Origin of the sequence: Streptomyces brasiliensis, from assembly GCF_014647875.1 — a bacterium.
GTDB lineage: Bacteria > Actinomycetota > Actinomycetes > Streptomycetales > Streptomycetaceae > Streptomyces > Streptomyces brasiliensis.
The window spans coordinates 57672-115342 of sequence record NZ_BMQA01000021.1 but is presented as its reverse complement, the minus strand read 5'-3'; the positions used below and the strand labels follow the sequence as shown (position 1 = coordinate 115342).

The 57671-nt window shown below is 70.0% G+C and carries 47 protein-coding genes, 2 tRNA genes and 3 pseudogenes (2 of these 52 cut by a window edge); 20 read left to right on the top strand and 32 right to left on the bottom strand.

Going from position 1 to position 57671, the window contains the following annotated elements; all coding sequences use genetic code 11:
• From IEZ19_RS27755 to IEZ19_RS27710, 10 genes are all read right to left on the bottom strand, one after another.
• Positions 1–1041, bottom strand: the 5' portion of a protein-coding gene (locus IEZ19_RS27755; protein WP_189314037.1) for a CYTH and CHAD domain-containing protein. The gene continues 480 nt to the left of window position 1, outside the view; 1041 of the gene's 1521 nt are visible here — the first part of the coding sequence; the start codon lies at positions 1039–1041; its stop codon lies beyond the left edge, outside the window.
• A 156-nt stretch (positions 1042–1197) separates the two neighbouring features.
• Complete coding sequence (gene rodA / locus IEZ19_RS27750) at positions 1198–2397, bottom strand: rod shape-determining protein RodA (RefSeq protein ID WP_189314036.1); 1200 nt, start codon at positions 2395–2397, stop codon at positions 1198–1200.
• A complete protein-coding gene (gene mrdA / locus IEZ19_RS27745; RefSeq protein WP_189314035.1) occupies positions 2394–4655 on the bottom strand; it encodes a penicillin-binding protein 2 in 2262 nt (753 codons plus the stop codon). Before mrdA ends, rodA begins: the two co-directional genes overlap by 4 nt.
• An 80-nt stretch (positions 4656–4735) precedes the next feature.
• Positions 4736–5410: a rod shape-determining protein MreD gene (gene mreD / locus IEZ19_RS27740; protein WP_189314034.1), complete on the bottom strand. Its 675-nt coding sequence runs from the start codon at positions 5408–5410 to the stop codon at positions 4736–4738.
• Between the two features lie 16 nt (positions 5411–5426).
• Complete coding sequence (gene mreC, locus IEZ19_RS27735; protein WP_189314033.1) at positions 5427–6419, bottom strand: rod shape-determining protein MreC; 993 nt, start codon at positions 6417–6419, stop codon at positions 5427–5429.
• Positions 6420–6580: 161 nt separating this feature from the next.
• A complete protein-coding gene (locus tag IEZ19_RS27730) occupies positions 6581–7600 on the bottom strand; it encodes a rod shape-determining protein (RefSeq protein WP_189314032.1) in 1020 nt (339 codons plus the stop codon).
• 324 nt (positions 7601–7924) lie between these two features.
• Positions 7925–8338, bottom strand: a complete 414-nt coding sequence (gene ndk / locus IEZ19_RS27725) for a nucleoside-diphosphate kinase (RefSeq protein WP_189314031.1) — start codon at positions 8336–8338, stop codon at positions 7925–7927.
• 64 nt (positions 8339–8402) lie between these two features.
• On the bottom strand, positions 8403–8768 hold the full coding sequence (locus IEZ19_RS27720; RefSeq protein ID WP_189314030.1) for a DUF4233 domain-containing protein: 366 nt from the start codon (positions 8766–8768) through the stop codon (positions 8403–8405).
• A 7-nt stretch (positions 8769–8775) separates the two neighbouring features.
• Positions 8776–10260 carry a bifunctional tetrahydrofolate synthase/dihydrofolate synthase gene (gene folC, locus IEZ19_RS27715; RefSeq protein WP_189314029.1) on the bottom strand — a complete coding sequence of 495 codons (1485 nt, stop codon included), beginning with the start codon at positions 10258–10260 and terminating at the stop codon, positions 8776–8778.
• Between the two features lie 127 nt (positions 10261–10387).
• Positions 10388–13012 carry a valine--tRNA ligase gene (locus IEZ19_RS27710; RefSeq protein ID WP_189314028.1) on the bottom strand — a complete coding sequence of 875 codons (2625 nt, stop codon included), beginning with the start codon at positions 13010–13012 and terminating at the stop codon, positions 10388–10390.
• A 137-nt stretch (positions 13013–13149) separates the two neighbouring features.
• Between IEZ19_RS27710 and IEZ19_RS27705 the strand changes: the two genes are divergently transcribed.
• A complete protein-coding gene (locus IEZ19_RS27705) occupies positions 13150–14103 on the top strand; it encodes a hypothetical protein (protein ID WP_189314027.1) in 954 nt (317 codons plus the stop codon).
• 63 nt (positions 14104–14166) lie between these two features.
• On the opposite strand, the gene clpX is transcribed toward IEZ19_RS27705, so the two are convergent.
• From clpX to IEZ19_RS27680, 5 genes are all read right to left on the bottom strand, one after another.
• Entirely contained in the window at positions 14167–15453 is a 1287-nt protein-coding gene (gene clpX, locus IEZ19_RS27700) for an ATP-dependent Clp protease ATP-binding subunit ClpX (protein WP_189314026.1), read from the bottom strand.
• Positions 15454–15621: 168 nt separating this feature from the next.
• The gene (locus IEZ19_RS27695) at positions 15622–16287 is read right to left on the bottom strand and encodes an ATP-dependent Clp protease proteolytic subunit (RefSeq protein WP_189314025.1); all 666 of its coding nucleotides are present in this window, start codon (positions 16285–16287) and stop codon (positions 15622–15624) included.
• Positions 16288–16354: 67 nt separating this feature from the next.
• The gene (locus IEZ19_RS27690) at positions 16355–16960 is read right to left on the bottom strand and encodes an ATP-dependent Clp protease proteolytic subunit (RefSeq protein WP_189314046.1); all 606 of its coding nucleotides are present in this window, start codon (positions 16958–16960) and stop codon (positions 16355–16357) included.
• Between the two features lie 390 nt (positions 16961–17350).
• On the bottom strand, positions 17351–18745 hold the full coding sequence (gene tig, locus IEZ19_RS27685; protein WP_189314024.1) for a trigger factor: 1395 nt from the start codon (positions 18743–18745) through the stop codon (positions 17351–17353).
• A 190-nt stretch (positions 18746–18935) separates the two neighbouring features.
• Positions 18936–19012 (bottom strand) — tRNA-Pro (locus IEZ19_RS27680).
• A gap of 177 nt (positions 19013–19189) precedes the next feature.
• On the opposite strand from IEZ19_RS27680, the gene IEZ19_RS27675 reads away from it, so the two are divergent.
• A tRNA-Gly gene (locus IEZ19_RS27675) sits at positions 19190–19260 on the top strand.
• A gap of 394 nt (positions 19261–19654) precedes the next feature.
• Positions 19655–20884, top strand: coding sequence for a SpoIIE family protein phosphatase (locus tag IEZ19_RS27670; protein WP_189314023.1), 1230 nt, complete (start codon positions 19655–19657; stop codon positions 20882–20884).
• A 199-nt stretch (positions 20885–21083) separates the two neighbouring features.
• Here the strand turns inward: IEZ19_RS27670 and IEZ19_RS27665 are convergent, their stop codons facing one another.
• Positions 21084–21278, bottom strand: a complete 195-nt coding sequence (locus tag IEZ19_RS27665; protein ID WP_189314022.1) for a hypothetical protein — start codon at positions 21276–21278, stop codon at positions 21084–21086.
• A 439-nt stretch (positions 21279–21717) separates the two neighbouring features.
• On the opposite strand from IEZ19_RS27665, the gene IEZ19_RS27660 reads away from it, so the two are divergent.
• Complete coding sequence (locus IEZ19_RS27660) at positions 21718–22917, top strand: acyltransferase family protein (RefSeq protein WP_189314021.1); 1200 nt, start codon at positions 21718–21720, stop codon at positions 22915–22917.
• Here IEZ19_RS27660 and IEZ19_RS27655 read toward each other — a convergent pair.
• Together IEZ19_RS27655 and IEZ19_RS27650 are read right to left on the bottom strand one after the other, a co-directional pair.
• Complete coding sequence (locus tag IEZ19_RS27655; protein ID WP_189314020.1) at positions 22907–23395, bottom strand: HD domain-containing protein; 489 nt, start codon at positions 23393–23395, stop codon at positions 22907–22909. The genes IEZ19_RS27660 and IEZ19_RS27655 overlap by 11 nt on opposite strands.
• A gap of 65 nt (positions 23396–23460) precedes the next feature.
• Complete coding sequence (locus IEZ19_RS27650) at positions 23461–24636, bottom strand: PP2C family protein-serine/threonine phosphatase (RefSeq protein WP_189314019.1); 1176 nt, start codon at positions 24634–24636, stop codon at positions 23461–23463.
• Between the two features lie 162 nt (positions 24637–24798).
• Here IEZ19_RS27650 and IEZ19_RS27645 point away from each other — a divergent pair, with 162 nt between their 5' ends.
• On the top strand, positions 24799–26052 hold the full coding sequence (locus IEZ19_RS27645; RefSeq protein WP_229840883.1) for a GNAT family N-acetyltransferase: 1254 nt from the start codon (positions 24799–24801) through the stop codon (positions 26050–26052).
• Between the two features lie 16 nt (positions 26053–26068).
• Here IEZ19_RS27645 and IEZ19_RS27640 read toward each other — a convergent pair whose 3' ends face one another.
• Both IEZ19_RS27640 and IEZ19_RS27635 read right to left on the bottom strand, forming a co-directional pair.
• Positions 26069–26887 (bottom strand): Fpg/Nei family DNA glycosylase, encoded by an 819-nt coding sequence (locus IEZ19_RS27640; RefSeq protein ID WP_189314017.1) that lies wholly within the window; start codon positions 26885–26887, stop codon positions 26069–26071.
• Between the two features lie 173 nt (positions 26888–27060).
• Positions 27061–27549, bottom strand: coding sequence for a ribose-5-phosphate isomerase (locus IEZ19_RS27635; RefSeq protein ID WP_189314016.1), 489 nt, complete (start codon positions 27547–27549; stop codon positions 27061–27063).
• 270 nt (positions 27550–27819) lie between these two features.
• Here IEZ19_RS27635 and IEZ19_RS27630 point away from each other — a divergent pair, with 270 nt between their 5' ends.
• Positions 27820–29247: an amino acid permease gene (locus tag IEZ19_RS27630; RefSeq protein WP_189314015.1), complete on the top strand. Its 1428-nt coding sequence runs from the start codon at positions 27820–27822 to the stop codon at positions 29245–29247.
• A 104-nt stretch (positions 29248–29351) separates the two neighbouring features.
• Positions 29352–29612: a hypothetical protein gene (locus tag IEZ19_RS53600; RefSeq protein ID WP_373297058.1), complete on the top strand. Its 261-nt coding sequence runs from the start codon at positions 29352–29354 to the stop codon at positions 29610–29612.
• 181 nt (positions 29613–29793) lie between these two features.
• Here the strand turns inward: IEZ19_RS53600 and IEZ19_RS27620 are convergent, their stop codons facing one another.
• Positions 29794–30375, bottom strand: a complete 582-nt coding sequence (locus IEZ19_RS27620; protein WP_189314014.1) for a biotin transporter BioY — start codon at positions 30373–30375, stop codon at positions 29794–29796.
• Between the two features lie 450 nt (positions 30376–30825).
• Here IEZ19_RS27620 and IEZ19_RS27615 point away from each other — a divergent pair, with 450 nt between their 5' ends.
• From IEZ19_RS27615 to IEZ19_RS27605, 3 genes and pseudogenes are all read left to right on the top strand, one after another.
• Entirely contained in the window at positions 30826–32208 is a 1383-nt protein-coding gene (locus IEZ19_RS27615) for an amino acid permease (RefSeq protein WP_189314013.1), read from the top strand.
• 58 nt (positions 32209–32266) lie between these two features.
• Positions 32267–32392 (top strand): annotated as a pseudogene (locus tag IEZ19_RS27610) (Fe-Mn family superoxide dismutase); the annotation flags it as partial.
• Between the two features lie 122 nt (positions 32393–32514).
• Entirely contained in the window at positions 32515–32721 is a 207-nt protein-coding gene (locus IEZ19_RS27605; RefSeq protein ID WP_189314012.1) for a hypothetical protein, read from the top strand.
• Positions 32722–32724: 3 nt separating this feature from the next.
• On the opposite strand, the gene IEZ19_RS27600 is transcribed toward IEZ19_RS27605, so the two are convergent.
• The gene (locus IEZ19_RS27600) at positions 32725–33390 is read right to left on the bottom strand and encodes a mycothiol-dependent nitroreductase Rv2466c family protein (protein WP_189314011.1); all 666 of its coding nucleotides are present in this window, start codon (positions 33388–33390) and stop codon (positions 32725–32727) included.
• Between the two features lie 143 nt (positions 33391–33533).
• Here IEZ19_RS27600 and pepN (IEZ19_RS27595) point away from each other — a divergent pair, with 143 nt between their 5' ends.
• A complete protein-coding gene (gene pepN, locus IEZ19_RS27595) occupies positions 33534–36152 on the top strand; it encodes an aminopeptidase N (RefSeq protein ID WP_189314010.1) in 2619 nt (872 codons plus the stop codon).
• A 178-nt stretch (positions 36153–36330) separates the two neighbouring features.
• Positions 36331–37368, top strand: a complete 1038-nt coding sequence (locus tag IEZ19_RS27590) for a hypothetical protein (protein ID WP_189314009.1) — start codon at positions 36331–36333, stop codon at positions 37366–37368.
• A gap of 346 nt (positions 37369–37714) precedes the next feature.
• On the opposite strand, the gene IEZ19_RS27585 is transcribed toward IEZ19_RS27590, so the two are convergent.
• The 4 genes and pseudogenes from IEZ19_RS27585 to IEZ19_RS27570 all read right to left on the bottom strand — a co-directional run.
• Positions 37715–38926: a glycosyltransferase gene (locus IEZ19_RS27585; RefSeq protein ID WP_189314045.1), complete on the bottom strand. Its 1212-nt coding sequence runs from the start codon at positions 38924–38926 to the stop codon at positions 37715–37717.
• Positions 38927–39076: 150 nt separating this feature from the next.
• Positions 39077–40858, bottom strand: coding sequence for a TIGR03767 family metallophosphoesterase (locus IEZ19_RS27580; protein WP_189314008.1), 1782 nt, complete (start codon positions 40856–40858; stop codon positions 39077–39079).
• Positions 40859–41059: 201 nt separating this feature from the next.
• Positions 41060–41548 (bottom strand): NUDIX hydrolase, encoded by a 489-nt coding sequence (locus tag IEZ19_RS27575; RefSeq protein WP_229840880.1) that lies wholly within the window; start codon positions 41546–41548, stop codon positions 41060–41062.
• An 85-nt stretch (positions 41549–41633) separates the two neighbouring features.
• Positions 41634–41766 (bottom strand): annotated as a pseudogene (locus tag IEZ19_RS27570) (VOC family protein); the annotation flags it as partial.
• A gap of 109 nt (positions 41767–41875) precedes the next feature.
• Here IEZ19_RS27570 and IEZ19_RS27565 point away from each other — a divergent pair.
• Positions 41876–42415 (top strand): CGNR zinc finger domain-containing protein, encoded by a 540-nt coding sequence (locus IEZ19_RS27565; protein WP_189314006.1) that lies wholly within the window; start codon positions 41876–41878, stop codon positions 42413–42415.
• A 199-nt stretch (positions 42416–42614) separates the two neighbouring features.
• A complete protein-coding gene (locus tag IEZ19_RS27560) occupies positions 42615–45923 on the top strand; it encodes a S8 family serine peptidase (protein WP_189314005.1) in 3309 nt (1102 codons plus the stop codon).
• A gap of 60 nt (positions 45924–45983) precedes the next feature.
• Here IEZ19_RS27560 and IEZ19_RS27555 read toward each other — a convergent pair whose 3' ends face one another.
• On the bottom strand, positions 45984–46694 hold the full coding sequence (locus tag IEZ19_RS27555; protein ID WP_229840877.1) for a hypothetical protein: 711 nt from the start codon (positions 46692–46694) through the stop codon (positions 45984–45986).
• A 1-nt stretch (position 46695) separates the two neighbouring features.
• On the bottom strand, positions 46696–47235 hold the full coding sequence (locus tag IEZ19_RS27550) for an RNA polymerase sigma factor (protein ID WP_189314004.1): 540 nt from the start codon (positions 47233–47235) through the stop codon (positions 46696–46698).
• Positions 47236–47385: 150 nt separating this feature from the next.
• Here IEZ19_RS27550 and IEZ19_RS27545 point away from each other — a divergent pair, with 150 nt between their 5' ends.
• Positions 47386–49455, top strand: coding sequence for a TerD family protein (locus tag IEZ19_RS27545; RefSeq protein ID WP_229840874.1), 2070 nt, complete (start codon positions 47386–47388; stop codon positions 49453–49455).
• Positions 49456–49567: 112 nt separating this feature from the next.
• On the top strand, positions 49568–50584 hold the full coding sequence (locus IEZ19_RS27540; RefSeq protein WP_189314002.1) for an aspartate-semialdehyde dehydrogenase: 1017 nt from the start codon (positions 49568–49570) through the stop codon (positions 50582–50584).
• A gap of 60 nt (positions 50585–50644) precedes the next feature.
• Here IEZ19_RS27540 and IEZ19_RS27535 read toward each other — a convergent pair whose 3' ends face one another.
• From IEZ19_RS27535 to IEZ19_RS27525, 3 genes are read right to left on the bottom strand one after another with little or no spacing between them, the layout of a single operon-like run.
• On the bottom strand, positions 50645–50992 hold the full coding sequence (locus tag IEZ19_RS27535) for a type II toxin-antitoxin system PemK/MazF family toxin (RefSeq protein WP_189314001.1): 348 nt from the start codon (positions 50990–50992) through the stop codon (positions 50645–50647).
• A complete protein-coding gene (locus tag IEZ19_RS27530) occupies positions 50979–51209 on the bottom strand; it encodes a ribbon-helix-helix domain-containing protein (RefSeq protein WP_189314000.1) in 231 nt (76 codons plus the stop codon). The genes IEZ19_RS27535 and IEZ19_RS27530 overlap by 14 nt, the downstream gene beginning before the upstream one ends.
• Positions 51210–51213: 4 nt before the next feature.
• A complete protein-coding gene (locus IEZ19_RS27525; RefSeq protein ID WP_189313999.1) occupies positions 51214–51738 on the bottom strand; it encodes a DUF1203 domain-containing protein in 525 nt (174 codons plus the stop codon).
• Between the two features lie 112 nt (positions 51739–51850).
• Here IEZ19_RS27525 and pepN (IEZ19_RS27520) point away from each other — a divergent pair, with 112 nt between their 5' ends.
• A complete protein-coding gene (gene pepN / locus IEZ19_RS27520) occupies positions 51851–54433 on the top strand; it encodes an aminopeptidase N (protein WP_189313998.1) in 2583 nt (860 codons plus the stop codon).
• Positions 54434–54543: 110 nt separating this feature from the next.
• Here the strand turns inward: pepN (IEZ19_RS27520) and IEZ19_RS51050 are convergent.
• Positions 54544–55061, bottom strand: a pseudogene (locus IEZ19_RS51050) (LysR substrate-binding domain-containing protein); the annotation flags it as partial.
• A gap of 94 nt (positions 55062–55155) precedes the next feature.
• On the opposite strand from IEZ19_RS51050, the gene IEZ19_RS27515 reads away from it, so the two are divergent.
• The 3 genes in view from IEZ19_RS27515 to IEZ19_RS27505 are tightly spaced (each overlapping or abutting the next) and all read left to right on the top strand, a layout consistent with a single transcriptional unit that may run on beyond the window.
• Entirely contained in the window at positions 55156–55752 is a 597-nt protein-coding gene (locus tag IEZ19_RS27515; RefSeq protein ID WP_189313997.1) for an RNA polymerase sigma factor, read from the top strand.
• Entirely contained in the window at positions 55749–56891 is a 1143-nt protein-coding gene (locus IEZ19_RS27510) for a CU044_5270 family protein (RefSeq protein WP_189313996.1), read from the top strand. Before IEZ19_RS27515 ends, IEZ19_RS27510 begins: the two co-directional genes overlap by 4 nt.
• On the top strand, positions 56888–57671 hold the 5' portion of the coding sequence (locus tag IEZ19_RS27505) for a hypothetical protein (protein WP_189313995.1). It continues 458 nt past the right edge of the window; only the first 784 of its 1242 coding nucleotides appear in the window; its start codon is at positions 56888–56890; the stop codon falls past the right edge of the window. Before IEZ19_RS27510 ends, IEZ19_RS27505 begins: the two co-directional genes overlap by 4 nt.

Genomic DNA, 57671 nt, shown 5'->3' with positions numbered 1-57671 from the left:
ATAGCGCTTGGAGTCCAGTACGCCGATGAGCCGCCGGCGCGATCCGCCGCGGCGGGCGTTCGCCCAGGTGCGCAGGCGGGTGCGGACCGGGCCGGAGACCAGGGTGCGGGGCAGGTCGCCGAGGGCGCTGGTGATGTGGTCGGTGAGCACCTCGCGGTCGCGGTCGACGCCCAGCTCGGCCGCGAGCCATTTCAGCTCCTCGCCGACGGGGTCGGTGACGGTGCGGTCGAGGATCTTGCCGTACGAGCGGAAAGCGCTGCGCATACGGCGGGTCGCGACGCGCATGCTGTGCACCGAGTCGTACTCGTCGCGGCGTACCGCCGGGTCCAGTCCGACGATCGCGTCGCGCTGGGCGCGGACGTATGCGAGGACGTGGTCGCCGGCGGTCTGCGGTTCGGGCGGCTCTCCGGGCTGCTTGCGCTTGGGCTGCTTCGCCTTCGGAGTGGTTTCGGCCAGGGCCCGGGCCAGCTTCGAGGGGGACGACGACGGTCGTACGCCCGCCTTGCGCAGCCGTTTCTCCACCTTGTCGAGGAGGGCCGGGTCCACGTCGTCGGCGAGTTCCACCTCGATCTCGGTCCACTGGGCCTTGGCGCCCTCGCCGGGGCCGGAGAGCCGGTCGGCCGTCACGTCGTCCACGCTGACCTCGGCGAGCACCCGGCCGTCGGCGTCGACGAGGTGGCGTACGTCGCGGGCGGAGCGGAGGCGGACGACGGGGCGCAGTTCGGTGTCGCGGACGCGGGAGCGCACGAGGGCGGCGAGGCTGTGGGGCAGGGTGTCGGAGAGCGGGGCCCTGATCTCGTCCCGGACGTCGCGGCTCACGGGGAACTTCAGGTGCCAGCCGGCGTCGGAGCCGCCGGTGCGCCGGCGCAGGGTGAGGGCGCTCCTGGCCAGGCGCTCGTCCTCGGTGTCGTAGTAGGTGGCGTCCAGCTCCACGACGCCCTTGTCCAGGACCGTCGTCACCTTGCCGACGCCGGTCAGGTCGGGCAGGCCACTGTCGTCGGATTCGTACTTGCGCTCGATTTCGCGTTTCGCATCCGCCATGAACTGAATCTAGTGGCACACGGGCCCGGACGGCAGGGGAAGACCGAGGTGAATGGCGGGCAAACTGCACGAGAGGGAAAGATGGCTGGTCCGTGTGGGGCCCGGGATGCCGGGCGCCGCTCGTGAGAAGCGCCGCCCGGTCTGCCCGTAGAAGCCCTACGCCGACATCGGCCGCTGCACCCTGATCGACTGCAGCAGTCCCACCGCCACCCAGACCGCGAACATCGACGTACCGCCGTACGACACGAACGGCAGGGGAAGGCCCGTGACCGGCATGATGCCGAGGGTCATGCCGATGTTCTCGAAGGCCTGGAAGACGAACCAGGCGACGATTCCGGCGGCGACGATCGTGCCGTACAGCTCCGTCGTCTCGCGGGCGATGCGGCAGGCGCGCCACAGGACCACGCCGAGCAGGACGATGATCAGGCCCGCGCCCAGGAAGCCGAGTTCCTCGCCCGCGACCGTGAAGACGAAGTCCGTCTGCTGCTCGGGGACGAACTGGCCGGTGGTCTGGGAACCGTGGAACAGGCCCGCGCCCGTCAGACCGCCCGAACCGATCGCGATGCGGGCCTGATTGGTGTTGTAGCCGACGCCCGCGGGGTCGAGCGCCGGGTTGGCGAAGGCCGCGAAGCGGTTGATCTGGTACTCGTCCAGGATGTGCAGCTGCCACACCGCGATCGCGCCGACCGCGCCCGCCGTGATGAGGCCGAAGACCCAGCGGTTGGACGCGCCGGAGGCGAGCAGGACGCCCAGGATGATGACGACCATGACCATGACCGAGCCGAGGTCGGGCATGAGCAGGACGATCAGTATCGGGACGGCGGCCAGGCCGAGGGCCTGCAGGACCGTGCGGTGGTCGGGGTACTTCCTGTCGCCCGCGTCGACCCGGGCCGCGAGCAGCATCGCCATGCCCAGGATGATCGTGATCTTCACGAACTCGGAGGGCTGGAGCGAGAAGCCGCCGCCGAGCACGATCCACGAGTGCGCGCCGTTGACCGTGGAGCCGAGCGGGGTCAGCACCAGCAGGATGCCGAAGACCGAGAGGCCGTAGAGGATCGGTACGGCGTTGCGCAGGCCGCGATGGCCGAGCCAGACCGTGCCGACCATCAGGGCGAGCCCGATACCGGTGTTCATGAGGTGCCGGATCAGGAAGTAGTACGGGTCGCCCTGGTTGATCTCGGTGCGGTTGCGGGTCGCGGAGTAGACCAGCAGCGAGCCGATCATCGACAGGGCGAGGGCCGACAGCAGCATCGGCCAGTCCAGGCGGCGGGCCAGCGAGTCGCGGGCGAAGAGCCGGGTCCAGCCGGCGCGCTGGGGGCCGTACCCGGAGACGGAGAAGCTGTTCGCGCCGGTCATGCCGGCATCACCCTCCTGCGGCGGGGCCTCCTGCGGGCGCGCCTGCGGGTGTCGCGGTTGCCGTTGCCCGGCGAGGAGGTGGTCGTCGCCGGGGGCTGCGAGCCGTCGTCCGGGGACGGTGACCCGGACGGCGTGACCTGGATGTCCTTGGCCGGGTCGTCGGAGACCTTCGGGGATTTGATCGTGCCGTCGGTGCGGACCTTGGGCAGCTTCGTCTCCGGCTCGGGCAGCAGCGCCTTCTTCTTGTCGATCGAGCCGTCCGGCTGGACGCCGTACATCGCGCTGTAGATGTTGCGCACGGCCTCACCGGAGGCGCCGGAACCCGTACCGGCCTGGGCGATGGTCATGATGACCGTGTAGTCCTTGGAGTACGTGGCCAGCCAGGACGTGGTCTGCTTGCCGTAGACCTCCGCCGTACCGGTCTTGGCGTGCAGGGTGATCTTGTCCTGCGGCCAGCCGCTGAACTTCCAGGCGGCGGTACCGCGGGTGATGACGCCCTGGAGCGCCTCGTCCATGCCCTTGATCGTCGCCTGGTTGACGGGCAGCCGGCCCTTCTTCTTCGGCTTGATCTCCTGGACCGACTTGCCGTCGGGGCTGATGACCGCCTTGCCGATGGACGGCGTGTACATCGTGCCGCCGTTGGCGAGCGCCCCGTAGATCACGGCCTCCTGGATGGGGGTGAGCAGGGTGTCACCCTGGCCGATGGAGTAGTTGATCGAGTCGCCCTCGCGCATCCTGTTGCCCTCGAGGCAGTTCTCGTACGCGATCTTCTCGACGTAACTGCCGTCCTTCTTACCGGACTTGCACCAGGAGTCCTTGTTGGCCTTCCAGTAGTCCTGCTTCCACTGGCGGTCGGGGACACGGCCGGTGACCTCGTTGGGCAGGTCGATGCCGGTCTCCTTGCCGAGGCCGAACTGGTGGGCGGCCTTGTAGAAGTAGTCCTTGGGCTGGCCCTTCTTGGGGTTGATGCCGCCGTCCTTCTTCCACTCGCGGTCGGAGAGGCCGTAGAAGACGGTGTCGCAGGAGACCTCCAGCGCCCGGCCGAGCGAGATCGGGCCGAAGCTCTCCCCCTCGAAGTTCTTGAAGACCTGGCTGCCGACCGAGTACGAGCTGGTGCAGGGGTAGCCGCCGTCCCATGCGTACCCGGCCTCGACCGCGGCGGCCGTGGAAACCACCTTGAACGTCGAACCCGGCGCGGACTGGCCCTGGATGGCCCGGTTGAGCAGCGGGTAGTCGGAGTTCTTGTCGGTGAGCTGCTTGTAGTCCTTGGCGGAGATGCCGCCGACCCAGACGTTCGGGTCGTACGTCGGCGCGGACGCCATGGCGACGATCCGGCCGGTCTTGGCCTCCATCACGACGACGGCGCCGGAGTCGGCCTTGTAGTTCTCGTTGGTGACCTTGTCGAACTGCTGGCGGGCGACCTTCATGGCGTGGTCCAGCTCGAACTCGGCGATGCGCTGGACGCGTGAGTCGATGCTGGTGACCAGGTTGGAGCCGGGCTCGGCGGCGTCCGCCTGGGCCGTGCCGATGACGCGGCCGAGGTTGTCGACCTCGTAGCGGGTGACGCCGGCCTTGCCGCGCAGTTCCTTGTCGTACTCGCGCTCCAGCCCGCTGCGGCCGACCTGGTCGGAGCGCAGATACGGCGAGGCGCTGTCCTTGGCCTGCTGGATCTCGTCGTCGGTGACGGGCGAGAGATAGCCGAGCACCTGGGCGGTGTTGGACTTGCCGGGGCCGGGGTAGCGGCGCACGGCCTCCGGCTCGGCGGTGATGCCGGGGAAGTCCTCGGCGCGCTCGCGGATCTGCAGGGCCTGCTTGGCGGTGGCCTCGTCGGTGATCGGGATCGGCTGGTACGGCGAGCCGTTCCAACAGGGCTGCGGCGTCTTGGCGTCGCACAGCCGGACCTTCAGCATGACCTCCTCGGGGCTCATCCCGAGGACTCCGGCCAGCTTGGTCAGGACCGCCTTGCCGTCGTCCGGCTGCTTCAGCAGGTCGGTGCGGGAGGCGGAGACCACCAGGCGGGTCTCGTTGTCGGCCAGCGGCACACCGCGCGCGTCCAGGATGGAGCCGCGCACGGCGGGCGCGACGACCTGCTGGACGTGGTTGCCGGAGGCCTCCTTCTGGTACTCGGCGCCCTCCCGGATCTGCAGGTACCACAGCCGGCCGCCGAGGGTCCCGAGCAGGGAGAGGACGAGGATCTGGATCACGACGAGCCGGATCTGGACCCGTGGGGTCCGTCCGGTCTCGGGAATGTTGGTCACTGCGGCTGCCTCCCCCTCTCAGTGCGTGTACGAGTCATATCGGACGGAGCTGTGAACGCCCGCCCCGAACCGCCTTGTCCTCACAGCCGCTTGACCCCCTTGATGCGGCCGACGCGCGCGGTGCGGGCGCGGGCCTTGCTCTTCAGGCCGCCGAAACCGCGCTGGCCGCCGATGCGCAGACCCGTGCCGGACGTGAGCCAGCCGGCGGAGAGGTCGCTGCCCTTGGCCGAGGAGCCGGCCTCGGCGAGCGGGTCGTTGTCGGCGCGGCGGGCCAGGAACATGATCCCGGGGACCACGAACGGCGCGAGCAGCAGGTCGTACAGGGCGGCCGTGAACAGCAGGCTGCCCAGGCCGACATGGCGGGCGGTGGTGTCGCCGACGAGGGCGCCGACGAGGGCGTACAGCACCGTCGCGCCGATCGCGGCGGCAACCACCACGAGCATGGGTCCGGTGGCCGACTTGATGCGGCCGTTCTCCGGCTTGATGAGCCCGGCGAGATAGCCGATCACGCACAGCACCAGCGCGTAGCGGCCGGCGGCGTGGTCGGCGGGCGGGGCGAGGTCGGCGAGCAGTCCGGCGCCGAAACCGACGAGGGCGCCGCCGACATGGCCATACACCATGGCCAGGCCCAGGACGGTGAGCAGCAGTATGTCGGGGACGGCACCCGGAAGGTGGAGCCGGGCGAGGACGCTCACCTGGATCACCAGGGCGACGACGACCAGGGCGGTGGAGAGCAGGATCCGGTTGACACGCAAGGGGGTTCAGCTCCTACTACTGCGTCTCGTCGGCGGCGGTCTCGTCGGCGGCCGTTCCGCCGGTGGCCGTTCCGTCGGTGGCCGTTCCGTCAGTCGCGTCGGCGGACGGGGTGACCGTGACGGTCACCGTCGGGGTGGGGGTGGGCTTGGGCTTCGCCGGGAGCACCTCGTCGCGCGGGTCCTTCTTCGGGGGCTGGACGACGACGCCGACGATGTCGAGGCGGCTGAAGCCGACGAACGGCGTGACGTAGACGGTGCGGGTCAGGCCGCCGCCGGAGGGGTCGACGCGGGAGACGACGCCGACCGGGACGCCGGGCACGAACGGCCGGTCGGCCTGCGAGCCGAAGGTGACGAGCCGGTCGCCCTTCTTCACCTCCGCCTTGCCGTTGAGGAGTTCGACGCGCAGCGGGCGGTCACCCTGCCCGGAGGCGAAGCCGAGCTCGTCGCTGCCCTCCATGCGCGTACCGACAGTGAAGTCGGGGTCGTTGGCCAGCAGGACCGTGGAGGCGTCCGGGCCGACGGTGGTGACACGACCGACGAGTCCGTCCCCGTTGAGGACGGTCATGTCGCGCTTGATGCCGTCGTTGGCGCCGACGTCGATGGTGATGGTCCAGGAGAAGCCCTGGGCCGCGCCTATGGCGATGACTTCGGCGCCCTTGATGCCGTACTGCCCCTCCGCGGCGACGTTGAGCATCGTGTCGAGCTGCTTGAGGCGGCTGCGGTTGCGGTCGTCGCTGCCCAGCTTCGCCTTGAGGGTCGCGTTCTCCTTCTCCAGCTTGGCCAGCCGGTCGTGCTTGTCGCCGGAGTCGCGGACGGCGGAGACGGCGTTGCCGACGGGATCGACCGCCGACGACACGCCGTTCTCGATCGGGCCGAAGACCGCGGCGGCGGCCTGCCGGGCGCCGTCGACCGGCGAGTTCCGGCCACCGCGAATATCCACCGTGATCAGCGCGAACGCGATGGCGATCAGCAGCACCAGGAGCAGCCGGCTCTCTTTCGTGTCCCTCACGTGCGGCGGCCGTGCCCTTCCTCGTAGGAATTCGGGTGGACCCGGAAAGCGCAGACCCGATGCGCAATCCCAAGGGGCCCATTCGTGGGAGCTTATGTCTCTATATCAACGTTCCGCCGTACGAGAGGAGATCACCTCGTACGGCGGAACGAAGAGTTGCGTCATCTGCGCGGCTGGGCGTCCAGGACCTGCTGGAGCGCCTCGAACTCCTCGACACACTTTCCGGAGCCGAGCGCCACGCTGTCCAGCGGGTCCTCGGCGATGTGGATCGGCATGCCGGTCTCGCGCCGAAGCCTTTCGTCCAGGCCGCGCAGCAGGGCACCGCCGCCGGTCAGCACGATGCCCCGGTCCATGATGTCACCGGACAGCTCCGGCGGGCACTTGTCGAGGGTCGTCTTGACGGCGTCGACGATCGCGTTTACCGGCTCCTCGATCGCCTTGCGCACCTCGGCGGCGGAGATGACCACGGTCTTGGGCAGCCCGGACACGAGGTCCCGGCCGCGGATTTCGGTGTGTTCGTCATCGTCGAGGTCGTACGCCGAACCGATCGTGATCTTGATCTGTTCGGCCGTCCGCTCACCGAGAAGGAGGCTGTACTCCTTCTTGATGTGCTGGATGATCGCGTTGTCCAGCTCGTCGCCCGCGACACGGATGGACTGGGCGGTGACGATGCCGCCGAGCGAGATGACCGCGACCTCCGTCGTGCCGCCACCGATGTCCACCACCATGTTGCCCGTGGCCTCGTGGACCGGCAGGCCGGAGCCGATGGCGGCGGCCATGGGCTCCTCGATGATGTGCACCTGGCGGGCGCCGGCCTGGGACGACGCCTCGATGACGGCGCGGCGCTCGACGCCGGTGATGCCGGAGGGCACGCACACGACGACACGCGGCCGGGCGAGATACCGCCGCTTGTGGATCTTCAGAATGAAGTAGCGGAGCATTCGCTCGGTGATCTCGAAGTCGGCGATCACGCCGTCCTTCAGAGGACGCACGGCGACGATGTTGCCCGGCGTCCGCCCGATCATCTTCTTCGCTTCGGCACCGACCGCGAGGATCCCACCGGTGTTGGTGTTGATCGCGACAACGGACGGCTCGTTGAGTACGATCCCGCGACCCCTGACGTACACCAGCGTGTTGGCGGTCCCGAGGTCGACAGCCATGTCACGGCCGATGAACGACATTGAGTTCCCCATCAGGATTCGTCTGGCCTTCCCGGGAGCTTTTGAGGGCTTTTCAGGTCGGCGAAGTGGGTGCTGTGACGTGAAGGCTTCCATCGTAGACGCGCCTGCACGAACACTGCGCGAGGGTCTTCGCCATTGTCAGCATGTGTGCGACCGCCTCGCTTGTGGAGACGGCCCATCGGGGGCACTCGTTCCCCCGATCGGCACGCATATGCCAAGGGGCGACCGAAAACGAACGGCCGCCCCAGGTCAGGCATCACGTCGAACTGACGGACCTTCAGAAAAAGCTGCGAAAAATTTGCACGCCCGAAGTCCGTGACGGCATCAGCCGCGGTCCGGGAAGAAGATCTTGACCTCGCGCTCCGCGGACTCCTCGGAGTCGGAGGCGTGGATCAGGTTCTCGCGGACGATGACGCCGTAGTCACCGCGGATGGAACCGGGCGCGGCGGCGATCGGGTCCGTCGGACCGGCCAGCGCGCGCAGGCCTTCGATGACGCGCTCGCCCTCGACGATCATGGCGACGACCGGGCCGGACGCCATGAACTCGACCAGCGGCTCGTAGAACGGCTTGCCCTTGTGCTCGCCGTAGTGCTGCTCCAGCGTGTCCTGGTCCAGCGTGCGCAGCTCCAGCGCGGTGATGGTCCAGCCCGCCTTGCGCTCGATGCGGCTGATGATCTCGCCGGTCAGCCCGCGACGTACGGCGTCGGGCTTGAGGAGGACGAGGGTGCGCTGGGTCACGGGAGGGCTCCTTCTTACTGACATATGCGGTGGCACGAGGCTACAGGGCAGGGCGCCGCACTTGTTACGCAGCGTCAGCTCCTTCGGCCCCCGAGGCGCCGGACTGCGCGGCGAAGCGCGCCTTCGCCTCCTCGATCTTCCTGCCGAAGTGCACCGACGCCCACCACAGCGCGGCGAACACCACGCCAAGGAAGAACATCGTCGGGACGACGAAACCGGAGGCGATCAGCGCGATCTGCAACGCCCAGCCCAGCGCGATCCCGCCCGGGCGCGTCACCACACCGCACAGCAGCACGCACAGGAGCATCGCGATCCCGCTGACCGTCCACACCGTCGACGTCGACAGGTCCGGGTCCTTCATGGCGACGAGACCGGCGAACCCGATGACGAAGAACTCGCCGATCAGCGTGGAGGAGCAGAGCGTACGCATCGGGTCCTCAGCCCCTTCCCAGCAGCACGCGGGCCTCGCCCACGGTGATCACCGAGCCCGTGACCAGCACTCCGCCGCCCGTGAACTCGCCCTCCTCCTCGGCCAGCGTGATCGCGGCCTCCAGGGCGTCCGGCAGCCGCGGCTCGACCTGGACCCGGTCCTCGCCGAAGACCTCGACCGCGATCGCGGCCAGCTCGTCCGCGTCCATCGCCCGGTGGCTGGAGTTCTGCGTGACGACGACCTCAGCGAAGATCGGCTCGAAGGCCTCGAGCAGCCCCCGTACGTTCTTGTCGCCGCTCGCGCCCACGACGCCGATGAGCCGGCTGAAGTCGAAGGCCTCGCCGACCGCCTCGGCCGTCGCCCGCGCTCCCGCCGGATTGTGCGCGGCGTCCAGGACGATCGTCGGTGAGCGCCGTACGACCTCGAGACGGCCCGGCGAGGACACGGCCGCGAATGCCTTGCGGACCGTGTCGATGTCCAGCGGCTCCGCGCGCTGTGCGCCGACGCCGAAGAACGCCTCCACCGCGGCGAGCGCGACGGCGGCGTTGTGGGCCTGATGTGCGCCGTGCAGCGGGAGATAGACCTCCGGGTACTCGCCGCCGAGACCGCGCAGGGTGAGGAGCTGCCCGCCGACCGCGACCTGGCGCTCGACCGCGCCGAACTCCAGACCCTCGCGGGCCACGGTCGCGTCGACCTCGACGGCCTTCTTCAGGAGCACCTGCGCCGCGTCCACGGGCTGCTGCGCCATGATGACCGTCGCGTCCTGCTTGATGACGCCGGCCTTCTCCCCGGCGATCTCGGCAGGCGTCTCACCGAGCCGATCGGTGTGGTCGAGGTCGATGGGGGTCACGACCGCGACGTCCCCGTCGATCACGTTCGTCGCGTCCCAGCTGCCGCCCATCCCGACCTCTACGACGGCCACGTCGACGGGCGCGTCCGCGAAGGCGGCGTACGCCATGCCCGTGAGCACTTCGAAGAAGGAGAGCCGGAACTCCTGCTGGGCGTCGACCATCTCGATGTACGGCTTGATGTCGTGGTACGTCTCGACGAACCGCTCGGCGGAGATCGGCGCGCCGTCCAGGCTGATCCGCTCGGTGATCGACTGGACGTGCGGCGAGGTGTAGCGGCCGGTGCGCAGCTCGAAGGCGCCGAGCAGCGCCTCGATCATGCGGGCCGTGGAGGTCTTGCCGTTCGTCCCCGTGATGTGGATCGAGGGGTACGCCCGCTGCGGTTCCCCGAGGACGTCCATGAGCGCGGCGATGCGGGCGACCGACGGCTCCAGCTTGGTCTCGCCCCACCGGGTGGCCAGCTCCGTCTCGACCTCCCGCAGGGCCTTGTCGACCTCGGGGTCCTCGGGACGGGCCGGTACGTCGGCGTGTGGCCGGCCGCCCTGCGTGCGCAGGGTCCGGCTGCCGGCCTCGATGACGGCGAGGTCGGGGTCACGGTCGGTCTCGGCCTCGATGATCTCGTCGAAGGGGTCGCTTTCACTCACGGGGACCAGTCTAAGGCGGTGCGTATGGAGGGGGGTGGCTGGTCTTGTCGAGCGACTGCGGCCGGTTCGTGGCCGGTACGGAAGGGCCCCCGGCACTGGAAAGTACCGGGGGCCCTCGCCGACGTACCTACGCCTGCGGCAAGCGCTCCAGCTGCGCGGCGATCCGCGTGATGTCCTCGTCCGCCTTCGCCAGGCGCGTGCGGATCTTGTCCACCACCTGGTCAGGCGCCTTCGCCAGGAACGCCTCGTTGCCGAGCTTCGCCGTCGCCTGGGCCTTCTCCTTCTCCGCGGCGGCCAGGTCCTTCGCGAGGCGCTTGCGCTCCGCCGCGACGTCGATCGTGCCGGAGAGGTCGAGAGCGACCTCGGCACCGGCGACCGGGAGCGTGGCCGTGGCCGTGAAGGAATCGCCCTCCGGCTGCAGGCGCAGCAGCTGGCGGATGGCCGCCCCGTGCGGGGCCAGCGACGTACCGTCCAGGATCAGACGCGCCGGAACCCGCTGACCGGGCTGGAGGCCCTGGTCGGCGCGGAAGCGGCGGACCTCGGTGATGACCGACTGGAGCGTCTCGATCTCCCGCTCGGCCGCCGCGTCCCGGAAACCGCTGTCCGTCGGCCACTCCGCAATGACGACCGACTCGCCGCCCGTGAGAGTGGTCCAGAGGGTGTCGGTGACGAAGGGGACCACCGGGTGCAGCAGCTTCAGGGTGACGTCCAGGACCTCGCCCAGGACCCGCTTGCTCGCCTCGGCTGCGGCACCGCCCGCCTGGAACGTCGTCTTGGACAGCTCGACGTACCAGTCGAAGACCTCGTCCCACGCGAAGTGGTACAGCGCGTCCGACAGCTTGGCGAACTGGAAGTCGTCGTAGAACGCGTCCACTTCGGCGACGGTCTTGTTCAGCCGGGAGAGGATCCAGCGGTCGGTGGCCGACAGCTCCTCGGGAGCCGGCAGCGGGCCCTCGACCGTGGCGCCGTTCATGAGCGCGAAGCGCGTGGCATTCCAGATCTTGTTGGCGAAGTTCCGGGACGCTTGGACCCAGTCCTCGCCGATCGGAACGTCCGTGCCGGGGTTGGCACCACGGGCCAGGGTGAAGCGGACGGCGTCGGAGCCGTACTTGTCCATCCAGTCGAGCGGGTCGACGACGTTGCCGAAGGACTTCGACATCTTCTTGCCACGCTCGTCGCGGACCAGACCGGTCAAAGCGATGGTCTTGAAGGGGACTTCGCCGTCCATCGCGTACAGACCGAACATCATCATCCGGGCGACCCAGAAGAAGATGATGTCGTGACCGGTGAGGAGGACGTCGGTCGGGTAGAACTTCCGCAGATCCTCGGTCTGTTCGGGCCAGCCGAGCGTGGAGAACGGCCACAGGCCGGACGAGAACCAGGTGTCGAGGACATCGGTGTCCTGGTGCCAGCCCTCGCCCGTGGGGGGCTCCTCGTCAGGTCCGACGCAGACGACCTCGCCGTCCGGGCCGTACCAGACGGGGATGCGGTGACCCCACCACAGCTGGCGCGAGATGCACCAGTCATGCATGTTGTCGACCCAGTCGAAGTACCGCTTCGACATGTCCTCGGGGTGGATCTTCACCCGGCCGTCGCGGACCGCGTCACCGGCGGCCTTGGCGAGCGGGCCGACCTTGACCCACCACTGCATCGACAGCCGCGGCTCGATGGTGGTCTTGCAGCGTGAGCAGTGACCGACCGAGTGGACGTACGGCCGCTTCTCGGCGACGATCCGGCCCTGGGAACGCAGGGCCGCGACGATGGCGGAGCGCGCCTCGAAGCGGTCCAGGCCCTGGAAGGGGCCGTGCGCGGTGATCACCGCGCGCTCGTCCATGACCGTGATGGACTCCAGGCCGTGGCGCTGGCCGATCGCGAAGTCGTTCGGGTCGTGGGCCGGGGTGACCTTGACGGCGCCGGTGCCGAACTCGGGGTCGACATGGGAGTCCGCGACGACAGGGATGGAACGGTCGGTCAGTGGCAGCTTGATCAGCTTGCCGACGAGGTGCTTGTACCGCTCGTCGTCGGGGTGGACGGCGACGGCGGTGTCACCGAGCATCGTCTCGGCGCGGGTGGTGGCAACGACGAGCGTCTCGTCGCCCTCGCCGTACTTGATGGAGACGAGTTCGCCGTCGTCCTCCTGATATTCCACCTCGATGTCCGAGATGGCCGTCAGACAACGCGGACACCAGTTGATGATGCGCTCGGCGCGGTAGATCAGCTCGTCGTCGTAGAGCTTCTTGAAGATGGTGAGGACGGCCTTGGACAGGCCCTCGTCCATGGTGAAGCGCTCACGGGACCAGGCGACGCCGTCACCGAGGCGGCGCATCTGGCCGAGGATCTTGCCGCCGTACTCCTCCTTCCACTGCCAGACGCGCTCGACGAACTCATCGCGGCCCAGGTCCTGGCGGGACTTGCCCTCCTCGGCGAGCTGCTGCTCGACCTTGTTCTGGGTGGCGATACCGGCGTGGTCCATGCCGGGCAGCCAGAGCGCCTCGAAGCCCTTCATCCGCTTGCGGCGGGTGAGGGCGTCCATGAGCGTGTGCTGGAACGCGTGGCCCAGGTGCAGGCTGCCCGTGACGTTCGGCGGCGGGATGACGATCGTGTACGGCGGCTTGTCGCTCTTCGCGTCCGCCTCGAAGTAACCGCGCTCTACCCAGCGCTCGTACAGCGGCCCCTCTACATCGGCCGGCGCGTACTGGGTCGGCAGTTCGGTGTCGGGCGCTGGTGGCTGCTGCTGAGCGTTCTCGGTCACGGGGGTCAGTTTAGAGGTGTCACGACCCAGTCCCGAAACGCCTTTGTTCTGTAACGGTGCGCCTCCCGATGCGGTGGGCCTCCCTTTGCTGCGCCAGGATGTCAGGAACACATAAGCATCTGGAGGGGAACCCAGTAATGAGCTACAACCAGCCGGGCCCGTACGGCGGGCAGCCCCAGCAGCCCGGACCGTACGGCCAGCCGGGTCCCTACGGCCAGCAGCCGCAGGCTCCGCAGCCTGGCTATGGCTACCCCCAGCAGACCCCTCCGCCCCAGCAGCCGGGCTACGGCTACCCGCAGCAGCCCCCGCAAGGCGGCGTCCCGCCGCAGGCCCCGCCCTACGGCCAGGAGCCGTACGGACAGCAGCCGTACGGGCAGCAGCCCTACCCCCCGCAGCCGCCGGCGTCCGGTGGGGGCGGCAAGAAGACGGGCCTGATCATCGGCGCGGTCGCCGTGGTGGCGGCCATTGCGGTGGGCGCGTACTTCGTGCTCGCCGGGGGCGGGAGCGGCTCGGACGTCGCGGACGACGGCCCGCACAAGCTGACGACGCCGGCCACGGTGCTGACGGACTACAAGAAGTCTGACGGCGACAGCGGCACCATGTCGGACGACGATATGAAGGACGCCGAGACGTGGGGCGTGCACGACCCCAAGGACGTCAGCGCGGCGTACCAGGCGGGCGACAAGAACGTCCTGCTGAGCCAGAAGCTCATCCAGTTCGGCGGCGTGTACGGCACGATCGACGACCCGGAGAAGACCGTCGACGCGATGTTCGCGCACATGAAGGACGACACCAAGAAGGGCGGCAGCGACGAGGACGTCACACTCGTCGGTGAGCCGAAGGCCTACAACCCCTCCTCGCTCGACGGTGCCGTCCTCAAGTGCCAGGAGGCGAAGATCGACAACTCCGCGGGCGGCGCCGGGCAGCCCAAGGAGATGAACATGACGGTGTGCATCTGGGGCGACCACAGCACGCTCGGCCTGGTCATGCCGATGGACTACGCCAACCTCGCGTCCGGCAAGTCCACGGACCCGCAGGACGCGGCCGACCTGACCGCCAAGTTCCGCAACGAGGTGCGCGTCAAGGCCTGACGGCCGGTGCAACGCGAGAGGCCCAGGTCGGTGGACCTGGGCCTCTTCGATGTTCGGGGGCGGTTACGCCGACTTCTGCTCGCCCGAGCCGCGGCCGCGGGCGTCGCGGGGGATCAGGGTCGGGTTCACGTTCGAGTGGACGACGTCCGCCGTGATGACCACCCGGGCCACGTCCTTGCGGGAGGGGACCTCGTACATCACCGACATCAGGACCTCCTCCATGATGGCGCGCAGGCCGCGCGCGCCGGTCTGGCGGAGGATGGCCTGGTCGGCGATGGCCTCGAGGGCCTCGCGCTCGAAATCCAGCTCCACGCCGTCGAGTTCGAAGAGGCGCTGGTACTGCTTCACGAGCGCGTTGCGCGGCTCCACCAGGATCTTCAGCAGGGCCTCGCGGTCCAGGTTGTGGACGCTCGTGATCACCGGCAGTCGGCCGATGAACTCGGGGATCATGCCGAACTTGACCAGATCCTCCGGCATGACGTCCTCGAAGACGTCCTTGGACTCCAGCTCGCGCTTGGAGCGGATCGTCGCGCCGAAGCCGATGCCCTTCGCACCCGCCCGCGCCTCGATGATCTTCTCCAGGCCCGCGAAGGCGCCGCCCACGATGAACAGCACGTTCGTCGTGTCGATCTGGATGAACTCCTGGTGGGGGTGCTTGCGGCCGCCCTGTGGAGGCACGGAGGCCGTCGTGCCCTCGAGGATCTTCAGGAGCGCCTGCTGGACGCCCTCGCCCGAGACGTCGCGGGTGATGGAGGGGTTTTCACTCTTCCGCGCGACCTTGTCGATCTCGTCGATGTAGATGATCCCGGTCTCGGCCTTCTTGACGTCGTAGTCGGCCGCCTGGATCAGCTTCAGGAGGATGTTCTCGACGTCCTCGCCGACGTATCCCGCCTCCGTCAGCGCCGTGGCGTCGGCGATGGCGAAGGGGACGTTCAGCATGCGGGCGAGGGTCTGGGCGAGGAGCGTCTTGCCGGAGCCCGTGGGGCCCAGCAGCAGGATGTTGGACTTCGCCAGCTCGATGGCGTCGTCGCGGCCCTGGGCCCCGCCGTTCTCGCCCGCCTGCACGCGCTTGTAGTGGTTGTACACGGCCACGGAGAGGGCCTTCTTGGCGGGCTCCTGGCCGACGACGTAGCCCTCGAGGAACTCGTAGATCTCGCGGGGCTTCGGGAGCTCCTCCCAGCGCACCTCGCTCGTCTCGGCGAGCTCCTCCTCGATGATCTCGTTGCAGAGATCGATGCACTCGTCGCAGATGTACACACCGGGCCCTGCGATGAGCTTCTTGACCTGCTTCTGGCTCTTGCCGCAGAACGAGCACTTGAGCAGATCGCCGCCGTCACCGATGCGTGCCACGGTGTGCTTCCCCTTCGCCTGGGAGACGCCTGGACGTCATGAGTCCAGCGGCTCCTGGTGCTGCCTTATGTCCGACGGTACCTTGCCGGGCCCCCCGTTCGGGCCCCCCTTGGCAGGGTTCACTTTGACGTGCACCGTGCCAAGGGGGGCGAGAACACCCGTTCCGCGTCAGCGGACCGAGGCGTTGTTCATCTTGCGGGTGGAGATGATCTGGTCGACGAGGCCGTACTGCAGCGCCTCCTCGGCCGTGAGGATCTTGTCGCGCTCGATGTCCTCGCGGACCTTCTCGATCGGCTGGTTGGAGTGCTTGGCCAGCATCTCCTCCAGCTGCGTGCGCATCCGCGTGAACTCGTTCGCGATGATCTCCAGGTCGGAGAGCTGACCGCGGCCGGTGGAGCCGGCCGGCTGGTGGATCAGCACGCGGGAGTTCGGCAGCGCCATGCGCTTGCCCGGCGTACCCGCGGCGAGCAGGATCGCCGCCGCGGAGGCCGCCTGGCCCATGCACACGGTCTGGATGTCGGGCTTCACGAACTGCATCGTGTCGTAGATCGCCGTGAGGGCGGTCATGTCGCCACCAGGGCTGTTGATGTAGATCGAGATGTCCCGGTCGGGGTCCATCGACTCCAGGCACAGCAGCTGAGCCATGACGTCGTTGGCGGAGGCGTCGTCGATCTGGACGCCGAGGAAGATCACGCGCTCCTCGAAGAGCTTCGCGTACGGGTCGTACTCGCGGATGCCCTGGGAGGTGCGCTCGACGAAGCGCGGAATGACATAGCGGCTCTCGGGCCGCGGCCCGTCGTACTGGCCGCTGGCGGCGCCGGGGAAGTTGTTCATGGGGTTCACCGTCCTGGTGGCGTTCTGGGAGCTGGAGTCTCGGCGGTGCGTGGCGTGGCCGGGCCGGTCAGGCACCGGTGCCGCCGCCTCCCGGAACACCGGAGGCATGCGTGATGATCTCGTCGATGAGGCCGTACTCCTTGGCCTCCTGCGGGGTGAACCAGCGGTCGCGGTCACCGTCGCGGATGATCGTCTCGACGGTCTGGCCGGAGTGCAGCGCGGTCAGATCGGACATGCGCTTCTTGGTGCGCATCAGGTACTCGGCCTGGATCTTGATGTCCGAGACCGTACCACCGAGGCCCGCGGAGCCCTGGTGCATCATGATGTCGGCGTGCGGCAGCGCGAAGCGCTTGCCCGCGGCACCGCCGGTGAGCAGGAACTGGCCCATCGAGGCCGCCATACCCATGGCGATGGTGACCACGTCGTTCGGGATGTACTGCATGGTGTCGTAGATCGCCATGCCGGCCGTCACCGAGCCACCGGGGCTGTTGATGTAGAGGTAGATGTCCTTCTCGGGGTCCGCGGCGAGGAGCAGCATCTGCGCGGTGATCTTGTTGGCGATGTCGTCGTCAACCTGCTGGCCGAGGAAGATGATCCGCTCGCCGAGCAGCCGGTTGTAGACCTGGTCGCCGAGGCCACCACCGATGGAAGGCTCGCCGGCGGCGGAGGGCATCAGATTCGTCACGTATCCACCTGCTCGTCTTGCGACGGCGCGGAGCCGTCTCACGTATCCCTGCGGGGCTGGAGCCGTTCGGGGACTCCACTGCCCTCGTATTCATGGACCCTAACGCGACGGCCCCTTCGGGGAATCCCGGAGATGGGAGTGTTCGCCGGGGGCGTAGCGTGCGCGGCTCCGTGGAGGGGCGGTACGGGTCGTGGGGGGGTGGCTCGGGGTGCGTTGCGGGCCGCGTACCGGTGGGGGCTTGTCGCGCCCGCGCGGCGGAGCCGCATATCGATACAGCCCCGCGCACCTTCAGGTCGGCAGCGCGCCGACTATGACAGACGGGCCCCCGGGGTTGCAGTCCCAGGGGCCCGTCGTGCGTCCTTCAGAGGCGCCGTGGGCTCAGCCCTCGGTCTTCTCCTCGGCCGGGGTCTCGGCGGCGGCCTCGGCGGCCTCCACCGTCTCCGTGGCCGTCTCCGCCTCGTCCTCGTCGTCCAGGTCGACGATCTCGCCGTTGGTGTCCTTCACCGTGGCGGCCTCGACCACGACGGCCAGGGCCTTGCCGCGGGCGACCTCGCCGACCAGGAGCGGCACCTGGCCGCCCTCGACGACGGCCTGGGCGAACTGGTCGGGGGACATGCCGGAGGACGCCGCACGCCGCATGAGGTGCTCGGTGAGCTCCTCCTGGTTGACGTTGAGCTTCTCCGACTTCACCAGCTCGTCGAGCACGAACTGGGTCTTGATGCCCTTGACCGCCGCCTCACGGGTCTCGGTCTCGAACTCCTCGGCGGTCGTGCCCTGGATCTCCAGGTACTTGTCGAGGGTGAGGCCCATCTGCGCGAGCTGGTGGTGCTCGAGGTTGTGCTTACGGGTGTTGATCTCGTCCTCGAGCAGCTTCTCGGGGACCGGGACCTCGACCAGCTCGAGCAGCTTCTCCAGGACGCGCTCCTGGGCCTGCGTGGCCTGGTCGTACTGCTTCATGTTCTCGAGGCGCTTGCGGCTGTCGGCCTTCAGCTCGTCCAGCGTGTCGAACTCGGAGGCGAGCTGCGCGAATTCGTCGTCCAGCTCGGGCAGTTCGCGCGCGGCGACCTGGGTGACCTTGACGGTGACCTCGGACTCCTTGCCGGCCGCGGAGCCGCCCTTGAGCTCGGAGGTGAAGGTGGCCTCGCCGCCCGCCTCCAGGCCCTTGACGGCGTCGTCGATGCCGTCGAGCAGCTCGCCGGAGCCGATGGTGTAGGAGACGCCGCTCGCGATGCCGTCCTCGAGGACCTCGCCGTCGACCTTGGCCTCCAGGTCGATGGTGACGACGTCGCCGTCCTCGGCGGCGCGCTCGACCGGGGAGGTGGACGCGAAGCGCTCGCGGAGCTGCTCGACCGACTTCTCGATGTCCTCATCGGTGACCTCGACGGCGTCGACCTCGACCTCGATGCCGGAGTAGTCCGGGATCTCGAGGGCCGGGCGGACGTCGACCTCGGCGGTGAAGTTCAGCGTCTCGCCGTCCTTCAGCTCCGTGATGTCGACCTCGGGCTGGCCCAGCACGCTGAGCTCCGCCTCGTTGACGGCGTCCTGGTAGAACTTCGGAAGCGCGTCGTTGACGGCCTCCTCCAGCACGGCGCCACGGCCGAACCGCTGGTCGATGATCCGGGCCGGGATCTTGCCCTTGCGGAAGCCCTTCACCGTGACCTGCTGGTTGATCTTCTTGTACGCCGCGTCGAGGCTGTCCTTGAGCTCCTCGAAGGGCACCTCGACAGTGAGCCGAACCCGGGTCGGGTTCAGGGTCTCCACGGCGCTCTTCACGGTTCGGTCTCCTTGTGGCTGACTTCTTGGGTTCTGCCGAGCCAGACAGGTCCGGCGGATTCGCCGCCCGGAGGAGTTCGTAGGCCGAGTGGGCCGGGACACACGGGCGCGCAGCTTGCATAGTAACCGCAGCGGGTCAGCGCCCCAAAAAGGCGATCACTGGGCGACGACGTGGTGCGACCATCGTCGATGGTCGGGGTGGCGGGATTTGAACCCACGGCCTTCCGCTCCCAAAGCGGACGCGCTACCAAGCTGCGCCACACCCCGTCTGGTGCGACACGTAGGGTACATGCCCGCAGGCAGTGAGGCTGCCGCAATTCCGGAGCGCATGGGTGCGTGGGGGCGCGGGCCGGGTCGGGACACGGAATGGGGTGTGCGGCGACGGCACCCGACCCGCTACGATGCCTCCTGTGCCGCGGTCACCTGACCTGCGGTGCGACACGCGCGGGCGTAGCTCAATGGTAGAGCCCTAGTCTTCCAAACTAGCTACGCGGGTTCGATTCCCGTCGCCCGCTCTGTACGGCGAAGGCCCAGGCGAGAGGCTGTTTTCCTCTCCCTGGGCCTTCGGTCGTTCCGAGCGCCGACAGGTCCCGCATGTCCCCGTCGTGCCCCTTCCGGCGCCGACGCCGCTCCAGAGCGTCGATCACAGGGCGTCCCCCGCGTGCCGAAGACGATGTGCTGGCCCGCCTCGCTCTTGCGCGCCTTGTGGATCCGCTTGCCGCTGTGAACACGTCCCGCACGGACGCAGTGGGCCGCTGGGCCGCTCCGGGGCGTTCACCGTGCCGCCGGCGTCAGGGGCCGTGATCACTCGCCGGGGCAGGTCCAGCCCCGGGTCAGCGAGCCGGGACCCCAGATCGTCCATAGAATGACATCGGAGATAGTCGCGCTCGCGAACCCTGGAGAGCGCGTATGTCACTGGACATCGATTTCGCAGCCTTCTGCGACGCCACACCGAGCCCATATCTGGTAATGGACATGGCTATGGTGATCCGCTACGTCAACCCGGCGTACCTGCAGGTCACCGGACGGAGCAGCGAAGAGCTGATCGGGAAGTACTTCTTCGACGCCTGGCCGGAAAACCCCGGCGCTCCCGAGGGCGGCGCAGAACACCTGAAGGCGTCATTGGTGGAGGCCCTGAACACCGGGAAGCCAGGCACCCTGACGCTGCAGCGCTACGACCTTTCCGCCCCCGAGCGGCCGGGCAGGTTCGAGGAGCGGTGGTGGTCCGAGGTCCACACCCCGGTTCCCGGGCCGGACGGCAGTGTGAAGTGGATCGTCCAGCAGGTCGAAGACGTCACCGCCTTCGTCCGCTCACTCACGGCACCTCAGCTCACGCTCACCGAGCGCGACAGCGGCGTGGCAGCCGAGCTCTACGTCAGGGCGCGCGAGCTGCACCGGCTGAACCAGGAACTGCGCCAGGCCCACGCCCGCGAACGACAGATCGCCGTCACCTTGCAGGAGGCCTTGCTCGACGACCCAGACCTGCTCCGGTACGACAACATCGCCGTGCGGTATCTGCCCGCGACCACGTCACTCAACGTGTGCGGCGACTGGTACGACATCGTCGACCTGCCACCCGACCGCTACTCGGTGGCGGTCGGAGACGTCGTCGGCCATGGCCTGCACGCCGCGGCCGTCATGGGCATGCTCCGCAGCGCCCTGAGTGCAGCAATCCGGGCCCTCCCGAGCCCTGCCCAGGCCCTGGAAATCCTCGGCCTGTACGCGCGCTCCATGGAAGGCGCGACGGCCGCAACCGCGGTGAAGGCACTCATCGATCCCCGCACCAGACTGATCATCTACAGCAGTGCCGGGCACCCGCCGCCCGTCCTGCTGCATCGCGACGGGAGCTGCGAGCTGCTGGACCAAGCCACCGATCCCCCGCTCGGCGCCCGCCTGCATCATGTCCCCCGTCCGCAGGCCAGCGTGCCCTACTCCCGGGGAGACACGCTCGTGCTCTACACCGACGGGCTGATCGAGCGCCGCGACGAGGACATCTACACCGGCCTGGCCCGCCTGACCAGAGTCCTGGCTCAGGCCACCACCCTTGCCGCCGACCGGATGGCAGACACCCTGCTGGCTCGCCTCGGGGTCGCCAACGGCGGCAGCGACGACATAGCGTTGGTCGTCATCCGCCTATGACTTCGAGCGACACAGCGCACGTCACCGGGCCGTGCCCCGTGCGTGCCCGATCGGACGGCGGGTGGCGGGGAGCAAGAGGGAACGTACTCTTCCTGGGCCTTCGGCCGTTCCGGGACACTGGCCCGACCTGACGGGACCCGTGATCGGGGCAAGGCTGCCGGTCGCGGGAATCGAGACCTGTCGCGACGCCCGGCGGCCGTCAGAAGCTGATCGAGTTGATCGTCTCGGCTATCGAGTCGAGGAAGCGGTTGATGGACGGGGCCATGCCCGTCGAGGCGAGGAAGAAGCCGAAGAGCACCGCGACGATCGCCGGGCCGGGCTTGATGCTGCCTCCCCTGATCAGCACCACCAGGATGATCGCCAACAGCAGCACCACGGACAGTGAAATGGCCACAACTGATCACACCCTCGGTCGGTTCGCTCTCCCGGCCTGGGGTACGGCCCCGCACCCCCGCCAGAACCATCGTGCCACCAACCCGGCCCCCGTATGCGGCCCGTGACGCATCGTCGGGTGACCGGTTGTCCCGGGTGACCTTCCGCACGGTAATTCGAGGGAGTCGGCACACCGTCGCCGCACGGAAATTGCCATGCATCGTTGCCGTGTCCACACAACGTGTGCGCGGGTAATTCGAATTGTTGACGCAGAGAGGATCTTATGCACCAATTAGTCAGGACGAATATGGACATTAGGGGCACTCTGGAGAGTCCGGCGTGCCGACCATCACGTGGACATGGGCGTCAACTTCTGTAAATCCGGGGGTAGCTGAAGCACTTAACCAGGAAAGAAGGACGGGGTTTTACGAAATCCCACAGACGACGCTAGGGTGCCTGAGATGTTCGATGCCGCCTCGTCCCCCGGCCAGCCCCGAAGGCCACTCCCCCCGGCGCAGTCGCCGCCGGACGGAGTGCCGAACCCGCGCACCGCGACGAGTTCGCGGTCGCAGCCGGAACAGGCGGCGAGATCCGGCAAATCCGGCAAACAGCGCGACGCGTTCTTCGACAACGCCAAGTACCTGGCGATCGTACTCGTCGCCATGGGACACTCCTGGGAGCCGCTGAAGGATGACAGCCGGATCCTGGAGGGCCTGTACACCGTCGTGTACAGCTTCCACATGCCGGCGTTCATCATCATCTCCGGCTACTTCTCGCGCAGTTTCGACATGCGCCCCGACCGGCTGAAGCGGCTGATCACCGGCGTCGCCGTGCCGTACATCATCTTCGAGACGGCCTATCCGCTCTTCAAGCGGGTCGTCGACCACGACCCCGGCCAGGAGATCAGCCTCCTCGATCCCTGGTATCTCACCTGGTTCCTGGTCGCGTTGTTCGTCTGGCGCCTGACCACCCCGGTGTGGAAACTCGTCCGCTGGCCCCTCCCGCTGGCGATCGGCATCGCGATGCTGGCGTCCGTCAGCCCCAGCATCGGCGACGACCTGGACCTTCAGCGCGTGCTGCAGTTCCTGCCGTACTTCGTGCTCGGCCTGTGCATGAAGCCGGAGCACTTCCGACTCGTGCGCCGCCGCTGGGTGCGTGTCGCCTCCGTGCCGGTGTTCCTGTTCGCGATCGCCTTCGGCTGGTGGGCGGTGCCGCGCATGAACACGGCGTGGTTCTACCACCGCGACTCGGCGCAGGAACTGGGCGCGCCCTGGTGGTGCGGCCCGGTCATGGTGCTCGCGATGTTCGGCTGCTCGCTGCTGCTGACGGCCTGCTTCTTCTCCTGGGTGCCGGGCCGGAAGATGTGGTTCACCACGCTGGGCGCCGGCACGCTGTACGGCTATCTGCTGCACGGTTTCCTGGTCAAACTGGGCGACTACCGGGGCTGGTTCGACCACGCCTTCCTGCACCGCCCGCTCGGCGAGATCCTGGTGACACTCCTCGCGGCGGCCGCCGTCACGCTGCTGTGCACGCGGCCCGTGCAGCGGGTGTTCCGGTTCGCGATGGAGCCGAAGATGGAGTGGGCGTTCAAGCAGGACGCCGCCGAACTGGCCCGCGAGCGGCAGCGCAAGGAACGCGAGCGCGAGAAGGTCAGCGCGTAGCCGAACCGCGCTCGGCCGACCCGTCGAGACCGAGAAGTGCGCGCATGCGGGCATACTTCTCGGTCAGTCGTTTCCGGGTGGGTCCGTCCAGGACCGAGAGGCGGTCCGGGTCCGCGTTGTGCGCCAGGTCCGCCTCCTTCACGAGCAACGCGCCGGGCGTGGCGAGGATGCGCCGCGCGTACGCCTCCGGCTCCTCCCCCGCACGCTTGGTGACCGCGCGCACGACGTCCTTGGTACGAGGGCTCAGCGCGGCCGCCGTCAGCCACTCGTCCGTCAGCTTGTCGTCCTCGACGGAGTCGTGCAGCCAGGCTGCGGCGATCTGCTCCTCGTCGCCGCCGCGGGTGCGTACGCCCTCGGCCACGGCCCGCAGGTGTTCGGCGTAGGGCTGTCCCGCCTTGTCCGTCTGCCCCTCGTGGGCGGCTCGCGCGACGGCCTCGGCCTCGGCCAGGGTGAGCTGGGGACGCTGCGTGTCGGTCACGCCTCAAGTATGTCCGCGGTAGGGGTCTCGGTGCTGCCCCCGTACGACCTGGCGTGGATGACGGGTCAGCGCAGGGCGGGAGCCGTCGCCTCGCGGCAGATCAGCAGCAGCGCGCGGTCGTCGTTGACGTCCTTGGCGACCGCTTCGATGAGATGCCAGGCGGCTCCGTGGAAGCCGCCGGCGACATAGCGGTCGGCCTCGCCGGTCAGCCTGTCCATGCCCTCGACGATGTCCCGGTCGGACGTCTCCACCAGGCCGTCCGTGAACAGCATCAACACGTCACCGGGCCGCAGCGTGCCCTTCACGGGGTCGAACTGCGCCCCGTCGTACACGCCCAGCAGCGGTCCCTCGGCCGCCTTCTCCTCCCAGCGCCCACTGCCCGCGCTGAGCTGCAGCCCCGGCGGATGGCCCGCGGAGTACAGCTCGTAGTCCCCGGAGTCGACGTCCAGGACCAGGTGGATCGAGGTCGCGAAGCCCTCGTCCCAGTCCTGGCGCAGCAGATAGCCGTTGGCGGCCGGGAGGAAGGCGTGCGGGGGCAGCGAGCCGAGCAGGCCGCCGAACGCGCCCGACAGCAGCAGGGCGCGCGACGCCGCGTCCATGCCCTTGCCCGACACGTCCGTGAGCACGGCCTCCAGGGTGCGGCCGTTGTTCGTACGGGCCGCGACAACGAAGTCACCGGAGAACGACTGGCCACCCGCGGGCCGCAGCGCCATCTCCCGGTGCCAGCCGTGCGGCAGCGTGGGCAGCTTGCTCTGCACCCGGATCCGCTCGCGCAGGTCGAACAGCATCGTGCCGCCGCGCCGCCAGGGCACCCCGACCCGGCTGCGGAACTGCGCCGTGAGCAGCCCGAAGAAGCCACAGGCGGCGACCACGAGGACCACGCCCGGGGTGACCCGGGACGGCCCTTCCGTGTACGGGCCGAGCTGCACCGACTCCACGATCAGCGCCGTGGCGGCCGCCGCGTACAGGCCGAGCAGGCTCGCCGGGCGCAGCAGCAGGCCGCCCGCGACGATCGGCAGCACCAGCGTGCCCGGCGAGCACCACACCGAGTTGGCGAGTGTCATGACAGCGAGCACGGGGATGGTCAGCAGCAGTCCGACGAGCGCGATCCAGTCCGAGCCGTCGCCGCGGAAGTAGTCCACGGCGCTTCTGCGCACGCCGACGCGGGCCCGGTGCCACTGCATCCTGCACCGAGCCGTGAACGTCTCGGCCTTCGCGCGCCGTTCTCGTTCTGCTGCCATTAGTTCGGGACCCTATCCATCGGACCTGCTGCTCGGCACGGGAGGTCCCACTTGTCCCCCGTCCGAGGCTGAACTTCACAGTGAACTTCACCGGGCGGTCGCCCGCTGGTCTCCGGGAGAAATTCGCTCGCTCGTCCCGCAATGCCCTGGTACGCATGTTTCATGGGGACAGACCTTGCGCAAGACCGGGCCGTGGAGCTGCGGGAGCCGCGGCGGGACGAACTGGACGAGTGGTACGACAGCCTGCTGCGGGCCTTCGGCGGGATGCCGGAGTCGGCCGAGGAGCGGGACGCATGGCTCGCGGTCCTCGAGACCGAGCGCGCCATCGGCGCGTTCGACGGGGACGCGTGCGTCGGTACGGCCGGGGCGTACAGCTTCCGCCTGACCGTGCCCGGCGGAGGCACGGTGCGGGCGGCGGGCGTGACCATGGTGAGCGTGGCCGCCACACACCGGCGGCGCGGGGTGCTGACGTCCATGATGCGGCGGCAGTTGGACGCCGTACGGTCGTGGGGCTGGCCGCTGGCCGTCCTGACCGCGTCGGAACCGGACATCTACGGGCGGTTCGGGTACGGCGCCGCGACGTTCCACGTCAACACCGAGGTCGACACGGCGCGGGTACGGCTGTCGGTGCCGCCCGGCACGGACGACGTACGGCTGCGGTACGCCGCGCCGGCCGATGTCCTCGACGCCTGCGAGGAGTTGTACACGCGCCGGGTGCCCGAGCGGCCCGGGATGCTCGCGCGGCTGCCCGGCTGGGAGCGACTTCAGCTGCTCGATCCGGAGGCCGGGCGGGACGGGGCGTCACCGCTTCAGTGCGTGGTGGCCGAGCGGGCCGGGGAGTTCGTCGGGTACGCGCGGTTCCGGGTGAAGCCGGAGTGGGAGACGGCCGGACCCAAGGGCACGGTGGTCCTCGAGGACATGGAGGCGGCGGATCCGGCCGCGCACGCGGCGGTGTGGCGCTTCCTGTTCGACATCGACCTGACGTCCACGCTCACCGCACGGGGACGGCCGGTGGACGAGCCGTGGCTGCGGATGGTGTCGGACGTTCGGCGGTGCCGGCTGACGCTGCGGGACTCGCTGTACGTACGGCTGGTGGACGTCGGGGCGGCGCTGGAGACGCGGACCTATCAGGCGCCGGTGGACGTCGTGTTCGAGGTCGAGGACGCCTTCTGCCCCTGGAACGCCGGGCGTTGGCGGCTCACCGGGGACACGAAGGGGGCGGTGTGCTCACGCACCGGGGACGCGGCCGATCTCGCCCTGACCGTACGGGAGTTGGGCGCGGCGTATCTCGGTGGCGTGTCGCTGGCGTCGCTGGCGGGAGCCGGGCGGGTGCGGGAGCTTCGGAGCGGGGCGCTGGCGGAGGCTTCCGTGGGGTTCGGGGCGGCTGTGGCGCCGTGGCTGCCGCACGGGTTCTGACGATCGGACGGTTGCGTCACCCGCGCTGGCAGGTGGGGCACCAGAAGAGGTTGCGGGCCGCCAGGTCCGCGGTGCGGATCTCCGTGCCGCAGATGTGACAGGGCAGGGCGGCCCGGCGGTAGACGTACACCTCGCCGCCGTGGTCGTCGACGCGGGGCGGACGGCCCATCGCCTCGGGGGTGTGCTCGAGGCGGACCGTGTCGATGCGGTTGTTGCGGACGCCCTCGCGCATGAGGTCGACCAGGTCTCCCCAGATCGCGTCCCACTCCGTGGGGGTGATGTCCCGGCCTTGGCGGTACGGGTCGATGTGGTGCCGGAAGAGGACCTCGGCGCGGTAGACGTTGCCGACGCCGGCGATGACCTTCTGGTCCATGAGGAGCGCGGCGATGGTGGTGCGGCTGCGGGAGATTCTTCGGTACGCGGTGTGCGGGTCGGCGTCCGGGCGGAGGGGGTCGGGGCCGAGACGGTCGTGTATCGCGCGTTTCTCGTCGTCCGTGATCAGTTCGCAGGTCGTGGGGCCGCGGAGGTCGACGTAGGCGGTGGTGTTGGCGAGGCGGAGGCGGACCGTGTCGGTGGGCGGGGGTGCGGGGGTGTCACCGAAGGCGACCTTGCCGAAGAGGCCGAGGTGGATGTGGATCCAGTCCGGGGTGTCGGGGGTGCGGAAGCCGAGGAGCAGGTGTTTGCCGTGAGCCTCTGTCCGGGTCAGCTGTGTGTTGTCGAGCAGGGCCGCGGCGTCCGAGAACTTGCCCTGGGGGCTGGTTGCGCGGACGCGCGTGCCTGCGAAACGTTCGGCGTAGTCCTGTGCCAGCCGGTGGATCGTGTGCCCCTCTGGCACGGTGGCCGTGTCCTTCCGTGTTCTTGCCCGCCTACCCGACTCGGTAAATAGAGAGGCCCCCTGACCCGGGGCTCCGCCCCGGTCCCCGGCGGGGACTGTGTCGCCTGCACCTCTCGCGGGGCTCCGCCCCTGCACCCTTCCGAGGTCCCTGGGCGGAGCCTCAGGCGGTGGACTCAGTCCTGCTGCGGGTGGTGCGCGGGGACCGGCGGGAGTTCACCCGTCGTTTCGTACTTCGTCAGCATGTTGATCCGGCGGATGTGGCGCTCGTCACCCGAGAACGGGGTGTTGATGAACGTCTCGACGAACTTCGTCGCCTCCTCCGTGGAGTGCATGCGCGCGCCCACCGCCACGACGTTGGCGTTGTTGTGCTGGCGGCCCAGCGACGCCGTCTCCTCGCTCCAGGCCAGCGCCGCACGCACGCCCTTCACCTTGTTGGCGGCGATCTGCTCACCGTTGCCGGAGCCGCCGATGACGATGCCGAGGGACTCGGGGTCGGCGGCCGCGCGCTCGGCGGCGCGGAGGCAGAAGGGCGGGTAGTCGTCCTGGGCGTCGTAGATCAGGGGGCCGCAGTCGACCGGGTCGTGACCCGCCGCCTTCAGCCATTCGACGAGGTGGTTCTTGAGTTCGAAGCCCGCATGGTCGGAGCCGAGATACACGCGCATGTGATGAGTGTGACACGGCCGAATCGGGGCAGCAGTCTCGGGTTGCCAGAAGCAGAGCCGAAGACAAACTGTGAGTCACGCCATAGAACCTCAAGGGAACCTCAAGTAACGATCCGGAATCAAAGGTTCCAGAATTTGTTCGCCTCGGATTCACTGGACCGGCTCGTACACCGCTCGCACCACCTTCGTACGAGAGCCCGTACCGGCTCGTCACAGTGACGTCCCCCGCCGTACGGGAAACCGCTCCACCGGCGCAAAGGAATTCCGTCCATGACCCCTGGTTCCGGACTTCAGGCAGGCCTCAAGAACCGACATCTGTCGATGATCGCCATCGGTGGCGTCATCGGCGCAGGACTCTTCGTCGGGTCCAGCTCCGCCATCGCGACCGCGGGCCCCGGCATCCTCCTGTCGTACGCCCTCGTCGGCACGCTCGTCGTCCTCGTGATGCGCATGCTCGGTGAGATGTCGGCCGCCAATCCGACCTCCGGCTCGTTCTCCGCGCACGCCGACCGGGCGCTCGGCCGCTGGGCCGGGTTCTCCATCGGCTGGCTGTACTGGTTCTTCTGGGTCGTGGTGCTCGCCGTCGAGGCGACCGCGGGTGCCTCGATCCTCGAGGGATGGGTTCCGGCCGTACCGCAGTGGGCCTGGGCACTCATCGTGATGGTGGTACTCACCGCCACCAACCTCGTCTCCGTCGGCTCCTACGGCGAGTTCGAGTTCTGGTTCGCCGGGATCAAGGTCGTCGCGATCGGCGCGTTCATCGTCATCGGCCTGCTGGCCGTCTTCGGTGTGCTGCCGGGCGTGGACGCGGAGAAGGCGAGCTTCGGCAACCTCACCGACCACGGCGGTTTCCTGCCCAACGGGCCCGGCACCATCCTCACCGGTGTGCTGCTCGTCGTCTTCTCCTTCATGGGCAGCGAGATCGCGACGCTGGCCGCCGGTGAGTCGGAGAACCCGCAGCGGGCCGTCACCAAGTCGACCAACAGCATCATCTGGCGTATCGGTGTCTTCTACCTCGGCTCGATCCTCGTGGTCGTCTCGCTGCTGCCGTGGAACGACCCCTCGATCAAGGAGAAGGGCTCCTACGTCGCCGCCCTCGACTCCCTCGGCATCGCGCACGCCGGCGAGATCATGAACTTCATCGTGCTGACCTCGGTGCTGTCCTGTCTCAACTCCGGCCTCTACACGGCCTCCCGCATGGCCTTCTCGCTCGGCCAGCGCGGTGACGCGCCCAAGGTGTTCGCGAAGACCACCTCCCGTGGTGTGCCGATGGCGGCGATCATCGCCTCCGTGCTCTTCGGCTTCGTCGCCGTCTTCTTCAACTACAAGTTCCCGGACTCTGTCTTCCTCTTCCTGGTCAACTCCAGTGGTGCGGTCGCCCTGTTCGTGTGGCTGGTCATCTGCTTCTCGCAGCTGCGCATGCGGAAGATCATCCAGCGCGAGGCGCCGGAGAAGCTGGTCGTGAAGATGTGGCTGTACCCGTACCTGACCTGGGCCACGGCCGCGGTGATCGTCTTCGTCCTCGGCTACATGCTGACCGACACGGAGGGGGAGAGCAGCGGGCGTACGACCGTGCTGCTGTCGCTGCTCGTCGCCGCCGTGGTGATCGTGATCGCCGTGGTGCGGCAGAAGGTCGGTGGCGGACGAGCCGCCGCTGCCGTCGAGGCCGAGCCGCACGACAAGGTCTCCGTCGGCTGACCCGGTCGGTCCATCGGTCCGCGGTCGGACGACCGGTCGAGAAGAGCTTCACCGTCACAGCACGGTGAAGCTCTTCTCGGCTTTGTCGTACCGGGCGAGCGCTGTTGTCTCGATCTCCGGGCAGTGGTGAGTTCAATCTTCTCGTCGTCGGTTTCGACGGCCTGAAGGTCACTGACGCCAACGGCTGTCCGGCGATCACAGACAAAGATCTGCCGGAGGGATCCAACAGCGGTTTCAGCTGTCCAGTCGGGTCGCTCGCCGCCGGCGCCGCCAAGTCGTACGACGTCGACGCCACGTTCGACCTCGGCAGAACCGGGAAGATCTGTCTGCCCGCCCAGAGCACCGACGGCAAGAAGACCTTCTGACACCGGGGCCCGGTGCCGACGTGCTGCCGCTCGGCGCGACCGGTGCCGCTCTCGTCGTGGCGGGCGCGGCGGGGCTGTGGCGGTCCCGGCAGCGGCCGCAGCAGCAACCGCAGGGGCGTGGACATGGTGACGGCCTGACCTGACGACGGTGTCAGGTCAGGCCGTCACAATCCGGCGCGTGTCAGCGCTTGTTCGCGAACTTCCAGGCCGTCGGCAGCGCGCCCATCGCCAGCGCGGCCTTGAGGGCGTCGCCGATCAGGAACGGGGTCAGGCCGGCCGCGATCGCCGCGGAGGCGGACAGGTCGGCGGCGACGGCGAGGTAGGGGACGCCCACCGCGTAGATGATCGCCTCGCCCAGCACCATCGTGCCCGCCATGCGCAGGGCCGAGCGATCGGCGCCGCGGCGGGCCAGGGCGCCCACGACGGTGGACGCGAGGATCATGCCGAGGATGTAGCCGAAGGAGGGGGCCGCGGAGCCGGAGGTGGCGCCCGCGAACCACGGCACGCCGACGACGCCCGCGAGCGCGTACAGGGCGAGGGAGAGGAAGCCCCGGCGGGCGCCGAGCGTGGTGCCGACCAGCAGCGCGGCGAAGGTCTGGCCGGTCACCGGCACCGGGGAGCCCGGCACGGGGACGGAGAGCTGGGCCGCGAGACCGGTGAGCGCCGCACCGCCGAGCACGAGGGCGACGTCCCGCACGCGAGAGGCGGGCAGGAGGTCGGCGAGGACTTCACCGGGGCGAGCGATGGCGGTGGCGGTGCTCATGAGGACTCCGCTTGAGGTGAGGGCACGGGGGAACACCGCGACGCTACCTCGGCGTCCTCGAGCCGATCACCGTCAGCGCTCGACAAAGGCTGGAACACGGGCTTGGTGGGCTCCGGACAAAGGATGGCGGTTACACGCGGTACGGCGTGACACCGCTCACTGGGGTGGTGTGCGGTCCGGCATACGCAGGGGGTCGGGGCCGCGTCTGTGGAGTTTCACCGAACGGGCGCCGGCAGCTCCCGGCCTGGCCGGTGGCTCTCCGCGTCCCGATCCTCCGGTCGGGCTCGATCGAGGGCGACGCCTCGCCCCGCACCCGCGTCGCCGCGTAGCCGCGACCTCACACACCGTGCGGCGAGTGTCCGGATAGCGGGCGGCCTCCCCTTCCCAGCGGACAGGGCGCTCAGACTGTGGGCGATTTTGCCCACCTGTCGGACGGGACGAGCCGCGTACATGCCCAGCACCACAGTCGAGACACCGCCGCAGCACGACCAGCGGGAAGGCGTCTCCCTCTCCCACGGACTCAAGCAGCGCCATCTGTCGATGATCGCCCTCGGCGGGGTGATCGGCGCGGGTCTGTTCGTCGGTTCCGGCGCGGGCATCGCCGCCGCCGGCCCCTCGATCGTCGTCGCCTACGCGATATCCGGCCTCCTGGTGATGCTGGTGATGCGGATGCTCGGCGAGATGTCGGCCGCGTATCCGTCGTCCGGTTCCTTCTCGGCGCACGCCGAGCGGGCCATCGGACCGTGGGCCGGGTTCACGGCGGGCTGGTCCTTCTGGGTGCTGCTGTCCACGGCCGTCGGCCTGGAGGGCATGGGCGCCGCGCACATCGTCAGTGGCTGGCTGCCCGGCACGCCCGAGTGGGCGTGGGTCGCACTGTTCATGGTGGTGTTCTGCGGCACGAACCTGGCCGCCGTGAAGAACTTCGGCGAGTTCGAGTTCTGGTTCGCCGCGCTGAAGGTCGGCGCGATATCCCTGTTCCTGGTCCTCGGCGTACTGGCCGTGGCCGGTGTGCTGCCGGGCACGGACTCCCCCGGCGCCTCGAACCTGACCGACTTCCTGCCGGGCGGCGGGGAGGGCCTGATCGTCGGCCTGCTCGCCTCGGTCTTCGCGTACGGCGGCATCGAGACCGTCACCATCGCCGCCGCCGAGTCGGAGAACCCGGTGCGGGGCGTGTCGGGCGCCGTCCGCACGGCGATGTGGCGCATCGCGCTGTTCTACGTCGGCTCGATGGCCGTCATCGTCACGCTCGTCCCGTGGGACTCGCCGGAGGTCATCGAGAAGGGCCCGTACGTCGCCGCCCTCGACCACCTCGGCATCCCCGGCGCCGGGCAACTGATGAACGTCGTGGTCCTGGTGGCCCTCCTGTCGGCGATGAACGCCAACGTCTACGGCTCCTCACGCATCGCCTACTCGCTGGTCGGGCGCGGGCAGGGCCCGAAGGCGCTGGGCCGGGTGTCCGGCGGGGTCCCGCGCGTCGCGGTCCTGACGTCCTGCGTCTTCGGCTTCGCGTGCGTGCTGCTCAGCTACTGGCGCCCGGACGACGTCTTCGCCTGGCTGCTGAACATGATCGGCGCGGTCATCCTGGTCGTCTGGATCTTCATCGCGGCCTCCCAGCTGCTGCTGCGCCGCCGTATGGAGCGCGAGTCGCCCGAGAAGCTGGTCGTGCGGATGTGGGCGTTCCCGGTGCTGACCTGGGTGGCGCTGGCCGGGATGGCGGCGATCTTCGTGCTGATGGCCTGGCAGGCGGACACGCGGGTGCAGCTGTATTCGACCGGCGGGATGACGCTGGTGCTGGCAGCGGTCGGCTATGTCCGGCAGCGGATGCGCGCCTGAGCCTCCGCCCGGGCCGGTTGCGCCCCGAAAGGCCCTCGCGGTGCAGCCACGGGGGCCTTTCCGCTGCCGGCTACGCAAGGCCGCGGCCACGACGCAGGGTTCGGGCTGGGGCGTCCTCGCGTACGAGCCGCTGAGCAGACGGATGGTCGTGGAGCAGGTCCACGACCACGACGAAGGGACTGGCCCCGCGAGGGCGTGACTCGCGGGGCCTGTCCTGTTCGCGGGCTGGCGCGGTCGTGGGAGCCGGGCCGACACTGGGGCATCCGTCCGCCGCGGGCGGGGCTTCGTGACAGCCGGGGGGCGCGCATGGAGTTCAAACGGTGCCCGAACTGCGGCGGACCGCTTCAGGCGTTCCGCCCGCTCACCGCCGAGGAGAAGGCGTTCGTCCGGAAGGAGAAGCCGGGCTTCCCGCCCGAGGCGTACGTCCGCTGCACCCGGGAGGGCTGCCGCCGCTACCAGCGCATCCTCAACTGGAAGGACGGCGGAGACTTCCCCCCGCCGGACGACACGTGAGACTCACAGGTTGCTGAAGTCCGGACCCTTGGTGCGCGTGCGCTTGATCTCGTAGAAGCCCGGCACCGAGGCGACCGCGAGGGTGCCGTCCCACAGGCGAGCCGCCTCCTCGCCCTTGGGCGCGGGGGTGACGACCGGGCCGAAGAAGGCGAGCTGCTCGCCGTCGGAGCCCGGGACCGAGATGACCGGGGTGCCGACCTCCTGGCCGACCTTGTCGATGCCCTCCTTGTGGGAGGCGCGCAGCTCGGCGTCGAACTCGAAGTCCTGCTGGTCGGCGTAGTCGAGCAGGTCGGCGGGGAGCCCCACGTCCTCGAGGGCGCCGGCGATGGCCTCGAGGGTCGCGCCCTCGTCGTTGTTGTGAATGCGGGTGCCGAGCGCGGTGTACAGCGGGCCGAGAACGTCCTCCCCGTGCTTCTGCCAGGCGGCGGTCACCACGCGCACCGGCTTCCACGCCTTGGTGGAGAGCATCTCCCGGTACTCGTCGGGCAGCTGGTCCAGCTTGTTCTCGTTCAGCACGGCCAGGCTCATGATGTGCCAGTGGACCTCGATGTCCCGGACCTTCTCCACTTCGAGCACCCAGCGGGAGGTCATCCAGGCCCAGGGGCACAGCGGGTCGAACCAGAAGTCGACGGGGGTCTTGCCGGAACTGGTCGCGGTCGTCTCGGGCATGGCTCTCCTCAGCGAGCGGTAAAGCAATCTTTTCAGCGGGCAACGCCGCGCCCGGGCGTCCCATTCCCGGCTGCCCCCTATCAGGGGCACATGGGAGGATCGGTCCTGATCACCCGTATCGCGACCATGAGGGAGTGCCGCCCGTGCCCGGTGAGAATCTGTCCCGCGACGAGGCCCGGGAGCGGGCCGCCCTGCTGTCGGTCGACGGGTACGACGTGTCCCTGGACCTGCGGTCCGCCGTCGGCGGCGACGGGGAACCGCAGGCCCAGCCAGGCGAGCCGCGCACGTTCCGCTCGGTCACCACGCTGCGGTTCCGGTGCAGCGAGCCTGGTGCGTCGAGCTTCGCCGACCTGATCGCGCCGAGCGTCACCGCCGTCTCGCTCAACGGCCGGGACCTCGACCCCGGCGAGGTCTTCGACGGCTCCCGGATCACGCTGGAGAACCTGGCCGCCGAGAACGAGCTGGTCGTCGACGCCCAGTGCGCCTACTCGCGCACCGGTGAGGGCATGCACCGCTTCGTCGACCCGGAGGACGGCGAAGTATACCTCTACACGCAGTACGAGCCGGCCGACTCCCGCCGGGTCTTCGCGGGCTTCGAGCAGCCCGACCTCAAGGCACCGTTCCGCTTCGAGGTACGGGCGCCGGAGGGCTGGACGGTGTGGAGCAACGGGGAGGGCGAACTCACCGACGGGATCTGGCGGTTCGCGGAGACGAAGCCGATCTCGACGTACATCACCTGCGTGGTGGCGGGCCCGTACCACTACGTGACCGACTCCTACGAGCGCACCTTCGAGGACGGCACGAAGCTGGAGATCCCGCTCGGCGCCCTGTGCCGCAAGGGCCTCGCGCCGTACTTCGACGCCGACGACGTCTTCCTGATCACCAAGCAGGGCCTGGACTTCTTCCACGACCACTTCGACTACCCGTACCCGTTCGGGAAGTACGACCAGGCGTTCGTGCCCGAGTACAACCTGGGCGCGATGGAGAACCCGGGTCTGGTGACCTTCCGGGAGGAGTACATCTTCCGCGGCAAGGTGACGCAGGCGTCGTACGAGAGCCGGGCAAACGTCATCCTGCACGAGATGGCACACATGTGGTTCGGCGACCTGGTCACCATGGTGTGGTGGGACGACCTGTGGCTGAAGGAGTCCTTCGCGGACTTCATGGGGACGTTCGCGAACGTCGGCGCGACCCGCTTCACGAACGCCTGGGTCACCTTCGCCAACCGCCGCAAGGCGTGGGCGTACCGCGCCGACCAGCTGCCGTCCACGCACCCCGTCACGGCGGACATCCATGACCTGCAGGACGCCAAGCTGAACTTCGACGGGATCACGTACGCCAAGGGGGCTTCGGTGCTGAAGCAGCTCGTCGCGTACGTCGGCCAGGACGCGTTCCTGGAGGGCGCCCGGCGCTACTTCAAGCGGAACGCGTACGGCAACACCCGCCTCGGCGATCTGCTGTCGGTGCTGGCGGAGACCAGCGGCCGGGACATGGCGGCCTGGGCGCGGTCCTGGCTGCAGACGGCCGGGGTGAACTCGCTGACCCCGCAGGTGCTGCTCGACGCGGAGGGCCGGGTGACCGAGCTGGCCGTGCTCCAGGAGGCGCCCGAGTCGCACCCCCAGCTGCGCCCGCACCGGGTCGCGGTGGGTCTGTACCGCCGTACTCCGGAGGGGGAACTGGCGCGGTACGCGCGCGCTGAGACCGACGTCGACGGTCCGCGCACGGTCGTACCGGAACTGGCCGGCGCCGAGGCGCCGGAGCTGGTCCTGGTCAACGACGACGACCTCACGTACTGCAAGACCCGCCTCGACGAGACCTCGCTGGCGACCCTGCGCGGCCACCTGGGCGCGCTGACCGATCCGCTCGCCCGTGCCCTGTGCTGGTCGGCGCTGTGGAACCTGACGCGCGACGCGCTGCTGCCGGCACGGGACTTCGTGGATCTGGTGCTGCGGTACTCGGGCCGCGAGTCGGACATCGGCGTGCTGCAGATGCTGCACGCGTGGGCGAACTCGGCGCTGGTGCACTACGCGGCGCCGGAGTGGCGGTCGACCGGTGAGCGGCTGGTCGCCGAGGGCGCGCTGGAGGAGCTGCGGCAGGCCGAGCCGGGCAGCGAGCACCAGCTGGCCTGGGCGCGTTTCTTCGCGGCGGTGGCGTCGGCCGAGTCCGACTTCCAGCTGCTGCAGGGGCTGCTGGAGGGCACGGCGAAGATCGACGGGCTCGAGGTGGACCAGGAGCTGCGCTGGGCGTTCCTGGAGCCGCTGGCCGCGCACGGGTTCGCGGCCGAGCAGGCCCTGGCGGCGGAGCTGGCCCGCGACGACACCGCCTCCGGCAAGCGCCACCACGTCCGCTGTCTGGCCGCGCGGCCCTCGGCGGCGGTGAAGGCGCAGGCCTGGGCGCAGGTCGTGGAGTCGGACGCGCTGTCCAACGCGCTGGTCGAGGCGACGATCGCGGGCTTCGCACAGCCGTCGCAGCGGGAACTGACCGCGCCGTACACGGAGAAGTACTTCGCGGCGATCGAGCGGGTGTGGTCGGAGCGGTCGATCCAGATCGGCATGGACGTGGTCCGGGGCCTGTTCCCGGCCTACCAGGACGACCAGGAGACGCTGGACGCGGCGGACGCGTGGCTCACGTCCCACGAGGGGGCCGCCCCGGCGCTGCGCCGGCTGGTCCTGGAGGCGCATGACGACCTCGCCCGGTCGCTGCGCGGACAGGCCTGTGACGCTGGGGCCACCACCTCTGGCCAAAGCTCGGCCCGTCCGTGACCGTTACGGAATTCAGGCAATAGGAGCCGTAACCCCTGGTCCGCACCCAGACGGACCAGGGGTTTCTCCGCCCTACTCGGCATCCGAACACCCGTCCTTTAGTGCGGCCTTGTCCGTCTTTGTCGACGAGCGTGTAACAGCGGTTAAAGGGCGGATCGGGCGCGGGAATCGGGTGGGCATGACCCACAACACCCCGCTCTCCCCCCGCCCCCTCCGCGAGCTCGACGACAGCCACGGCGGCGTGCTCACGACCGGGCAGCTGCGCTCCCACGGCGTCTCGACGGCCGAGCTGAACGAGCAGTGCCGCCCCGGCGGGCCCTGGCAGCAGATCCTCCCCCACGTGATCCTGCTCCACCCCGGCCCGCCGACCAGCGAGGAGCGTCTGCACGCGGCGCTGCTGTACGCCACGCGCCAGTCGACGGTGGGGGTGCCGGCCCAGACCCGCCCGGAGGGCCGGCACCGCTCGCCGTACCCGGAGGCGATGATCACAGGCCTGGCGGCCCTGGCCCTGTACGGCTTCTCGTCGGCGCCCTCCCTGCCGGCCCTGGCCCGCATCGACGTCCTGGTCCCGCGGCTGCGCCGGCTGCGCTCGACGAACACCGTCCAGATCATCCGCACGCCGGACATGCCCACCCCACGGCAGGTCACGTGCATTCCGGTCGCGCCGGTCCCGCGCGCCCTGGCCGACGCGGTGGCGGAGCTGTCGGACGCGGCCTCGGTCCTGCGTCTGATGACGGAGACGGTCCGTGCTGGCCACTGCGAACCGGCCGCCGTGGTACGGGAGTTGACCCAGGCGAAGCTGCTTTCCCGCCCGCATGTGGTGGGCGCGGTCGACTCCCTGGTGGCGGAGGGCCGGGCACGGGCGGAGGACCACCTCTACCGGATGGTGCGCGAGTACGGCCTCCCGGAACCGATCTGGAACGTCGACCTGCGCCTGCCGGGCGGCCCGCACCTCGGCGGCGTCGACGCGTACTGGCCGGACCAGGCGGTGGCGATGGAACTGGACACGCGGGCCCCGCGCCAGGACGAGGACGCCCTGTGGTCGGAGTACGCCCGCAAGCGCGAGCACCTGGAACGCCTGGGCATCACGGTCGTGTACGTGACCCCGAAGAAGCTGCGGCACGCGATGGAGGAGCAGGCGGCGGTGACCCGCACGGCCCTCATGGCCGCGAACGACCGCGAACCCGCAGCGTACGTGGTGGTCCTGCCCCGGTAGTGACGCGCACCCGGGGACGCAAAGGAGGGGAGAGGAGGGGCCATCGGGACATCGCGTCCCGGTGCCCCCTCTTCATGCGTGCCGCCGTGGGGGAGGCGAGCTTCCCGGCGCGGCCGAGGTGCCGGGTCCGGTGGTCGTCCCTACCGCGGACCCGTTCGACGACGACACCCTGTCCAGCCGTACGGCACACCGGGCGGGCGCGCGTCGTGCGGCTCCAGGGCCGCGGGCACGGATGGATGCCCCAGGACCCCGACGCCTCCGTGCGACTGCTGCAGGAGTTCTTCTCCGAGCTCTCCGCGCGCTGAGCATCCGCCGGGACCGGGACCACGGTCCCGACCGGGTCCCCCTACACCTGCCCGCCGAGGTCCGGACTGAGCTCGTCGCTCGACCGGCCGGTGCTGGAGGCGTGCACCCCGTCGAGCAGCGTGGCGTGCGCCGCGATCATCCTCGTACGGCTGAAGCGCTCGCGGGCGGCGGCCAGGGCAGGGGCGAGTTCCTCGCGGCCGGCGATCGCCGCCGACCACGCGAGCGCGATGGCGCCGGGGTCCGGCGGGGTGACGAAGCCGTGGCCCGTGACGATCGCCGCGCTGTCGCCGACGTCCGTCGTCACCGGGACGGCGCCGCACATCATGCCCTCGATCAGACACAGGGGCGCCGCCTCGCCGGTGGACGAGGTGAGCGCGACGACGTCGGAGCCGGCGTGCACGGCCTCCATGTCGCGCCGTACCCCCAGCAGATGCACCCGCTCGGCCAGGTCCCGGTCCCCGTGGAACGCGATCTCGATGTCGGCCCGCAGGGACGGGTTGGCGTCCGTCATGCCCGCGCCGCACATCAGCACGTGTCCGCCGCCCTCGCGGCCGAGCCAGGCCCGTGCCGCCCGCAGGAAGAGCGGGACGTTCTTCATCGTGGCGTACCGGGCGGCGAAGACGATCACGGGAGCGCCGGCCGTGATGCCGAGGGACGACCGGAACGCGAGCCGCACCGCCGGGTCAGGCCGGAACCGCAGCAGGTCGACGCCGTTCGGTATGACGTGGAGCAGTTCGGCCGGGATCCCCGCGGCCGCGTACGCGTCCCGCGTCGACTCGGCACAGCACACGCATGCCACGACCGTGCCGTCCGCGATCGCCGCCTTCAGCTCGTCCAGTGCCGGGCCCTGGTTCTCGGGGTCGGAGCGGTGGAGGCATACGACCACCGGGCGGCGCGGGAGCCCTGCCTGGTTCAGCAGGGCCAGGGGTTGCTCCTTGAGGGAGAGGAGCACGTCCGCCCCCGCCATGGCACGGGCGGTTTCGGCCAGCTCGGGCCCGCTGAAAACCGACGCCGCGACGGACCCGTCGACCAGCCCTGCGCTGCGGTCCAGGGAGGTGACGCCGACGCCGCCTGCCGTGAGCGCGCGGTAGCAGGCGTCGTCCTCCATCCGCTGCCGGGCGGCCTCGCGGCGCACCTCGCCATGGATGCTGAGCACCTGGTGGGACTGGCCGCCCTCGACCAGTCCCAGGACGACGTCACTGTGGACCATCCGGGCTCCGCCGGAGAAGAATCCCTCGTAGACCGAGAGCACACGCAGTCCGTGCCTCGCGCGCACACGACCACCCGCCTTGCACATGAATCGAGCCATCCCCGTGAACAGCGGGTTAGCCGATATGAGGCGGTACAGACGTTACGGGCCAATGAACTGGATGCTTCCGTTCTGGGTCGGCCGGGACGTTTTTCAGCCCTTCTTCAGCACCAGCTCCGTGTTGCGGTCCGCCGCGTGCCCCGCCAGCTTGTCGCTGGCCCCCGGAGCGTTGAAGGACAGCTCGCGGTACAGGGCCGCGAGGCCCGTCTGGGAGAGGTCCGCGAAGTCCGTGCGGTGCGGGGCGGCCGCCTCGATCAGCGTCGTGAACAGCGAGATCGTGCCGTCCTTGTTGTCCACCACCTCGATCACCCGGGCCAGCTGCGGGTAGTCGACGTGGGAGGCGGTGGAGATCTCCCAGAAGGAGCGGCCGTCGGAGGCGCTGTGCGGGGTGATGTCGTTGCGGTGGATGTGGCCGTTCACCCAGGCCAGCACGTTGGCGTGGGCGCCCAGCACGGACACCACCTCGGAGCCGTTGTGGCGCCGCTCGCCGGGGCGGGCCGGGTCCGGGCGGGTGTTGGTCATCGTCTTGCTGGTGTGGTGGCTGAAGACGATCGCGTACGAGTCCTTGTTGTCCCGCAGCGTCTTCTCGAGCCACTTCAGCTGGGCGGTGCCGATGGAGCCCTCGTAGTGGCCGCCCGCGTCGGTGGTGTCCAGGCTGATGCCGATCACGTCGTCGGAGATGCGGAAGGCGTAGTACTGGGTGCCGGCGTCCAGGTTGGCCGTCGAGTAGCCGTGGCCGGCCGGGCCGACGCCCTGGTAGGCCGGGTCGAGGTGGGCCTTGAGGTAGTCGGCGGCGGTGTAGGGGGCACGCCTCTCGTCGGGCGTGACGGACCGCATGTCGCGGGCGTGCGCCTTGAGCAGGTCCCGGAAGCCCACGCCCTTGGGGTCGGTGGCGTTCTTGATGGCGTCCTGGAGCTTCTTCGCCTCGGACGCGGAGAGGTTCATCAGCTTCTTGCCGCCCATGGCGAACTCGGCGAGCCAGGAGTCGCCGTGGCCGTAGCAGCCGAGCGGCAGGGCGTCGTGGTTGCCGACGGTGGAGTACCAGGGCAGGTTGAGGCCGGGGCTGCGGACCTCGCGGATCGCGGCGGCCAAATAGCCGTTCAGATGCGGGAATCCGAGCGCCTTGTCGCCGTCGCGCGTGGTCGAGTCGGGCTGCCAGAACAGCTTGAGGCCGCTGTTCTGCACGCCCTCGTAGTGCCGCGCGTCACCGGAGTTGGGCGTGATGCGGCCGCCGCTCATGATCTTCATGTACCACTCCAGCTCGGAGTGGGCGTTGTTGTCGGTGTTGTCGCCGGTGGTCATGACGAAGTGCAGCGGGGCGCCGGTGACGGGGGCACCCCGCAGCGCGTTGACCCGCTCGACGAGCGAGACGGCACCGTGCACGGTGAGCGCCTCCTGCGGGCGCCAGGCGTGCGGGTCGGTGGAGCGCAGGAACTCCAGGCGCAGCGGGTGCTGGACGTCCATCAGGTGCAGGTCGGTGAACTGCACGAACGCGGCGATGGGCGAACGGCGGTTCTCCCGGCCGGACTTGGCGGCGGCCAGGTCACCGCGCACGACACGCTTCCAGCCGGGGCCGTCGGCCAGGCGGCGGTAGCCGGAGCTGCCCTGCGGTGCGGAGACGGAGGCGAGCGTCGTGCCCTTGGTGTAGGGGGCGAGCGGAGCGGCCGGAGCCCCGGTCGAGCGAAGCCGGGACTGAGGGGAGGAGTTGGCGGCGGGCGCCTCGGAGGTGGTGGGTGCGGGGGTGGCGGCCTCGCTGTCGGTGGGCCGCAGGGCGTAGCCGACGCCCGCGGAGACCGACACCGCCCCGGCGGCGGCGAGGACGGTACGGCGGTTTACCCCCAGCGCGGAGGTGGCGACAGAGCGTATGCGCGACATGGCGCGGTCTCCCCGAGTGCGATCGCGTCGGCAGTGGTCGCGGGACGATCGCTGTCGCGAACATCCCGCTCACTCTGGATCGTTGGCAGCGGGGGTGACCTGCGCGTGAACGAGGCGGCAACGCACAGCGCCGATCACCGTACGTGGATCACGGTGTACGGGCCGCGGTCATGGACCGGATTTCGGGTGGCCCGGGGGCGGTCACTCCGCGTTCATCTGCGGGGGCAGGGGAGGGGTTCCGGGGTTCGGGAAGCGTCCGGTCACCGGGCGTTCGCGCCACAGCCGCAGGGCCGTGTCGATGAGCGCGACCCGGGTCAGCCCGGGCACGTCGGTCAGGTCCTGCCAGGCGGCCAGGTCCGTGGAGCCGCCGACCTCGTGGCGGAGTTCACCGCCGGTCACACGGGCCTCGTAGACGAGCCGTACGGCGTGATGGTCGACGGTGCGGCCGAAGCGGCGCGGCAGCGTCCGACGCAGGGAGTCCACGCCGAGGAGACCGGTCACCTCGATCCGATAGCCGGTCTCCTCCGCGACTTCACGGCGGACGGTGTCGTACGGGTCCTCGCCGTGCTCCATGCCGCCGCCGGGCAGGACCCACTCGGGGGTGCCGTCGGGGGCGGGGGAACGGGCGAGCAGAAGCTGTCCGTCGCGGACGCACACGGCGTAGGCCGCCACCCTCAAATTGGAGCGCACACAGGGACGTTAACCCGGCGGGACCGGATCGGCAGGCGAGTACTCGGGTGCCGACCAGCGCAGGGGCAGCGCCGGGGGCGTCGCCGTCACCGTCGCCGAGGAACGCGTACCGCCGGTCACAGCACTAGCAGCACGAAGCCCAGGACGTCCTGGTAGAAGGCGAGCGAGCGGGCGAGATCGGTGACGTTCAGGCCGGTGTGGCCGGTGCGCAGGGTCATGACGGTCCCTTCGGAAAACTCATAACCTCTCTCACCCTATTTATAGGTTAGATGTTCGGCATGTCAACCGGTCACGTACCCTTGAGTGGTTAGCTAGCAAGGAGTCCCCATGACCGGCGCCCCCGACCCCCGCCCGCTCACCGGCGAGCCCCTGGCCCTCGACCTGCTCAACACACGCTGGAAGCAGGGCGGGGAACTTCGGGACCTCCTCACCGACACCGACGGGCTCGCGGTGTGGCTCGCGGGCAACCGGCTGGACGGCACGTACGAGGCGGACGAGAAGACACTGCGGCATCTGCGCCAGGCGCGGGACGCGCTGCGGGCCGCGGTGGACGGATCACCCGAGGAGGGTGCCGAGGCCGTCGACGCCGTACTCGCGCGCGGGCGGATCCAGTTGGGACTCACCGCCCAGGGACCGGTCGAGCGGCCCGAGTTCGGCGACCCCTCCTGGGGGCCGGCGTGGCTCGCCACGCGCAACTATCTGGAGTTGCTCACCACCGCCCCGGACCGGATCCGCAGCTGCGCGAGCGACACATGTGTCCTGCACTTCTTCGACACCTCACGCAACGGCACCCGGCGCTGGTGCTCGATGGCGGGCTGCGGCAACCGCGCGAAGGCGTCCCGCCACTATGCGCGTTCACGCGCCTGAAACATCCGCGAATGCGGAGTGAAAGATCACCCTTTGGACGTCTAAGTCCCCCGTGGCGTATGGCGGAAGTACGCCATGGTTCCATCACGCCACGGTCAACTCTCCCCAAACATCTGCCCCTTGGGTAAAGCTGAGCGATCGTCCGGCACCGACATCCGGACTGCCGTGATCAACGTTCCTTTACACCCAAGGGATGCCGATGACCCTCACTTCCAAGAGCGATCCGATACCGAGCGCGAGACGCGTGGCCCGGATCGCTGTGGCCGCCGGCCTGGTGGCCGCCCTGTCCGCGGTCGGGCCGATACCCATGGCCGTCGCCGGGCCCAGCACCCCCGTCGCGGCCGACCCCGGCGTCAAGTCGGCCCACGACAAGCTCGGTTCGGACGACGCCGACCTGCTCGCCGAGGCCAAGAGCGCCGGCGACAAGAACGTCACGATGATGATCGCGACCGCGCCGGGGCAGACCGAGCAGGTCACCGAGGAGCTGGACGGGGTCAAGGGCGGCTCCGTGGGCCGCACGTACGACAAGCTCGGCTATGTCCGTGCCACCGTCCCGACGGGCAAGGCCGACGCGGCCATCGCCGCCGCCGCGAAGCTGTCCTCGGTGCACGCCATCGACCTGCGCCAGGAGATCAAGCTCGACGACCCGACGCCGAGCGCGGACACCGCCAAGGGCGCCAAGTCCGGCGGGACGGCGACCACTTACCCGGCGCCGAACAAGAACACCCCCGCCGAGAACCCGTACAACCCGTCCTTCGAGACGGGCGCCGTCGACTTCGTCAAGCAGCACCCGAAGGCGGACGGCCGCGGCGTCACCATCGGCATCCTCGACGCGGGCGTGGACCTCGGCCACCCGGCGCTGCAGAAGACCACCACCGGCGAGCGGAAGATCGTCGACTGGGTGACGGCGACCGACCCGATCGTGGACGGTGACGCGACCTGGCGTCCCCAGGTGACCCCCGTCTCCGGGCCCAGCTTCGCCTACAGCGGCCGGACGTGGACGGCGCCCGCGGGCTCGTACCAGGTGAGCCTGTTCCGCGAGTCGTACACCGCGGGCGGTGACGCGGCGGGCGACGCGAACCGGGACGGCGACACCACCGACGTGTGGGGACTTCTGTACGACCCGGCGGCCGGCACCGTCCGTGTCGACCTGAACAACAACTTCGACTTCTCCGACGACACGCCGATGAAGCCGTACAAGGACGGTTTCCAGGTCGGCTACTTCGGCACCGACAACCCGGCGACCGAAGTCGTCGAGCGGCAGCCGTTCGTCGTGCAGATCCGCAAGGACGTGCCGATGGACCCGTACGGCGGGACCTGGGTCGGCAAGAAGGCGGACTTCGTCAACATCGGCGTCATCGAGTCCGAGCACGGCACCCACGTCGCCGGCATCACCTCCGCCAACGGCCTGTTCGGCGGGAAGATGAACGGCGCGGCCCCGGGCGCGAAGATCGTCTCCTCGCGTGCCTGCACCTGGACCGGCGGCTGCACCAACGTCGCGCTCACCGAGGGCATGATCGACCTCGTCGCCAACCGCGGCGTGGACATCGTCAACATGTCGATCGGCGGCCTGCCCGCGCTCAACGACGGCAACAACGCGCGTGCCGTGCTGTACACGCGGCTGATCGACACCTACGGCGTCCAGCTGGTGATCTCCGCGGGCAACTCCGGCCCCGGCGCCAACACCATCGGCGACCCCGGTCTGGCAGACAAGGTCATCTCGGTAGGCGCGGGCATCTCCAAGGAGACCTGGGCGGCCAACTACGGCTCGGCGGTGACGACCAAGTACCAGCTGCTGCCCTTCTCCTCGCGCGGTCCGCGTGAGGACGGCGGCTTCACGCCGACGCTCGTCGCGCCCGGCGCCGCGATCAACTCCACGCAGACCTGGCTGCCCGGTGGCCCGGTCGCCGAGGCGGGCTACTCGCTGCCGGCCGGCTACTCGATGCTCCAGGGCACCTCGATGGCCTCACCGCAAGCGGCGGGGGCGAGCGCACTGCTGCTGAGCGCCGCCCAGCAGCAGGGCATCGACCTCACCCCGGCGAAGCTGCGCACGGCCCTCGTCTCGACCGCCGACCACATCAAGGACGTGCAGGCGTACGAGGAGGGTGCGGGCCGCATCAACATCGTCGACGCGTGGAAGGCCGTCAAGGACGACGCGACCGCGCACGACTACACCGTGAAGGCGCCGGTCGACACCGCGATCGACTTCGCGCTGAAGACGCCGGGCTTCGGCACGGGCCTGTACGACCGCGAGGGCGGTCTGAAGGCCGGGCAGAAGAAGACGTACGACGTCACGATCACCCGCACCTCGGGCCCTGACCGTCCGGTCCGGCACGAGCTCTCCCTGGCGAACAACGCCGACGGCACGTTCCGCATCCTCGGCGACGACGTGGTGCGGCTGCCGCTGAACCAGCCGGTGACCGTCGAGGTCCAGGCGGCTCCGCGCTCGGCGGGCATCAAGAGCGCGATCCTCGAGGTCGACGACCCGAGCACGGAGGGCATCGACAAGCAGATCCTCACCACGGTCGTGGTCTCCACGCCGGTGAACTTCACCTACTCGGCGGCGAGTTCGGTGCAGCGCAACAGCTTCAAGTCGTACTTCGTGACCGTCCCCGAGGGCGCCAAGTCTCTCGAGGTCGCGATCGGCGGGCTGAAGGGCGCGAGCCAGACGCGGTTCATCGCCATCCACCCGTACGGCGTTCCGGTCGACAACACCTCCACGCCGTACTGCTACAACAACTACCTCGACGGCAACGGCTGCAGGCCGGACGTGCGCGCGTACGCCGACCCGCAGCCCGGCGTCTGGGAGATCGAGGTCGAGGCGCGCCGTACCTCGCCGCTGCTCGACAACCCGTACAAGCTGGACGTCACCGTCCTCGGCGCGGCCTTCGACCCGGAGACCGCGACCGTGCCCGAGGCCGAGGTCGGCGTGCCGGCCACCGCCTCCTGGAAGGTGACGAACACCTTCGCGGCGATCGACGGCAAGCTGGTCGGCGGCCCGCTCGGCTCCTCCAAGACGGACCGACCGGCCATCAAGGAGGGCGAGTCCCAGGTCACCACGGTCACCGTGCCCGCGGGGGCCACGTCGCTCGACGTCGCCATCGGCAACGTCACCGACACGGCGGCCGACCTCGACCTGACGGTCTACGACGCCGACGGCAACCCGGTCGCGCAGTCCGCGGACGGCGACTCGGAGGAGGCGGTGTCCATCCCGAACCCGGCCGCCGGCACGTACACCATCGAGGTCTACGGCTACTCGGTCCCGGCGGGCTCCACCGACTACGACTACCGGGACGTGTTCTTCTCGTCCGCGCTCGGCACCGTCACGGTCGACGGGGCCACGCCGGTCAAGCTCGCCACCGGCGCCTCCGCCACGGTGACCGGTGAGGTCACGGCGGCCGCGGGGGCTCCCGCAGGGCGGGAGTTCTTCGGTCGGGTCCAGCTGGTCAACGCGCGCGGCACGGTCGCGGGCGTCGGCAACGTGAAGATCGAGAACGTCACGCCGTAGTGGTTCGTACGGCGGTGGGGCGGGCGTCCGTTGCGGGCGCCCGCCCCTTTCGCGTGTCCGTCACGGGCAGGAGGTGGCCGATGGCTCCTGCGCCGCGCGTTCGGCGGCGGCCCGTTGCCCGGCGATGTCCCGCTCTCCCGTGACCCACAGGTCGGGTGTGCTGCCCTGCCGCGGCAGGGCGACCAGCACGTGGTCGCCCTTGCCGGGGCGCGGTGCCACGCTCCTGTCGGTCAGGACGGTGACCTGCGACCTGCCGCTCTCCGGCTTGTAGTAGCGGGTCACGTGCAGGGTGACCCGCTCCCGCCCGGTGCCGGGGACCGGTTCGACGCGGGTCACGTCGCCCTCGAGGACGAGCCGGGAGCAGGCGCCGTACGCCCCTCGGTCCTGCACCTTGGCGGAACCGCTGTCCGCCGACGCCCCCTTGCTGTCGTCCGAGCTCTGCACCACCAGCCAGCCCATCCCGACGAACAGGAACCCGGCGACGGCGACGGCGAGCGCGCCGAAGGCGAAAGGCAGCCAGGTACGACGGGGCCGGGGCGGGGAGGTGCGGGTGGGCGCGGTCTCCGGCTCGACGGCGGGAGCGGCGTCGGGCCGGGCCAGCGCATCCCCGATGATTCCCAACTGCTCGCGCAGCAGCGCCACTTCGGACTCGGCGGCCCGGTAGCGGGCGGCGAACCCGGCGTCCGCGCGCACCTCTTCCGGCACCGGTTCACCGGTGATCGCGGCCATGAGCGCGTCGGAGCCGTCGTACGTCTCGTTCTCGGCGGTCACGTCACACCACCTCGTCCTCGTGCAGGCGGGCGCGCAGGGCCCGTACCGCCGTGTGCAGCCGGCTCTTGACCGTGCCCTCGGGGATGCCCAGCTCCTCGGCTATCCCGCGCACCGGCAGGTCGGCGTAGAAGCGGAGGACGAGCACCTGGCGCTGGGCGTCGGGCAGGTCGTCCAGGCCCCGGGCGACGGCGAGGGAGAGCAGGCTGGTGTCCTCGCCCGAGGCGTGCTCGGTCTGCCGCATCGAGGCCAGCCGCTCGCCGAGCCGTTCCTGGCGGCGCCTGGCCCGGTGCCAGTCCATGGCCAGCCGGGACGCGACGACCGCCGCCCACGCCGACACGTCGCGCGGCGCCTCCTCCCCCTTCGCGGCCCGTTCCAGCAGCCGCAGGCGGACCTGCTGCACCCCGTCCGGCAGGTCCGCCTGCGGCACACCACCGAGCGCGAGCACCGCCCGCACCCGGCGTTCCTGGGCCTCGTCGAGCGGATCGTCGCCGCCGTGGTCCGCCTCTTGGCCACGGCGGGCCTTTCTGCGCAGCACAGACACCTCTCCCCTCGCCGCGTTTCCCCTATGACGCAGGCCCGGGCCGAAACGTTCGGCCCGGGCCCGGGGATTTTCCGGCCGACTCCCGGACCCTGCATCTCCACTTGATCACCCCATCGACTCCACACGGTCTCCACTGTCACCATGTGCGCCATGACGCACATCACCAAAGGAGCCAACACACCTGTCCCCGCAGTGCCGTTGAGGGTCGCGGTCGGCCGGCGGGACATCCCCGGAGCGCCGGTCGTGGACGCCTCGGCCCTGCTGCTCGACGCCGCGGGCAAGGTCCGCGGCGACGCCGACCTCGTGTTCTACAACCAGCCCGCGCACCCCTCCGGAGCCGTACGGCACACGGGTGCGGCCCAGGGCGACGGGCAGCTCGTCGAGTGGCTGGACGTGGATCTGCCGCGCGTCGAACCCGCCGTCCAGCGCGTCCTGGTGGCGGGCTCCTGCGACGGCGGGGTGTTCGGGCAGGTGCCCGGCCTCTATGTGCAGGCGCTGACCGCCGACGGCGCGGTGGTGGCGCACTACGCGGTGACCGACGCGTCGAGCGAGACGGCGTTCGTGCTCGGGGAGTTCTACCGGCGCAACGGGATGTGGAAGTTCCGCGCGGTCGGGCAGGGATACGCGTCCGGACTCGCGGGCCTGGCGACGGACTTCGGGATCGCGGTCGACGAACCGGCACCGGCACCGGCACCGGCCCCCATGGCACCCGCACCCGTCGCGCCCGCCCCCGCGCCGCCCGTCTCCCCGACCGCCGCCCCGCGGGACGCCGTACCCATGCAGGACGCCGTCCCCCATTCCTTCGGACCCGAGTTCCACCCGTCCACCCAGCGCGGCCGGGGCAACGGCATCGTCTCCGTGGACGCTCCCCTGCCGCCCGGGCCGGTGATCGTGGAGGCGTGGCACGAGGGCGACGGGTACTTCGGGATGCACACCCTGACCCGGCGCAACAAGGACGACGACCTCCTCTACAACAGCACGCTGCGCGACTTCCGCGGCCGCGCCCTCGTCCTCCCGCCGGAGGACCGTCCGCTGCGGATGCGCGTCGAGGCCGATCACGACTGGACGGTGATCGTGCAGCCGCTGTCGGTGGCCCGCCGGGTGGGCACGGCCCCGCTCCAGGGGTACGGCCCGGAGGTGCTCGCCTGGCTCGGCACGGCGGCCGACCTCGACGTCGACTTCGCGGGCGACGAGGACGGCGGCGGCTACTTCGGGCTGAAGAGCCTGGAGGCGCGGTATGTGACCAGCCCCGACGAGTACGACCTGCTGATCAACGACACCGACCCGCTGCGCCAGACCGTGCCCCTCACCGACGGCCCCCTCGTGCTCCTTCTGGAGGCCGACGGCCACTGGCAGCTCACCGCCCGTCCCCTGCCCGTGCTCGACGGACCGGCCGCACAGGCCGCCGGTGCCTGGACCGGCCGCGGCGACAAGACCATCACCCTGGCCAATCCGGCCCCCGGACGACCGGCGCTCCTCGAGTACTCCTTCACCGACTCGGATTCCTTCGGCTCCTACCGGGTCCAGGCGCTGGACGAGTACGACGACGAGGAGGAGTTCCTGAACGGCCGCCGGCACGGCAGCCGCGGCCGTACCGTGCTGTTCCGCAAGGGCGAGCCCGAGGTGCGGCTGCGCCTCGAGGACCCGGGCGACTGGAGCCTGCGCCTGCTGCCGATCGAACAGGTCCCACCGCTCACCGGTGCCGCGGAGGGCCGTGGCAGCACGGTGTTCCGGTACGACGGTCCGCCCGCGCTGCTCGGTCTGAGCCGCACCACGTCCGACTCGGAGTCGCTGGAGACCCGCAGCCTCCAGGCGGACGGCGAGATGCGGATCTCGGCCGACAGCGTGGGGCGGCGCCGCCCGACCGTGGGCCCGCTGTGGGTCGCCCGGCCCGGGTACTGCTACGTCCACGTCTTCGCCGCGAGCGAGGAGACCGGCTGGCGGATCGAGACCGCGGACCTGGCCTCCGTACCGGTGCTCGACAGGCGTGTGGAGGGCCAGGGCTACGGAGTCGTACGTCACACCGGGCCCGAGGCCGAGGTGATGATCAAGCACGAACCGCGCGGGATGCTGGACCTCGTGGTGCTCTGGGAACTGGACGAACGGCTGGAACCGGTGCGCCGGATCAGCACGGCTTCCGGTCTGCAGCGCGTTCCGAGCGGATATCTCCAGATCAGGACGTCCGGCAAGTGGAGTATCGCGCTGCACGACCGAGCGTGACGCACGTCCCATCCTGCGGGCAAAGGATTGGACACGACGGCCGGGGTCAGACGCATCATGGAAAGGCCCCGGCCACGCTGGGGGCACCCGCAAGCCATGCAAAGGAGTCGCAGTGAGGGTCGGAATCGTCGGAGCCACCGGTCAGGTCGGCACGGTCATGCGCAAGATCCTCACGGAACGGAACTTTCCGGCCGACGAGCTGCGCCTGTTCGCCTCGGCCCGCTCGGCGGGGACGGTCGTGGACGGCGTGACGGTGGAGGACGCCTCGACGGCCGACTACACCGGCCTCGACATCGTGCTGTTCTCCGCGGGCGGCGCGACCTCGAAGGCGCTGGCCGAGAAGGTGGCCTCGCAGGGCGCCGTCGTGATCGACAACTCTTCGGCGTGGCGCAAGGACCCGGACGTCCCGCTGGTGGTCTCCGAGGTGAACCCGCACGCCATCGCGGACCGCCCCAAGGGCATCATCGCCAACCCGAACTGCACCACGATGGCCGCGATGCCGGTCCTGAAGGTGCTGCACGCGGAGGCCGGTCTGGAGGCGCTGGTCGTCGCCACGTACCAGGCGGTGTCCGGCTCGGGCCTCGCCGGTGTCGCCGAGCTGCACGGCCAGGCGCAGAAGGTCGTGGCCGACGCCGACAAGCTGACCCACGACGGCGAGGCGGTCGACTTCCCTCAGCCGCAGGTCTACAAGCGCCCGATCGCCTTCAACGTGCTGCCCTTCGCCGGCAACCTCGTCGACGACGGCCTGAACGAGACCGACGAGGAGCAGAAGCTCCGCAACGAGTCCCGCAAGATCCTGGAGATCCCCGGGCTGAAGGTCTCCGGCACCTGTGTCCGCGTCCCGGTCTTCTCCGGCCACTCCCTCCAGGTCAACGCCCGCTTCGCGCGCCCGATCTCCCCGGAGCGCGCGACCGAGCTGTTGAAGGACGCCCCGGGCGTCGAGCTGTCCGACATCCCGACCCCCCTCCAGGCGGCCGGCAAGGACCCGTCGTACGTCGGCCGCATCCGCGCGGACGAGACCGTCGACAACGGCCTCTCCCTGTTCATCTCCAACGACAACCTCCGCAAGGGCGCGGCCCTGAACGCGGTGCAGATCGCGGAGCTGGTGGCGGCGGAGCTGCGCGCGTAGCGCTGCGCGAACGTATGCGTGGGGCGCCCACCGGTGACCGGTGGGCGCCCTTTCTCTAGTTCAGAGCGCCAGATGCCTGCGCAGAGCCGTGTCGATCTCTGCCATACGCTGTGCGGGGACCGACCCGATCGGCCTCAGCAACCGCTCCGGGGCAAGCGCACGCACATGTTCGCACTGCACCTTGGAGTCCTTGAGCAGACCGGCTTCCCCTGCGGGAAGCAGCACTTGGAACGGGTAGACCCGTGCCGTGCTGGTCGTCAGGGGAACCAGCGTGACAACGCCTCGCCCCGTCCGCTCCACCGCCGCGTTGGCGCCGTCGTTCGAGACGATCACCGCAGGGCGGGCCTTGTTGGGCTCGCTGCCTCGCGACGGCCCGTAGTCGACGAGATAGATGTCACCGCGCTTCATCGGTCAGCCCGTCCCCGGAGAACTGGTCCCAGAACGCGGCGTCCTCGCTGCCGTCCCACTCGGCGAAGGCCTCCGCGTACTCCTGTTCCAGCTGTGCCTGGCGCAGCAGCTCGATGGCGGCGTGTATCACGGCGGACCGGGACTCGGCATCCGTACGCGCGGCGTACTCGTCGACGAAGGTGACGTCCTCCTGCGGCAGGCTCACACTGATCTTCATACCCTCAAGGTAGTGGGGTATGACTGTCATGGCTACCATTCGTACTACCGAGCGGCAGCTGACCCCTGCGTACCTCGTAGAGGAAGCAGCCGTACTCGACGGCGCGGACGTGGACGAGTGCCACGGACGGGTCGTCGAACGCGTTGCGGAAGGCCTCGTCGTCGAGCGTCCCGACCAGCTGCCCGCCGAGGATGCGGCCCTCGGCCGAATACCGCCGCACCGTCCGGTGGGCGTTGGCGAAGGGGTAGCGGTCGGTGTCGGGGCCCGGGCACTCGGCCGCGTGGATGAAAACCGGGCCCTGTTCGTCGTAGGCACCCGGGTCCGCGCCGGTCTGAGCCGCCCAGCGGCGCAGCGGGGCGTACGAGACGAGCGCGATGCGTTCGCCCGGCTCGCTGCGGCGCAGGCAGCAGCGCAGCGGGGCGCCGCCCTCCTCGTCCGCCAGGGGAACCATCTCGCGGCCCGCGTCGTCAGCAGAGCGCAGCTCCTTGAGGATCTCCGGAGTGATGGGTCGTGCGATGTACGTCGTCATACGGCCAGCGTCGCGTCCCGCACGCCCGCCCACCGGCGGGATCCGGACATCGCGTTCCGCGGAGATCCCATGGAAGGATGGCGCAACCCACACATAACGAGGAGATGACCGCGTGCCTGGCACAAACCTGACTCGCGAAGAGGCGCAGCAGCGCGCGAAGCTGCTGACCGTTGACTCGTACGAGATCGATCTCGACCTCTCCGGCGCGCAGGAGGGCGGAACCTACAGGTCCGTGACCACGGTGCGCTTCGACGTCGCCGAACCCGGCACCGAGTCCTTCATCGACCTGGTGGCCCCGACGGTCCACGAGGTGACCCTGAACGGCGACCCGCTCGACCCGGCCGAGGTCTTCTCGGACTCGCGGATCGCCCTGCCAGGCCTGCTCCAGGGCCCGAACACGCTGCGGGTGGTCGCCGACTGCGCGTACACCAACACCGGGGAGGGTCTGCACCGCTTCGTCGACCCGGTGGACGAGCAGGCCTATCTCTACACCCAGTTCGAGGTGCCGGACGCCCGCCGGGTCTTCGCCTCGTTCGAGCAGCCGGACCTGAAGGCGACCTTCCAGTTCACCGTGAAGGCGCCGACGGGCTGGACCGTCGTGTCCAACTCCCCGACGCCCGAGCCCAAGGACGACGTCTGGGTCTTCGAGCCGACGCCACGGATCTCGTCGTACATCACCGCGCTGATCGTCGGGCCGTACCACAGCGTCCACAGCGTGTACGAGAAGGACGGGCAGAGCGTGCCGCTCGGCATCTACTGCCGGCCCTCGCTCGCCGAGTTCCTCGACTCGGACGCGATCTTCGAGGTGACCCGGCAGGGCTTCGACTGGTTCCAGGAGAAGTTCGACTACAAGTACCCGTTCGGCAAGTACGACCAGCTGTTCGTGCCGGAGTTCAACGCGGGCGCGATGGAGAACGCGGGCGCGGTGACCATCCGCGACCAGTACGTCTTCCGGTCCAAGGTGACCGACGCGTCGTACGAGGTGCGCGCGGAGACGATCCTGCACGAGCTGGCCCACATGTGGTTCGGCGACCTCGTCACCATGGAGTGGTGGAACGACCTGTGGCTGAACGAGTCGTTCGCCACCTACACCTCCATCGCCTGCCAGGCGTACGCGCCCGGCTCGCGCTGGCCGCACTCCTGGACCACGTTCGCCAACTCCATGAAGACGTGGGCGTACCGGCAGGACCAGCTGCCGTCCACGCACCCGATCATGGCCGAGATCAACGACCTCGACGACGTGCTCGTCAACTTCGACGGCATCACGTACGCCAAGGGCGCGAGCGTCCTCAAGCAGCTCGTCGCGTACGTCGGCATGGACGAGTTCTTCAAGGGTGTGCAGGCCTACTTCAAGCGCCACGCGTACGGCAACACGCGCCTGTCCGACCTGCTGGGCGCCCTGGAGGAGACCTCCGGCCGCGACCTGAAGACCTGGTCGAGGAAATGGCTGGAGACCGCGGGCATCAACGTCCTGCGCCCGGAGATCGAGACGGGCGCGAACGGCGTCATCACCTCCTTCGCGGTCCACCAGGAGGCCCCGGCCCTGCCCGCAGGCGCCAAGGGCGAGCCGACTCTGCGTCCGCACCGCATCGCGGTCGGTCTGTACAGCCTGGACACCGAGAGCGGCAAGCTGCTGCGCACCGGCCGGATCGAGCTGGACGTGGACGGCGAGCTGACGGCCGTACCGCAGCTGGCCGGCCAGGCCCGTCCGGACGTGATCCTGCTCAACGACGACGACCTGTCGTACGCCAAGGTCCGCCTGGACGAGCAGTCGCTGGCGTTCGTGACCGAGCACCTGGGCGACTTCGAGTCCTCCCTGCCGCGCGCCCTGTGCTGGGCGTCGGCCTGGGACATGACGCGTGACGCCGAACTCGCCACCCGCGACTATCTGTCCCTGGTGCTGTCCGGCATCGCCAAGGAGACCGACATCGGTGTCGTGCAGTCGCTGCAGCGGCAGGTGAAGCTGGCGATCGATCTGTACGCCGACCCGACCGCCCGCGAGGCCCTGCTGACCCGCTGGACGGACGCCACGCTGGCGCACCTGCGCGCGGCCGAGCCGAGCAGCGACCACCAGCTGGCGTGGGCACGGGCGTTCGCGCAGACGGCTCGTACGCCGGAGCAGCTGGACCTCCTGGAAGGCCTGCTCGACGGCACGCACACGGTCGAGGGCCTGGTCGTCGACACGGAGCTGCGCTGGGCGTTCGTGGAGCGCCTGGCGGCGGTCGGCCGGTTCGACGAGACGGAGATCGCGGGCGAGTACGAGCGGGACAGGACCGCGGCCGGAGAGCGGCACGCGGCCACCGCCCGCGCGGCCCGTCCGACGCCGGAGGCCAAGGCCGAGGCGTGGGCGTCGGTCATCGAGTCCGACAAGCTGCCGAACGCCGTGCAGGAGGCGGTGATCGGCGGCTTCGTCCAGAGGGACCAGCGCGAGCTGCTGGCACCGTACGCGGACACGTACTTCGAGGTCCTCAAGGACATCTGGGACTCCCGCTCCCACGAGATCGCCCAGCAGATCGCGGTCGGCCTCTACCCGACGCTCCAGGTCTCCGAGGAGACCCTGACGAAGACGGACACGTGGCTGTCCGCGGCGGAGCCCGGCGCGGCACTGCGCCGTCTGGTCTCGGAGTCCCGCGCGGGCGTCGAGCGAGCGCTGAAGGCCCAGGCAGCCGACGCGAACGCGGGCACCGCGGCCTGACGGCCACCTCGGAAGGGCGCCCTCCCCCACCCCGGCACAGTCACACCCCGGCACCCCACCAGGTGGGTGGGGTGCCGGGGTGTGGTCACGCTGTGGCGCCCTCGGTGCACTTCGTTGCCCCTCCGCACCGCCGCGACCACGTGCCGGTAAGGCCGGTCGGCTCCCGGCTCCCGCACCCCGTCACGCCGCACCGCGGCCAGGCACGGCACCAGGAACGGCCCGTCCCCGCCTCGACCATCGCGAGGATCGCCGTCCAGCCGGCCGCGCTGTGCGCCTGCAGCGGTACCGGCCCGCCCCTCGCACACCGCCGTGGTGCTCCAGGGCCGGGGGCCGCAACCCCGGGAGATCCACGGCTCCTCGGACAGGTCGGCGGCCGGAGCTCCGCGCCCCGGCGAACGGACGTCCCGCGGGCAGGGCGACGTCCAGCGGGTCGGCCGGCAGCGGCACCCTGATGAACTCGGGTCCCGCGCGGTCGGCGCGTGCGCGGCGAGGGACAGGGCGAGGTCGACGTCTCCGCCGGACACCAGCTCCTGCGCCCGACCGCCTCCGCCTCCCGTACGCGCACGTCGAGCGCCGGACGGGACACCCGCAGCCGCTCCACGCCGCCGTGCACGGCGAGGTCCACGGCCTTCGCGGCGCACCGCGCGCACGGGCGAACGCTCACAGGACTCGCGACAAGTAGAGGTGAGGGCCCCACCGCGGGGCCTGGTCAAGGAGCACAGGTGGAAACCGATGAAGACTTGGCCGACCGCTCTCGGCACGATCCGGCGGCATTCGAACCTCTGGTGGACCGGCACGCGGCCGCCCTGCACGGGTATCTGACGCGGCGCTGCGGGCCCGCGGCCGACGACCTGCTCTCGGAGGTCTGGCTCGCGGCCTACGCGCGGCGCGCCGACTACGACCGAGCCCTCGGCTCGGTACGGAGCTGGCTCTTCGGCATCGCCCGCAACCACGTGCTGGCGCACTGGCGGCGAGCCGCGTCCGCCGCGCGCGCATCCGGGCACGGAAACGGTGCGGACGAGCACGACTGGTCGGCCGTGGACGCGCGGCTGGACGCCGCGTCACTGCTACCGGCCCTGCGCGCGGCCCTGAACGAACTTACCGCGGACGAGCGCGAGTTGCTCCTGCTCATCGCCTGGGAGCAACTCACGCCCAGCGAGGCCGCGCAGGTCACGGGCATCCCGCCCGGCACGGCCCGCTCGCGGCTGCACCGCGCCCGCACCCGGATGCGCGGGCTGCTCGGCGCCCACTCCGGTGCGGCACCCGGCGTCCCGCCCCTCACGAACCCGACCGTCTCTGCGAACGGTGGCTCCGCATGAACGACGCAACCGACTTCCCGTCCCCCCAGCCCCCCGCCCCCTCGGCCTTCCCGGGCTCGCCCCTCGATGCTTCCTCCCTCGGCTTCGCCGACCCGGCCCACGACATCCGGGGCTGGGACGGGCTGGTCGAGGCGGGCCGGGTGCCCGGGCCGCGGCCCGAGGTCCTGGCCGCGGCCCGCGCGACCGTCGCCGAGGCCGTGCGACGCGACATCGCCTCTCAGAGCGGCAGTGACGACGTGGTCGTCCCGATCACCTCAGCCCCCCGCAGGCGCCGCCGGGGCCTGCGCGTCGCCGTCACCGCGGGCGTGGCAGCGGCCGCGGCCGTCGCCGTCGTGCTCGGCACGACGGGTACTCCCGGCCCGCACGGATCCGCCCGGGGGGGATCCGGGACCACGGTCACCAGCGCCTCGGCCTTCCTGCGCGACGTCGCAGACGTCGAATCGGCGCGGCCGGTCTCCTGGGCGAACGCACCGTACTGGGAGGTGCGGTTCACCAGGACCGCCGCCGACGGTTCCCGGACCGAGGCGCAGATCCTGTCGGCGCATCGCGCGGGCCTGACCTCGCACATGCGCGTCCTGTCTCCCAAGGGCGGGGACAAGTCGAGCCCGGGACCCGTCGGCTTCCTCATCGGCGTCCACATGCTGAGCTGGGACGAGATCGACCGGCTGCCCACGGGTACGGCCGAACTGCGACGCCGTCTGGGCTCGTACGCCGATCCCGCACTGGACCCCTCCGAGGGTGTCTTCTCCGCCGTCGGCGACCTGTTGCTCTCCCCCGCGCCACCCAAGCTGCGCGCCGCCCTCTACCGCGTGGCGGCGGATCTGCCCGGTGTGCGCCTGGTGGGCAAGGTCACCGACAGCACCGGCCGGCACGGGACGGCGGTGGAACGCGCCGCCGGCAAGATCGTCGTCCGCTACATCGTCGATCCCGACGACGGAACGCTGCTCGAAACCGTCATCAGGGCCGCCCAGGCGATGCCCGCGGTCCCCGAGGCCAACCGTCCGCAGCCGGAGTCCGCATTCGGAGGCGTCCCCGAGGGGCGCGACCACAGGGGCGGCCGACCCGCCCTGCATCGCGGCCAGTTGGTCGAACGCACGACCTACCACAGGGTCGGACCCACCACCTCCCCCCGCACATGAGCGCGGAACTCACCGACATGGAGCTCGACTTGACGGTGTTCCAGGCAAAGGCCCTGGTCGCCACCGCGACCGTGGCGCTGGTCCTCACAGGAGCCTCGGACCCGGCCTCGGCCGCCGACCCGGCGACGTGGCAGGCGCAGACCCTGCCGGACGCCGGCAACCTCCTGGGCGTGACCCGGCCCGATGCCCGTACGGCCTGGGCCGTCGGCTTCCGTTCGACGCCGGTCGGCAAGGCCCACCAGCTGACACCGATCCTGCTGACCCGTCAGGACGGGGCGGCCCAGGGCTGGACCGCCGCGGGCACCGCACCCCTGCCCGACGGCACCACCACCCGGTTCAACGCGGTCACCGCTCTCTCCGGCCAGGACGGCTGGGTGGTCGGCGACGACAGCGACGCCGTCGGGGGCATCGTCACCGAGCACTGGGACGGCACCGCGTGGCGGCTGGTCCCGGCGCCTGCTCCCACGGGGACCGACGCCTCCAGTGCGGGTCTGCTCGCCGTGTCGGGCACCTCGGCCGACGACGTATGGGCGGTGGGCTGGGCCCAGATCCGGGACGGCTCCGGTGCCCCCGGCCCCACGGGCAAGCCCGCTCCCCCCGAGTCGCACCAGGAGGGCCTCGTAGAGCACTGGGACGGCACCGCGTGGCAGCAGGTGCCCCTGCCGGAACCGTCGGACGCGTGGGGCCTGAACGGCGTCACCGCCATCGCCGAGGACGATGTCTGGGCGGTCGGTTACGGCCCCGACGACCAGCCCGTCCTGCTCCACTTCGACGGCCAGG

Excerpts from the sequence above, each read along its gene's own strand:
- IEZ19_RS27530 (WP_189314000.1), bottom strand. The coding sequence starts at position 51,209 with ATGAAGATCAGTGTGAGCCTGCCGCAGGAGGACGTCACCTTCGTCGAC.
- IEZ19_RS27535 (WP_189314001.1), bottom strand. The coding sequence starts at position 50,992 with ATGAAGCGCGGTGACATCTATCTCGTCGACTACGGGCCGTCGCGAGGC.
- IEZ19_RS27730 (WP_189314032.1), bottom strand. The coding sequence starts at position 7,600 with ATGTCGTTCATCGGCCGTGACATGGCTGTCGACCTCGGGACCGCCAAC.
- IEZ19_RS27560 (WP_189314005.1), top strand. The coding sequence starts at position 42,615 with ATGACCCTCACTTCCAAGAGCGATCCGATACCGAGCGCGAGACGCGTG.
- IEZ19_RS27660 (WP_189314021.1), top strand. The coding sequence starts at position 21,718 with ATGTTCGATGCCGCCTCGTCCCCCGGCCAGCCCCGAAGGCCACTCCCC.
- IEZ19_RS27580 (WP_189314008.1), bottom strand. The coding sequence starts at position 40,858 with ATGTCGCGCATACGCTCTGTCGCCACCTCCGCGCTGGGGGTAAACCGC.
- IEZ19_RS27600 (WP_189314011.1), bottom strand. The coding sequence starts at position 33,390 with ATGCCCGAGACGACCGCGACCAGTTCCGGCAAGACCCCCGTCGACTTC.
- IEZ19_RS27605 (WP_189314012.1), top strand. The coding sequence starts at position 32,515 with ATGGAGTTCAAACGGTGCCCGAACTGCGGCGGACCGCTTCAGGCGTTC.
- IEZ19_RS27630 (WP_189314015.1), top strand. The coding sequence starts at position 27,820 with ATGACCCCTGGTTCCGGACTTCAGGCAGGCCTCAAGAACCGACATCTG.
- IEZ19_RS27650 (WP_189314019.1), bottom strand. The coding sequence starts at position 24,636 with ATGGCAGCAGAACGAGAACGGCGCGCGAAGGCCGAGACGTTCACGGCT.
- IEZ19_RS27645 (WP_229840883.1), top strand. The coding sequence starts at position 24,799 with ATGGGGACAGACCTTGCGCAAGACCGGGCCGTGGAGCTGCGGGAGCCG.
- IEZ19_RS27695 (WP_189314025.1), bottom strand. The coding sequence starts at position 16,287 with ATGAACAACTTCCCCGGCGCCGCCAGCGGCCAGTACGACGGGCCGCGG.
- IEZ19_RS27690 (WP_189314046.1), bottom strand. The coding sequence starts at position 16,960 with ATGCCCTCCGCCGCCGGCGAGCCTTCCATCGGTGGTGGCCTCGGCGAC.
- IEZ19_RS27670 (WP_189314023.1), top strand. The coding sequence starts at position 19,655 with ATGTCACTGGACATCGATTTCGCAGCCTTCTGCGACGCCACACCGAGC.
- IEZ19_RS27545 (WP_229840874.1), top strand. The coding sequence starts at position 47,386 with ATGACGCACATCACCAAAGGAGCCAACACACCTGTCCCCGCAGTGCCG.
- IEZ19_RS27590 (WP_189314009.1), top strand. The coding sequence starts at position 36,331 with ATGACCCACAACACCCCGCTCTCCCCCCGCCCCCTCCGCGAGCTCGAC.
- IEZ19_RS27635 (WP_189314016.1), bottom strand. The coding sequence starts at position 27,549 with ATGCGCGTGTATCTCGGCTCCGACCATGCGGGCTTCGAACTCAAGAAC.
- IEZ19_RS27525 (WP_189313999.1), bottom strand. The coding sequence starts at position 51,738 with ATGACGACGTACATCGCACGACCCATCACTCCGGAGATCCTCAAGGAG.
- IEZ19_RS27620 (WP_189314014.1), bottom strand. The coding sequence starts at position 30,375 with ATGAGCACCGCCACCGCCATCGCTCGCCCCGGTGAAGTCCTCGCCGAC.
- rodA (WP_189314036.1), bottom strand. The coding sequence starts at position 2,397 with ATGACCGGCGCGAACAGCTTCTCCGTCTCCGGGTACGGCCCCCAGCGC.
- IEZ19_RS27705 (WP_189314027.1), top strand. The coding sequence starts at position 13,150 with ATGAGCTACAACCAGCCGGGCCCGTACGGCGGGCAGCCCCAGCAGCCC.
- IEZ19_RS27565 (WP_189314006.1), top strand. The coding sequence starts at position 41,876 with ATGACCGGCGCCCCCGACCCCCGCCCGCTCACCGGCGAGCCCCTGGCC.
- IEZ19_RS27615 (WP_189314013.1), top strand. The coding sequence starts at position 30,826 with ATGCCCAGCACCACAGTCGAGACACCGCCGCAGCACGACCAGCGGGAA.
- IEZ19_RS27510 (WP_189313996.1), top strand. The coding sequence starts at position 55,749 with ATGAACGACGCAACCGACTTCCCGTCCCCCCAGCCCCCCGCCCCCTCG.
- IEZ19_RS27720 (WP_189314030.1), bottom strand. The coding sequence starts at position 8,768 with ATGCGTACGCTCTGCTCCTCCACGCTGATCGGCGAGTTCTTCGTCATC.